The following is a 51,196-nucleotide window of genomic DNA, read 5'->3' on the forward strand; positions in this document are numbered from 1 at the left end:
AGCGTCTTCGAGCTGGAGGAAGGGCTGGACACCGGCCCGGTCTACGGCACCGTCACCGACGAGATCCGTCCCGCCGACACCTCCGGCGACCTGCTGGAGCGGCTCGCGCACTCCGGCGCCGGGCTGCTGGTCGCGGTCCTCGACGCGATCGGCGCCGGCACCGCCCGGGCCGTGCCGCAGCCCGCCGACGGGGTCTCGCTCGCCCCGAAGCTCACCGTCGAGGACGCCCGGGTCCGCTGGGGCGACCCCGCCTTCGCGGTGGACCGGCGCATCCGCGCCTGCACGCCCGCGCCCGGCCCGTGGACCACGTTCCGCGACGACCGGGTCAAGCTCGGCCCGGTCACGCCGCTTCACGACGGCCCGGAGCTGAAGCCGGGGGAGCTGCACGTGGAGAAGTCCGGCGTGCTCGTCGGCACCGCCACCACGCCGGTGCGTCTCGGCGAGGTGCGCGCCGCCGGCAAGAAGGCCATGCCCGCCGGCGACTGGGCGCGCGGCGCCCGGGTCACCGCCGGTGAGGTGTTCGCGTGACGGGGCCGTCGCGCCCGGACCGGCCCGTCGAGGGCGAGCGTCCCCGGGGGCACGCGCGTGAGCACGCCGACCGGCCCGGCGCCGAGCGGCGGGGCGACGACCGGTTCGGCGACCGTGAGCGCGGCGACCGGCAGCGTGCCGACCGGCCCGCCGCGGACCGTCGCGGCGGCGACCGGTTCGGCGGGGACCGTGAGCGCGCCGACCGGCGTGGCGGAGACCGGCCCGGCGCGGACCGGCGTGGCGGGGACCGCTTCGGCGGTGACCGGTCCGGCGCGGACCGGCGTGGCGGGCGCCGTCCGGCCCGTCCGGCCGTGGACCTGCCCCGGCAGATCGCGTACGAGGCGATCGCGGCGGTGCACCGCGACGACGCGTACGCCAACCTGGTGCTCCCGGCGATGCTGCGCGAGGCCGGGCTGACCGGCCGGGACGCCGCGTTCGCCACCGAGCTGACCTACGGCACGCTGCGGCACACCGGCACGCTCGATGCGATCGTCACCGACGCGGCCGGGCGGGACGTGCAGCGCATCGACCCGCCGGTGCGCGACGCGCTGCGGCTCGGGGCGTACCAGATCCTGCACACCCGGGTGCCCGCGCACGCCGCGGTGTCGTCCACCGTGGACCTGGTCCGGTCGGTGGGACCGGGCGCCACCGGGTTCGCCAACGCGGTGCTGCGGGAGATCACCAGCCGGGACGCCGACGCCTGGGTGGCGAAGATCGCCCCGGCCGAGGAGACCGACCCGATCGGGCACCTCGCGCTGGCGTACAGCCATCCGCAGTGGATCGTGCGGTCGTTCGCCGAGGCGCTCGGCGGCGACATGGGTGAGACGGCCCGGCTGCTCATCGAGGACAACGAGCGCCCGCCGGTGCACCTGTGTGCCCGGCCCGGCCTTGCCGATCCGGTGGTGCTCGCGGACGAGGTGGGGGGCGCGCCCGGCGCGTTCTCGCCGTACGCGGTCTACCTGCCCGGCGGCGCGCCGGGTGACCTGCCGGCGGTGGCCGACGGCCGCGCGCACGTGCAGGACGAGGGTTCCCAGCTGGTGGCGGACGCGCTGGCGGCGGCGCCGCTGGACGGCCCCGACGGCCGGTGGCTGGACCTGTGCGCCGGCCCGGGCGGCAAGTCCGGCCTGCTCGGCGCACTGGCGGCGGTCCGGGGCGCGCGGCTTACAGCGGTCGAGGTGGCCGAGCACCGGGCGCGGCTGGTCGAACAGGCCACCCGTGGGCTGCCGGTGACGGTGCTGCACGCCGACGGGCGTGACGTGGGCGGCGACCCGAAGCTGCCCGAGGGGCACTTCGACCGGGTGCTCGTGGACGCGCCGTGCACCGGGCTGGGTGCGCTGCGCCGCCGCCCGGAGGCGCGGTGGCGCCGCCAGCCGTCGGACCTGCCGGCACTGACCCGGCTGCAGCGGGAACTGCTCACCGCCGCGTTGCGGGCGGCCCGGCCGGGTGGCCTGGTCGCGTACGTGACCTGCTCGCCGCACGTGGTGGAGACGCACGTGACGGTGACCGAGGCGGCCCGGCGGTGCGGCTTCGGGGTCGACTTCGTCGACGCGCGGCCGTTGCTGCCGGCCGGCATGCCGGGCCTGGGTGACGGCCCCACGGTGCAGCTCTGGCCGCACCGCCACGGCACCGACGCCATGTTCCTGGCGGTCCTCCGCCGGGTCTGACCCACCTCTCCTCGTAGTCGATCAAGGAGTTCGTGTCCCCGGGGCCGCCGTGTCCGGACACGAACTCCTTGATCGTCGTGCGGCGAAATGGGGAGGGATGGAACGTGTGCGGCATCCCGGTGGGGGGAGGGGGCCGGTGGGATGTGACAGCCCGTTGACTGTTTGATCGATGCATGTAACTGTTTCGACCACCGGTCCCGGCACCCCCGCCCGCCGAACCCCCACGAGGAGTCTCCATGAGACGCAGAACGCCGACCACGAGCCTCGCGCTCGCCCTCGTCGCCACCCTGACGACGGCGAGCCTGGCCGGCACCGCCTCCGCCGCGCCCGCGACGGCCGCCGCCCCCGCCCCGGCCGTCGCCGCGCTCGCCGCGCCGGACGTCTCCCTGAGCAACATCCAGGCCCACCTCACCCAGTTCAACTCCATCGCCACCAGCAACGGCGGCAACCGGCGCTCCGGCTCGGCCGGCTACACGGCGTCGGTCAACTACGTCAAGGGCAAGCTCCAGGCCGCCGGCTACACGGTCACCGAGCAGAACTGCTCCACCTGCACCTACCCGGGCAACAACCTGATCGCCGAGTGGCCGCAGGGCCCCTCCGACCAGGTCGTCATGTTCGGCGCGCACCTGGACGGCGTCGCCGCCGGCCCGGGCATCAACGACAACGCCTCCGGCTCGTCGGCGCTGCTGGAGAACGCGCTGGTGCTGGCCGCGCAGAACCCGACCATGACCAAGCGGGTCCGGTTCGCCTGGTGGAACGGCGAGGAGCAGGGCCTCCAGGGCTCCAAGCACTACGTCAACCAGCTCAGCTCCACCCAGCGGGGCTACATCAAGGGCTACTACAACTTCGACATGGTGGGCTCGCCCAACGGCGGCTACTTCATCAACCGGATCACCTCGGCCACCGCCGCGCCGCTGAAGGCGTACTGGGACTCGTTCGGCATCTCGCCGGAGGAGAACACCGAGGGGCAGGGCCGCTCGGACGACTACTCGTTCGCCAACGCCGGCATCCAGACCTCCGGCTACGCGGCGGGCGCCAGCTACACCAAGAGCTCGGCGCAGGCCAGCAAGTGGGGCGGCACCGCCGGTGCGGCGTACGACGGGTGTTACCACCGCTCCTGCGACAACACCAGCAACATCAACACGACCATCCTCAACCGGGCCGCGGACGGCGTCGCGTACGCGATCTGGGCGCTCGCGGTCGGCGGCGGCACGCCGTCCAACGACTTCTCCGTCTCGGTGAGCCCCACCTCCGGCAGCGTCGCCCGGGGCGGCTCCACCACCGCCACGGTCAGCACCGCCACCACCGCCGGCAGCGCGCAGACCGTGGCGCTGTCCGCCAGCGGCGCCCCGAGCGGCGTCTCGGTGAGCTTCAGCCCGTCGTCGGTCACCTCGGGCGGCTCGGCCACCATGACCGTCACCGCCTCGTCGACGGCCACCACCGGCACGTTCACGCTCACCGTGACCGGCACCGGCTCGGCCACCCGCACCGCCAGCTACACGCTCACCGTGACCGGTGGGAGCGGCGGCTGCACCGGCGGCCAGCTCATCGGCAACAGCAGCTTCGAGTCCGGCACCACGCCGTGGACGGCCAGCTCCGGCGTGATCACCAACAGCTCCAGCCAGGCGGCCCGCACCGGGTCGTACAAGGCGTGGATGAACGGGTACGGCTCCTCGCGTACCGACACGCTGTCCCAGTCGGTCACGCTGCCGGCCGGGTGCAGCAGCTACACGTTCTCGTTCTGGCTGCACATCGACACGGCCGAGACGACCAGCTCGACCGCGTACGACAAGCTGACCGTGCAGGTCGGCTCGACCACGCTGGCCACGTACTCGAACCTGAACAAGGCCACCGGCTACACCCAGCGCACCTTCAACCTGGCCGCGTACGCCGGTCAGACGGTCACGCTGAAGTGGACCGGGGTCGAGGACTCCTCGCTCCAGACCAGCTTCGTCGTGGACGACGTGACGCTGCAGGTCGGCTGAGCGGTCCCGGGCGGGGTGGGCGCCGGCCCGCCCCGCCCGGGTCTCAGGTGATCGGCAGCGCCTTGGCGCCCGCGCCCCTGACCGATCGGGTCAGCGAGCGTTCGGAGACCCACAGGAAGCACTGCACGCCCCGGTCGCCGTCGCGCCACTGCTCCTCGAACGGGTGGTAGATGATGGTGCCGGCCCGGTACTGCATGTTGCCGTCGTTCGGCAGCTTCGCGTACTTGGCGATCAGGCCGCGGCACGCCTTGTGCGTGCGCAGCGGCGTGCGCTCGAACTCGGCGTAGGTGATGTCCGGTGCCTGGTAGACGCCGACGAACTCGGCGTGGTGCCGGGAGGTGCAGGCCACCGGCCGCATCGACTGCACCTCGTCCTTGCTCAGCTTCGGGTTGAAACAGCCGAACGCGAGCTTCGAGCCGGGCTTCAACGCGCCCCGCAGGCTGCCGGTGCGCTGGGCCACGGCGCCCTCGTCCAGATCGGTGATCTCGGCGACGTCGCAGCGGTACCAGCGGGCCCCGCCGGACCACGCGAGCGCCGAGGGGAACACCACGGCAAGGCGCAGCCGGCCGCCGCGCCAGTCCGCGCCGACGGCCCGGGTGACCTGCCGGGCGCAGTCGGCGTGCGCGGCGCGCATCCCGGCCGAGCCGGTCCGTGGCGGCGCGGAACGCTCCGCCTCCGCGCCGGTCATCGTGCCCACGTGCAGCGTCTCGGTGCGGTGCGGGGTGGCGCAGTCGACCGGCTGGTAGCCGCTGAGGTAGCCGACGTCGGCGACTGTGGGGTGACAGGCCCCGGACTTCGGCACGAAACCGACCGGCGCGGCGAACGCCGGCCAGTCGTCGATCAGGTCGCGGTCCACTCCGGCCGGCGCGGCACAGCCGCCGAGCGCCAGCGCCAGCGCCGCGCCCACGGTGACCGCCACCCGCCATCGCCGCATCCCGACCGACCTCCCCCGCGCATCCGGCGCCGCCCGGTCGACCGGTACGCCTCGGCGGTGCAGCATACGACAGCCGCTCAGGTGACCGGGAGTCCCTCGGGTCCGGCGCCGCGCACCGAGCGGTTCAGCTTGCGGTCGTCACTCCACAGGAAACAGCGCACGCCCCGGTCGCCCTCCTCCCACTCCCGCTGCGACGGCGGGTAGAAGATGGACCCGGCCCGGTACGGCAGTTCGGCGTTGTCCGGCACCTCGGCGAACGCGGCGATGAGCGTCATGCAGCGCCGGTGCGTGGCGGGCGCGCCCCGGGTGAACTCCGCCCAGCTCATGTCGCCTTCCTCGTACACCCCGACGAACTCGGCCCGGTGCGGTTCGGTGCACAGCACCGGGGCCATGTAGTTGAGGTTCTGGCCGATCAGCTTCGGGTCGAAGCACCTGTGCACCAGCGGGTTGTCGCCGACGAGCGCGCCGCGCAGGCTGCCGACCCGGTTGACCGGGCGGGTGTTGTCGATGCTGTCGGTCTCGGCCAGGTCGCAGCGGAACCAGCGGGCGCCGGACGTCCAGGCGGTGACGGTGGGCAGCGCGATGTTCAGGGTCAGCCGGGCGGCGTGCCAGTCCCCGCCGATCATCTCCCGGGCCCGCTGGTCGCACTCCGCGCGCGCGGTCCGCAGCGCGGGTGAGCCCGGTTCCGGGCGTACGCCCTGCGCCGCCGGCCCGCTGAACCGGCCGACGTGCACGGTCTCGGCCAGGTGGCTGCCCGCGCAGTTCACCGTCTCGTACGTGGCGGCGGCCACCACAGTGCTCAGCCGGGGCAGGCACGCCTCGGTCGCCGGGACGAACAGCTGCGGCACCGGCAGCGCAGCCCAGTCGTCGATCAGGTCGCCGTCGGCCCGGTGTGTCTGGGCGCATCCGGCGATCACCGCAGTCACGGCGCCGGCCAGCGCGAGCACGTGGAGCCACCGTCGCATCGTCCGCCCCTTCCGGGAGAGATGACAGCCGGTCGCCACAAGCCCGACCGGCGTCCCCCGCGCCCGGGCGTGCAGCATACGTGACCGTCCCTGTAGGAGTTTCGTCATCTTTCAATCGATCGGCCAGTCACCGGCGACTATTCGTGCCGATTTTCTCTCTGGACGGCCGGATGGTGCACCACCGGTGAATGGGACATCACCACCTGTCACTCCGGGAGACGTGCCGCGACCTCCGGATCACCGCGTTCGTACACTGGCCCGGTGACCGTACCGCCGCCGATCGTCGCGCCGAGCATCCTGGCCGCCGATTTCGCCCGCCTCGCCGACGAGGTCCGTGCCGTGGAGCCCGCCGCCGACTGGCTGCACGTCGACGTCATGGACAACCACTTCGTGCCCAACCTGACCATCGGACTGCCGGTGGTGCAGAGCCTGCGTGCCGTCACCGGGATCCCGTTCGACGTGCACCTGATGATCACCGACCCGCGCCGCTGGGCGCCCGGGTACGCCGACGCCGGGGCGTACAACGTCACGTTCCACGCCGAGGCGTGCGACGACCCGGTGGCGCTGGCGAAGGACCTGCGCTCGGCCGGCGCGAAGGCGGGGTTGGCGATCGACCGGGACACCCCGATCGAGCCTTACCTGGAGCTGCTGCCGAGCTTCGACACGTTGCTGATCATGACGATCAAGGCCGGCTTCGGCGGCCAGCGTTTCCTGCCGCAGCTGCTGGACAAGGTGCGCGCGGCCCGCCGGCACGTCGACAGCGGGCACCTGGAGCTGCGCATCGAGGTCGACGGCGGCATCGCCGCGGACACCATCGAGCAGGCCGCCGCGGCCGGCGCCGACGCGTTCGTCGCGGGCACCGCCGTCTACGGCGCCGACGATCCCGCGGAGGCGGTACGCCGCCTGCGGGGCCTGGCGGAACGCGCGATGACCGGGGCCTGAGATGGACCCGGCCGGCGAGCGACCCGACGTGATCCTCGTCGTCGACGACGACGAGGACATCGCCCGCTTCGTCGAGTTCAACCTGCGCCTGCACGGCTTCGAGGTGCTGCACGCCGCCGACGGCCAGGAGGCGCTGGAGATCATCGAGCGGCAGCGGCCCGACCTCGCGGTGGTCGACCTGATGATGCCCCGCATCGACGGGCTGGAACTGACCCGGCGGCTGCGCGCCGATCCGATGACCTCGGCCCTGCCGGTGATCATGCTGACCGCCAAGGGGATGACCCAGGACAAGGTCAACGGGCTCAGCGTCGGCGCGGACGACTACCTGGTCAAGCCGTTCGACACGCTGGAACTGGTGGCCCGGGTCAACTCCACGCTGCGGCGCAACAAGGAGTTCCGGGAGGTCTCGCCGCTGACCGGGCTGCCCGGCAACAGCCGGATCCGGCGGGAGATCAGCGACCGGGTACGCAACGGCGTCGACTACGCCGTCGGCTACATCGACATCGATCGGTTCAAGAGCGTCAACGACCGGTACGGCTTCGTGCGCGGCGACGAGTTCATCTCGGCGCTGGCCCGCAGCCTGCACCGGGCGGTGGTGTCGATCGGGCTGCCGCCGGCGTTCCTCGGCCACGTCGGCGGTGACGACTTCGTCATCGTCTGCACCCCCGGCCAGGTCCGGCCGCTGACCAGCCGGGCCGTCGTCGACTTCGAGAAGGCCGCGGACGCGCTCTACGACGCGACCGACCGGGAGCGCGGTTTCGTGGAGCTGAAGGACCGGCGCGGCAACATCCGCCGCGCCGCGCTCGTCACGCTCTCCATCGGCGTGTCGCTGTCCGATTCCGGCAAGCGGTTCACCGATCCGCTGGAGGCGATCGCGGTGGCCTCGGAGATGAAGACGGTGGCCAAGAGCCAGCCCGGCTCGTACGTGGCGGTGGACCGCCGGCGCGGTGTCACCTGACCGGTCCTGTGAGGTAGCTCGCCTCTGTGGCGCGCGCCCGGGCGGAACGTGTAAGACTTCCCGTATACCCACCACGCGCTGGCGGGGCTCGGTGAAATTCCGAACCGGCGGTGATCCACGGTCCGACCGTGGTAAGCCCGCGACCCGGACGGCTTCGGTCGGACGGTGGACCTGGTGAGAATCCGGGGCCGACGGTTGGGGTGCGGCTCGTCCGTCCCCAGAAAGTCCGGATGGGAGACAGCGCGCGGAACGGGGGAGGCCCCTGCCGGCCGCTGAGCACCCTCAGCCGCCGCGTGGGCTTCCCGGGGTCGGCGTCGCCGTCCCCGGGTTCTCCGCCGCCGCGTGTCCGCGGCTTTCGTGGCCGTTCCTCCCGAACCCGCCCGCGCGTGACCGGCGAGCGGGAGGACAGGCGGCCATGGCGAGCGTCTCCGTCGACGAGGCGATGCGTCGTGCCATCGAACTGGCCGCGCGCGGCCTCGGCGCCACGAGCCCCAACCCGGTGGTCGGCTGCGTGCTGTTCGACGCCGACGGCGAGGTCGTCGGCGAGGGCTTCCACGCGTACGCCGGCGGCCCGCACGCGGAGATCGTCGCGCTGGCACAGGCCGGCACGCGCGCCCGCGGCGGCACCGCCGTGGTCACCCTGGAGCCCTGCGACCACACCGGCCGCACCGGCCCGTGCAGCCACGCGCTCATCGCCGCCGGGGTGTCCCGCGTGGTCATCGCCGTGCCCGACCCCAATCCGGTCGCCTCCGGCGGCGCGGCCACGCTGCGCGCCGCCGGGGTCCAGGTCGCCCTGGGGGTACGCACGCAGGAGGCCGAGGCCGGCAACGTGGCCTGGCTGACCTCGATGCGCCGCGGCTGGCCGTACGTGATCTGGAAGTACGCGGCCACGCTCGACGGGCGCTCCGCCGCCGCCGACGGCACCAGCATGTGGATCACCTCCGAGGCGGCCCGGATGGACGTGCACGCGCTGCGCGGCACCGTCGACGCGGTGCTCGCCGGGGTGGGCACCGTGCTCGCCGACGATCCCCGTCTCACCGCCCGCAATCTACGCGACGGCACCATGGCCATCCGGCAGCCGCTGCGGGTGGTGGTGGACAGCTCGGGGCGCACCCCGGCCGACGCGCGGGTCCGCGACGGCGCCGCCCGCACCTGGGTGGCCACCGCCGCGGAGGTCGGCGCCGGGCCGGACGGCCGGGTCGACCTGCCGGCGCTGCTCGCGGAGCTGCACCACCGGGGCGTGCGGGCCGCGCTGCTGGAGGGCGGGCCGACGCTGGCCGGCGCGTTCCTCGCCGCCGGCCTGGTCGACCGGATCGTCGGGTACGTCGCGCCGAAGCTGCTCGGCGCCGGCCCGACCGCGCTGCTCGACGCCGGCGTGAGCACCATCGCCGACGCCATCGATCTGGAGATCACCGACGTTACGCGGGTCGGTCCCGACCTGCGGATCACCGCGCTGCCCCGGAAGAGGGAGGCCTGACATGTTCACCGGCATCGTCGAGGAACTGGGCGAGATCGTCCGGAGCACCGAGACCGGCGACGACTCCGCGCTGGTCGCCATCCGCGGCCCGCTCGTCACCTCGGACGCCCGGCACGGCGACTCGATCGCGGTCAACGGCGTCTGCCTGACGGTGGTCGACGTCGACGGCGGCGTCTTCACCGCCGACGTGATGGGCGAGACGCTGCGCCGCACCGCGCTCGGTGCGCTGCGCCCCGGCGACCCGGTCAACCTGGAACGGGCCGCCGCGCTCAACAGCCGCCTGGGCGGGCACCTGGTGCAGGGCCACGTCGACGGCGTCGGCGAGGTCGCCGCCCGGGAGCCGGCCGCACAGTGGGAGACGGTCCGGTTCCGGCTGCCCGCCGGGCTGGCCCGGTACGTGGTGGAGAAGGGCTCGATCACCGTCGACGGCGTGTCCCTGACCGTCGCCGAGGTGGGCGACGACTGGTTCTCGGTCGGCCTGATCCCGACCACGCTGAAGCTCACCGTGCTCGGCACGAAGCGGGTCGGCGACCCGGTCAACCTGGAGGTGGACGTGCTGGCCAAGTACGTCGAGCGGCTGCTCGGCGACCGCACCGGGGGAGGTGCGCGGTGATGGGCCCGCTCGGCTGGCTGCTCGACGCCCAGGTGCACGTGGCCGGCTCGCCGGTGCTGGTCCGGGAGATCGTCGGCAACGGCTTCGGGCTCGCCTCGGCGCTGCTCGGGCTGCGCCGGGTGGTCTGGGCCTGGCCGGTCGGCATGATCGGCAACGCGCTGCTGTTCACCGTGTTCCTCGGCGGCGTCTTCGTCACCCCGCAGGCGCACGACCTCTACGGCCAGGCCGGCCGGCAGGTCTTCTTCTTCGCCGTCAGCGTGTACGGCTGGTGGCGCTGGTCGCGTAACCGGCGCTCCGGCGGTGGGGACGAGCCGGCCGTGGTGCCGCGCTGGGCCACCTGGCCGGAGCGGCTCGGCCTGCTCGTGGCAGCCGCCGTCGGCACCGCCGCCGCTTACCCGGTGCTCGCCGCGCTCGGTTCGTGGGGGCCGCTGCCGGACGCCTGGATCCTGGTCGGCAGCCTGCTCGCCACGTACGGCATGGCCCGCGGCTGGGTGGAGTTCTGGCTGATCTGGATCGCCGTCGACGCGGTCGGCGTACCGCTGCTGCTGCGCGGCGGCTTCTACCCCTCGGCCGCTATGTACCTGGTCTACGGCGCGTTCTGCGCGGCCGGCCTGTACAGCTGGTGGCGCACCTCCCGGGCCGTCGCGACCGCGCCCGCCCCGATCCCGGCGACGTACTCGGAGGCCGCGGCATGAGCACGTTCGGTTCGATCGAGCAGGCGGTGGCGGACATCGCCGCCGGGCGTCCGGTGGTCGTCGTCGACGACGAGGACCGCGAGAACGAGGGCGACCTGATCTTCGCGGCCGAGCTGGCCACGCCGGAGCTGGTCGCGTTCATGGTCCGCTACACCTCCGGATACATCTGCGTGCCGCTGACCGAGGACGAGTGCGACCGGCTGGACCTGCCGCCGATGCACCACACGAACCAGGACCGGCGCGGTACCGCGTACACGGTGACGGTGGACGCCCGGGAGGGCGTCAGCACCGGCATCTCGGCCGCCGACCGGTCGCACACCATCCGGCTGCTCGCCGACGCCGGCACCGACCCGACCGACCTGGCCCGGCCCGGTCACGTGGTGCCGCTGCGCGCCCGCGCCGGCGGGGTGCTGCGCCGTCCCGGGCACACCGAGGCGGCGGTGGACCTGACCCGGCTGGCCGGGCTGCGCCCGGCCGGGGTGCTCTGCGAGCTGGTGAACGACGACGGCACCATGATGCGCCTGCCGGACCTGGAGAAGTTCTGCGCCGAGCACGGGCTGACGCTGGTCACCATCGCGGACCTGATCGCCTACCGGCGGCGTACCGAGAAGCAGGTCGAGCTGGCCGCCGAGGCCCGGATGCCCACCCCGTACGGCGTGTTCCGGGCGCTCGGCTACCGCGCCGAGCACGACCCGGCCGAGCACGTCGCGCTGGTCATGGGCGACCTCGGCGACGGGCGGGACGTGCTGGTGCGGGTGCACTCCGAGTGCCTCACCGGCGACGTGTTCGGCTCGCTGCGCTGCGACTGCGGGCCGCAGTTGCAGGCCGCGCTGGCCCGGGTCGCCGCGGAGGGGCGCGGCGTGGTCCTCTACGTGCGCGGGCACGAGGGCCGGGGCATCGGCCTGCTGCACAAGCTGCAGGCGTACCAGCTCCAGGACCAGGGCCGCGACACCGTGGACGCGAACCTCGACCTCGGGCTGCCGGCCGACGCCCGCGACTACGGCACCGGCGCGCAGATCCTCTACGACCTCGGCGTCCGGACGATGCGGCTGCTGACGAACAACCCGGCCAAGCGGGCCGGTCTGGAGGGGTACGGCCTCACCGTGACCGGCCGGGAGGGCCTGCCGGTGCGGTCCAACCCGGAGAACGTGCGCTACCTGCGCACCAAGCGGGACCGGATGGGTCACCTGCTGGACGGACTGGACGAGGTGACCGAGGCGCCGATGGGCCGCCCGGTCGCCGGTGACGAGATCGGAGCGTAGGGCGATGGCGGGTTTCGGTGAGCCGGGCGTGACCGCGGTGGACGCCGCCGGGATGACCGTCGGCGTGGTGGCCGCCCGGTGGCACGGCGACCTGACCGACCACATGACCGAGCGGGCGGTGGCCGCCGCGCAGGCGTGCGGGGCGCGGGCCGTGGTGGCCCGGGTGGCCGGCTCGGTGGAGCTGCCGGTGGTGGCCCAGGCGATGGCCCGCCGCTTCGACGTGGTGGTGGCGCTCGGCGTGGTGGTACGCGGCGCGACGGCGCACTTCGACTACGTCTGCCAGTCGGTCACCGAGGGACTGACCCGGGTGGCGCTGGACGAGGGCAAGCCGGTGGCGCACGGGGTGCTCACCGTGGACACCATCGAGCAGGCCCGGGACCGGGCCGGGCTGCCCGGCTCGGCCGAGGACAAGGGCTGGTCGGCGACAGTGGCGGCGCTGGACGCCGCCCTGGCCGTCCGCGCTCTGGACGCCCAGTCCGCCCACCGGGTCGGCTTCGCGTGACCCACCCGGCCCGTCACCGGCAGCGGCTGGAAGAATCGCCTTCCGTGAAGACGTTCGAGGAGTTGTTCGCCGAGCTGCAGGCCAAGGCCGCCGCCGGCACCCCGGGCTCGGGCACGGTCGAGGCGCTCGCCAAGGGCGTGCACTTCATCGGCAAGAAGGTCGTCGAGGAGGCGGCCGAGTCGTGGATGGCCGCCGAGCACGAGGGCCCGGAGCGGGCCGCCGAGGAGATCTCCCAGCTGCTCTACCAGGCGCAGGTGCTGATGCTCGCCACCGGCCTGGAACTGAAGGACGTCTACCGACATCTGTGAGTGCCCGTCCGCTGATCATCCGATCGAACGAAGGAGCACTCTCATGCTGCGTGTCGCAGTACCCAACAAGGGCGCCCTGGCCGAGTCGGCCGCCGGGATGCTGCGCGAGGCGGGCTACCGCCAGCGCACCGACCCGAAGGACCTGGTCTGCCGGGACGAGCAGAACGACATCGAGTTCTTCTACCTGCGCCCCAAGGACATCGCCACCTACGTCGGATCCGGCGATCTGGACGTCGGCATCACGGGCCGCGACCTGCTGATCGACTCGGGCGCGCCGGCCGAGGAGGTGGTCGACCTCAACTTCGGTCGGGCCACGTTCCGGTTCGCCGCCCGGCCCGACGACGTCGGCTCGGTCCAGCAGCTCGGCGGGCACCGGATCGCCACCGCGTACCCCGGTCTGGTCGAGCGGCACCTGGCCGAGCTGGGCGTCAAGGCCGACGTGATCCGCCTGGACGGCGCGGTGGAGAACGCCATCCGCCTCGGTGTGGCCGACGTGGTCGCCGACGTGGTGGAGACCGGCGCGACGCTGCGCCAGGCCGGCCTGGTGGTCTTCGGCGAGCCGCTGCTGCGCTCCTCGGCGGTGCTGGTCCGCCGCGCGGGCGCGCCCGGCGGCGCGCAGCAGGAGCAGTTGCAGCGGCGGCTGCACGGCGTCCTGGTCGCCCGCAGGTACGTGATGCTCGCCTACGACGTGCCGGCCGGCCTGCTCGACCGGGCCAGCTCGCTGACCCCGGGCATCGAGTCGCCGACGGTCTCGCCGCTGCACCGGGAGGGCTGGGTCGCCGTGCAGGCGATGGTGCTCCGCGACGACGTGCACCGGATCATGGACGAGCTGTACGAGCTGGGCGCCCGCGCCATCCTGGTCACCAACATCCACGCCTGCCGGCTGTGAGGCCGCTGCCGCTCCCGGCCGCGTTGGCCGTGGTCGTGCTGGGCGGCGTGGCCTCGGCCGCCCAGGGTGCGGTCAACGCAGAGCTGGGGGAGCGGACCGGTGACCCGGTCCTCGGCTCGGTGGTCAACAACCTCGGCGGCTGCCTGCTGGTGCTGGCCGGCCTGGCGGTGCTGCCGTCGATGCGCGCCGGGCTGGCCGGGCTGCGCCGCTCCGGGCTGCCGTGGTGGACGTACCTCGGCGGGGTGGGCGGCGCGGTGATCGTGCTGGTCGCGCCGGTGGTGGTGCCCGTGCTCGGGGTGGCGGTGTTCACGATCGCCCAGGTGGCCGGCGGCAGCCTCGGCGGCCTCGCGGTGGACCGGGCCGGGCTGGCCGCGACCGGCCGGATGCCGCTCACCCTGCCCCGGGTCGGCGGGGCGCTGCTCGGCGTCGGCGCTGTCGCTCTGGCGCAGCTCGGCCGCCCGGTCGGCGACCTGGCGGTCGGGCTGGTGCTGCTCTGCGTGCTGGGCGGGCTGGCGGTGGCCGGGCAGTCCGCGCTCAACGGACGGGTCGCCGCATCGGTCGGTCCGGCCGCCGGGCTCGCTGTCAACTTCGCGGTCAGCACCGTGGTGATCGGCGCGGTCGCGGCGATCACCGGCGCGCTCGTCACCGCGCCCGACTGGCCGACCCAGTGGTGGCTCTACCTCGGCGGCCTGCTCGGCGTCGGCATCGTGCTCACCCTGCTGATCGGGGTACGCGCCGCCGGGGTGCTGCGTACCGGCCTGGCGCTGGTGGCCGGGCAGCTCGGCGGCGCGCTGCTGCTGGACCTGGCGCTGCCCGGCGGCCCCGGTGTCCGGCTGCCGGTGCTGGCCGGCGCCCTGCTCACGCTGCTCGCCGTGGTGGTCACCGGGCTGCGCCGGCGCGGCCCGGACCGTGTGGCGGCCGAAGGCGCGCGCGAACCGGATGGCAGACTGGTCGGGTGAGCGATTCCGTGGTGACCGTGCGACCCCGCCGCGTCCGGGTCGTCTGCTGGGTGTCGGCCGTCACGCTGCTCGTGGTGTTCAGCCTCGTCGCGACGTCGTTGACCGGCGCCACCGGCAACGGCTACGGCACGTTCCAGCGCGGCGACCAGTTCGCCATGATCGGCCTGGGTGTCTTCGGCGCGCTCGGCTTCCTGCTGTTCACCCGCCCTCGCGTGGTCGCCGACGCCAAGGGTGTACGGGTGCGCAACGTGATCAGCTCGTACGAGCTGCCCTGGGAGGTGATCCGCGGGGTCCGGTTCGATCGGGGCGCCCCGTGGGCCAGCCTGGAACTGCACGACGACGACCTGCTGCCGATGGTCGCGCTGCAGGCCGCCGACAAGGAGAGCGCCGTCGAGGCGGTGCGCGCGCTGCGCCGCCTGCACCAGGCACATCTGGCGGCGCTGTCCGCCGGCCAGTCGGCACCCCGCTGACCTGCGAGCCCGGTTTGGGCGGGCCTGGGCCGGGGGTGTAGTGTTGCGGAGTCGACCAGACTGCCCCCGTCCCTGACGAGCGGGCGGTCTTGAAGCGGAGCGCCCGCTCCCACCCGAGTCGCCGCCACGGTGGCCGGGTCCGGTCCCCGGTTTCGGGCACGTCCCGAGGCCGGATGCGCGATCCTGTGATCGTGCCGACCGGTCGAGTGGGCCCTGGCATACGCCGGGGCCTTCTGCTTTCCGGGTCGGCTCCCACCCGGGAGCCCGCGGAGTCGGCACGGAGAAGACTCGACTCGAGGAGGCCCCATCAGCGTCGAACCACGCGTGAACGAGCAGATCCGGGCACGTGAGGTCCGACTGGTCGGTCCTGAGGGTGAGCAGGTGGGCATCGTCCCGCTGGAGCGCGCCCTGCAGCTGGCCGCGGACGTCGACCTGGACCTGGTCGAGGTTGCGCCGATGGCGCGCCCGCCGGTGTGCAAGCTCATGGACTTCGGCAAGTTCAAGTACGAGAGCGCACTCAAGGCGCGCGAAGCGCGGCGTAACCAGCAGCAGACCGTCATCAAGGAAATGAAGCTCCGGCCGAAGATCGACCCGCACGACTACGAGACCAAGAAGGGTCACGTGGTGCGGTTCCTCAAGGCGGGCGACAAGGTCAAGGTGACGATCATGTTCCGCGGTCGGGAGCAGAGCCGCCCGGAGCTGGGTTACCGGCTCCTGCGCCGGCTCGAGTCCGAGATCACGGAACTGGGATACGTCGAGGCCGCGCCGAAGCAGGACGGCCGAAACATGATCATGGTTCTCGCTCCGCACCGGGCCGTGAAGGCCTCCGCGGTCGCCGCCACGGCGTCCCGCGTTGGACCGCGCGACCGGGCTGCGGAGGAACCGGCCGCTCCGGCCGGCGAGACCCCGGCGGCCGGCGAGACCGCAGCAGCCGGTGAGACCGGCACGACCGCTGAGACCAGCGGCCAGTAACAGGGGAGAGACGTTCCAATGCCGAAGATGAAGAGCCACACGGGCATGGGCAAGCGGGTCAAGGTGACCGGCAAGGGCAAGATCGTTGCCCAGCAGGCCGGCCTTCGCCACAACCTGGAGAAGAAGCCCAGCACCCAGACCCGTCGGCTGACCGGCACCGTCGAGCTGGCCAAGGCCGACACCAAGCGCATCAAGAAGCTGCTCGGCCGCTGACGCGAGCCACCTGAACCGAAGAAGGAGTTGAGATGGCACGCGTCAAGCGGGCTGTGAATGCCCAGAAGAAGCGTCGTACCCTGCTGGAGACCGCGAGCGGTTACCGCGGTCAGCGCTCCCGGCTGTACCGCAAGGCCAAGGAGCAGGTGCTGCACTCGATGCAGTACTCCTACCGGGACCGTCGCGACCGCAAGGGCGACTTCCGGCAGCTCTGGATCCAGCGGATCAACGCCGGCGCCCGGGCCAACGGCCTGACCTACAACCGGCTGATCCAGGGCCTGCGCCTGGCCGGCATCGAGGTCGACCGGAAGATCCTGGCCGACATGGCCGTCAACGACGCCGCCTCGTTCGCGGCGATCGTCGAGCTGGCCCGCGCCGCCGTGGCGGCCGAGGGCACCGGTGGCGCCGCGGCCCAGGCCGCCTGACCCACCCCGTACGGCAGATCGAGGCGTCTCCCATGCAGTCACAGTCGCAGGGGAGGCGCCTCGACGCCGTTCCCGGACCGTTCACCCCGCGTACCCCGAGGGTCGTGGCGGCCCGTCGGCTCCAGCGTCGGCGCGACCGCGACCAGACCGGCCGGTTCCTGGCCGAGGGGCCGCAGGCGGTCCGGGAGGCGCTCGTCCGCGCCGGCACCGTGGTCGAGCTGTTCGGCACCCCGGCGGCGCTCGACCGGTACGCCGACCTCGCCGCCACCGCCGCCCGGGCCGACGTGCCGGTCTCCGAGGTGACCGACGACGCGCTGGCCGCGCTCACCGAGACGGTCGCACCGCAGGGCCTGGTGGCGGTCTGCCGGCACCTCGACGTACCCCTGGAGCAGGCCGTGGCGCGCGGCCCGCGACTGGTCGCGGTGCTTGCCGGGATCCGCGACCCGGGCAACGCCGGCACGGTGCTGCGCACGGCCGACGCGGCGGGCGCGGGCGCGGTGGTCTTCGCCGGCGAGGCGGTCGACCCCTACAACGGCAAGTGTGTGCGGGCCTCCGCCGGCAGCCTCTTCCACGTCGACGTGGTGCGGGCCGCCGACCCGCTCGCCGCCGTCGAGGCGCTGCGGGCCGCCGGCCTCACGATCTTCGCCACCACCGGGTACGGCGACAGCGACCTGGACGACCTGGCCGACGCCGGTCGGCTGGCCACACCTGCCGCGTGGCTGTTCGGCTCCGAGGCGCACGGCCTGCCCGACGAGCTGACCGGCGCGGCCGACGCCCGGGTCCGGGTGCCGCTGCACGGGCGCGCGGAGAGCCTGAACCTGGCTGCGGCGGCGGCCGTCTGCCTGTATTCTTCCGCCAGAGCACTGCGTCGGCCCACGGTCACGCACGACACAGCAGGGGAGTCCGCCTCGTCATGAACGCGCCACGGCGTTCGTTTAGCCAGCCCGCCGGTGTCGGCGGGCGGCGGGCCTGACCCTTCCCCCTGCACGACTCCCCACCGGCGGGCTGCGGCGAAGCCGCGCGTCCGTAGACTCGCCTAGCCACCCGCGAGGGTCGGCGCCGCCGTGAGGGAGTGCCCGTTCACCATGAGCTACCGCAACGATCCGTACGACCCGAAGCAGGTCGCCCTGCTCGACCCGGACGCCCTGGCCGGAGCAGTGGCCGACGCCGAGAAGGCGTTCGCCGAGGCCGCCGACCCGGACGCGCTCGCCGCGCTGCGCCCCGCGCACCTCGGTGACCGGTCGCCGGTGTCGCTGGCCCGCCGGGAGATCGGCGCGCTGCCGCCGGCCGCGAAGGCCGACGCCGGCAAGCGGGTCAACGAGGCCCGCAAGGCCGTCGAGTCCGCGTACGCGGCCCGGCAGGAGATCCTGGACCGGGAGCGGGCCGCGCGGGTGCTGGTCGAGGAGCGGGTCGACGTGACCCTGCCGTACGACCGCCGGCCGCGCGGCGCCCGCCACCCGCTGAGCGTGTTGATGGAGCAGATCAGCGACCTGTTCATCGGCATGGGATACGAGGTGGCCGAGGGCCCCGAGGTCGAGCTGGAGTGGACCAACTTCGACGCCCTCAACATCCCCGCCGACCACCCGGCGCGCGGCCTGATGGACACGTTCCACATCGCACCCGAAGGCAGTGGCCTGGTGCTGCGGACCCACACGTCGCCGGTGCAGGCGCGCACCATGCTCACCCGCAAACCGCCGATCTACGTGGTGGTGCCGGGCCGGGTCTACCGCACCGACGAGCTGGACGCCACCCACGCGCCGGTGTTCCACCAGGTCGAGGGCCTGGTGGTGGACAAGGGCATCACCATGGCGCACCTGCGCGGCACGCTCGACCACTTCGCCCGGGCCATGTTCGGCGAGGGCGCGAAGACGCGCTGGCGGCCGCACTACTTCCCGTTCACCGAGCCGTCGGCGGAGTTCGACGTCTGGTTCCCGGAGCACCGGGACGGTCCGCAGTGGGTCGAGTGGGGCGGCTGCGGCATGGTCAACCCGCGGGTGCTGCGCGCCTGCGGCATCGAACCGGAGGTCTACTCCGGATTCGCGTTCGGCATGGGCATCGACCGGACCGTGATGGTCCGGCACGGCGTCAGCGACATGCGGGACATGGCCGAGGGCGACGTGCGGTTCACCCGCGCGTTCGGCGCCTGAGCTACGGGAACGGTGGTTTAACAGTCATGCGAGTCTCTGTCAGTTGGCTGCGGGAGTACGTGGACCTGCCGGCCGACCTGCCCACCGGCGACCTGGAGCAGGCGCTGGTCGACCTCGGCATCGAGGTCGAGTCCGTCGTGGACCTGCGCGAGTCCGTCACCGGCCCGCTGGTCGTGGGCGAGGTCCTGGAGATCGAGGAGCTGACCGGCTTCAAGAAGCCGATCCGCTTCTGCCGGGTCGACGTCGGCGCCGCGAACGGCACCGGCGAGCCGCAGGAGATCGTCTGCGGGGCGCGCAACTTCGCCCAGGGCGACAAGGTCGTGGTGATCCTCCCCGGCGGCGTGCTGCCCGGCGGCTTCGCCATCGGCGCGCGCAAGACGTACGGGCGCAACTCCCACGGCATGATCTGCTCGGCGCAGGAGCTGGGGCTCGGCGACGACCACTCGGGCATCATCGTGCTGCCCGAGGACGTCAAGGCCCAGCCCGGCGACGACGCGCGGCCCGTCGTCGGCCTGGACGACGTCGTGGTCGAGATGGAGATCACCCCGGACCGCGGGTACGCGCTGAGCGTGCGCGGCATCGCCCGGGAACTGTCGCACGCGCTCGGTGTGCCGTTCCGCGACCCGGCCGACGCGCCCGCGCCCGGCGCGACCGCCGAGCCGGCGTACCCGGTGGAGGTTCGTGACCCGGTCGGCTGCGACCGGTTCGCGGCGCGGATGGTGCGCGGCGCCGACCCGACGGTCGAGACGCCCGGCTGGATGCGGCAGCGGCTCACCGTGGCGGGCGTGCGCAGCATCTCGCTCGCAGTGGACATCACCAACTATCTGATGCTCGAACTCGGCCAGCCGATGCACGCCTTCGACGCGGACCGGATCGCCGGGACGCTCGTGGTGCGCCGCGCCGAGGCGGGGGAGAAGCTGACCACGCTGGACGGGGTGACCCGCTCCCTGTCCGCCGAGGACCTGGTCATCTGCGACGAGACCGGTCCGATCTCGCTGGCGGCGGTGATGGGCGGCGAGACCAGCGAGGTGCTCGCCTCCACCACGAACGTGCTCTTCGAGGCGGCGCACTGGGATCCGGCCACGGTCGGTCGTACCGCGCGGCGGCACAAGCTGTTCAGCGAGGCCGCGAAGCGGTGGGAGCGGGGCGTCGACCCGGCGCTGCCGCTCGTCGCGCTGGAGAAGGCGGTCCGGCTGCTCACCGACCTGGCCGGCGGCACGGCCGGCGAGGAGGTGCTCGACATCGACCACGTCGCGCCGCGTACGCCGGTCACGCTGCCGGCGGACCTGCCGTCGCGCCGCGTGGGTGTGACCTACTCGCCGGACCGGGTGGTGGAGCTGCTGGAGCAGGTCGGCTGCACCGTCACCCGCGGCGCCGACCGGCTCGCCGAGGACCCGGGCACGGTCGGCACGGCCGCCGTTGGCGGTTCCGCCGCCGGGGGTGGCGAGGTGCTGACCGTGACGCCGCCGAGCTGGCGGCCCGACCTGACCGACCCGGCCGACCTGGTGGAGGAGGTGGTACGCCTCGACGGCTACGACCGGGTGCCGTCGGTGCTGCCGACCGCGCCGCCCGGCCGGGGGCTGACCTGGCAGCAGCAGCGCCGCCGGGCCGTCGCCCGTTCCCTCGCGGAGCGCGGCTACGTCGAGGTGCTGGCACAGCCGTTCGTCGCGCCGGAGCTGGTCGACCAGCTCGGCCTGCCCGCCGACGACCCGCGCCGCCCGGCGGTACGGCTGGCGAACCCGCTGTCGGAGGAGGAGCCGCTGCTGCGCACCACGCTGCTCGGCCCGCTGCTCGGCATCGTCAAGCGCAACGTCGGCCGGGGCCAGCGGGACGTGGCGATCTACGAGATCGGCACGGTCTTCCACCCGCGTCCGGGCGCGGGCACCCCGCCCGCCATGGGCGTGGACCGGCGACCCACCGACGAGGAGTTCGCCGCCGCCGACGCGGTGGTGCCGGCCCAGCCGCGGCACGTCGCGGTGGCGCTCACCGGCGAGATCGAACCGGCCGGCTGGTGGGGCGCGGGCCGCACGGCCGGCTGGGCGGACGCCGTCGAGGCGGGCCGGGCGGTGCTCGACGCCGCCGGCATCCCCGCCGACCGGGTGACGGTACGGGCCGGCGAGCGGGCCCCCTGGCATCCGGGCCGCTGCGCCGAACTGGTGGTGGACGACGTGGTCGTCGGTCACGCCGGCGAACTGCACCCGGCCGTGCTGGCCACGCTGGAGCTGCCCCGGCGTACCAGCGCCATGGAGCTCGACCTGGACGCGCTGCCGGCCGCGCCGCTGGCGACCGGCCCGACCATCTCCACGTTCCCGCCGGCCCTGATCGACGTGGCGCTGGTGGTGGACGCCTCGGTGCCGGCCGCCGAGGTGCGGGCGGCGCTCGTCGAGGGTGCGGGCCCGCTGCTGGAGGACGTCCGCCTGTTCGACGTCTACACCTCCGAGCAGCTCGGTGAGGGACACAAGTCGCTGGCGTACAAGCTGACGTTCCGCGCCCCGGACCGGACCCTCGCGGGCGAGGAGGCGGTGGCCGCGCGGGACGCGGCCGTCGCGGTCGCCGCCGAGCGCTTCGGCGCCACGCTGCGCGGCGCCTGACGCCCTGCCCGTCGTGGAGTTGCGGCCCGGAATCGGGCCGCAACTCCGCGGCTGGCGAGAGACCCGCCTCATTCCTATGCACTCGACTGTATGACCTTGCGGTGGTGTGGCCCCGACGGGTAACCTTCTCTGCATAGTCATGCGGAGGTGGGTATGGGCATTCGGGTTGCTGTGGCCGGGGCGAGTGGATACGCCGGGGGCGAACTGCTGCGCCTGCTCGCCGGTCACCCCGAGTTCGAGCTGATCGCCGCCACCGCGCACAGCCAGGCCGGTCAGCCCGTCACCGCCGTACACCCGCACCTCGCCGGCCTCGACCTGGTGTTCGCCGCGACCGAACCGGCGACCCTGGCCGACGCGGACCTGGTCTTCCTGGCCCTGCCGCACGGGCAGTCCGCGGCGCTCGCCGCGGCGCTGCCCGCCACGGTCAAGGTGGTCGACCTCGGCGCGGACCACCGGCTGCGCGACGCCGGCGCCTGGTCCCGCTACTACGGCGGGGAGCACGCCGGCGCCTGGACCTACGGGCTGCCCGAGCTGCCCGGCCGGCGGACCGAGATCGCCGCCGCGACGCGGGTGGCCAGCACCGGCTGCTACGCGGTGGCGACCACGCTGGCGCTGGCCCCGCTGATCGCCGCCGGCGCGGTACGCCCCGACGACGTGGTCGTGGTCGCCGCCTCCGGCACCTCCGGCGCGGGCCGGGCCGCCAAGGCCCCCCTGCTCGGCAGCGAGGTGATGGGCGACCTGACGCCCTACAAGGTGGGCGCGCACCAGCACGTGCCGGAGATCAAGCAGGCCACCGGCGCGACCGGCCTCTCCTTCACACCGGTGCTCGCGCCGATGCCCCGGGGCATCCTGGCCACCGTCACAGCGGTGCCCACCGGCGACGCCGACCCGCGCGCGGTGCTGGCCGCCGCGTACGCCGACGCGCCCTTCGTGCACGTGCTTCCCGAGGGGGCGTGGCCGCACACCGCCGCGACCGCCGGCTCGAACTCCTGCCACCTCCAGGCGACGGTCGACGTCGACTCGGGGCGGGTGATCGTGGTCAGCGCGATCGACAACCTCGGCAAGGGCGCGGCCGGCCAGGCCGTGCAGAACGCCAACCTGATGGTGGGTCTCCCGGAGACCACCGGTCTGTCCGTGTTTGGAGTGGCCCCGTGAGCGTCACCGTCCCCCGTGGGTTCCGCGCCGCAGGTGTCGCCGCCGGACTGAAGTCCTCCGGCGCCGCCGACGTCGCCCTCGTGATCAACGACGGCCCGGACGCCGGCGTGGCCGGTGTGTTCACCGCAAACCGGGTCAAGGCCGCGCCGGTGCTGTGGAGCCAGCAGGTCGTGCACGGCGGCGTCGTCCGAGCCGTGGTGCTCAACTCCGGCGGCGCGAACGCCTGCACCGGACCGGCCGGCTTCCAGGACACCCACGCCACCGCCGAGCACACCGCCGCCGCGATCACCGCGGCGAACGCCCGGCTCATCGTCGGCGCGGGCGAGGTCGCCGTGTGCTCGACCGGCCTGATCGGCGAGCGGCTGCCGATGGGCAAGCTGCTTCCCGGCGTACGCGACGCGGTGCGCGGCCTGTCCCGCGACGGCGGCCCGGCCGCAGCCGAGGCGATCATGACCACCGATACCCGGCCGAAGACGACAGTGGCGCAGGGTACGGGCTGGACCGTCGGCGGGATGGCCAAGGGCGCGGGCATGCTCGCCCCGGCCATGGCCACCATGCTCTGCGTGCTCACCACCGACGCGGTGGCCGGGCCGGACGCCCTGGACGCCGCGCTGCGCGCCGCCACCCGGATCACGTTCGACCGGATCGACTCCGACGGATGCATGTCCACCAACGACACGGTGCTGCTGCTGGCCAGCGGCGCCTCCGGCATCGAGCCGACCGCCGAGGAACTGACCGCCGCGGTCACCGCCGCCTGCCATGACCTGGCCCAGCAGCTCCTGGCCGACGCCGAGGGCGCGACCAAGGAGGTCGCGATCGAGGTGGTCGGCGCGGCGAGCGAGGACGACGCGGTCGAGGTGGGCCGCACGGTGGCCCGCAACAACCTGGTGAAGACCGCGCTGTTCGGCAACGACCCGAACTGGGGCCGGATCCTGGCCGCGGTCGGCACCACCGCCGCCGTGTTCGAGCCGGACGCCGTGGACGTCGCCGTCAACGGCATCTGGGTGTGCCGGGGCGGCGCCGCCGCCGAGGACCGCGCCAAGGTGGACCTCACCGGCCGCGGCGTGACCGTCCGGATCGACCTGCACGCCGGCGCGGACGCGGCCACCATCTGGACCAACGACCTGTCCCACGCGTACGTCCACGAGAACTCGGCTTATTCCACATGAACTTGAGTGCTGACCTCACCCGGGCCCAGGCCAAGGCCGCCACGCTGATCGAGGCGCTGCCCTGGCTGGCCCGTTTCTCCGGCGCCACGGTCGTGGTCAAGTACGGCGGCAACGCCATGGTCGACCCCGAACTCCAGCGGGCGTTCGCCGCCGACATGGTGTTCCTGCGCTACGCGGGCCTGAAGCCCGTCGTGGTGCACGGCGGCGGTCCGCAGATCTCCGCCATGCTCGGCCGTCTCGGCATCGCCAGCGAGTTCCGGGGAGGCCTGCGGGTCACCACCCCGGAGGCGATGGACGTGGTCCGGATGGTCCTCGTCGGTCAGGTCGGCCGGGAACTGGTCGGCCTGATCAACGCGCACGGCCCGTGCGCGGTCGGTCTCTCCGGTGAGGACGCCGGACTGTTCACCGCGGTGCGCCGCCCCGCGTACGTGGACGGGGAACCGGTCGACGTGGGGCAGGTCGGCGACGTGGAGTCGGTGAACGCCTCGGCGGTCACCGACCTGATCGAGGCCGGCCGGATCCCGGTCATCTCGACTGTCGCGCCGGACGCCGACGGGGTGCTGCACAACCTCAACGCGGACACCGCCGCCGCCGCGCTCGCGGTGGCGCTGGACGCCCGCAAGCTCGTCGTGCTGACCGACGTGCCGGGCCTGTACGCCGACTGGCCGGACACGTCCAGCCTGGTCAGCGAGATCACCGCGGACGACCTGGCGAAGCTGCTGCCGGCCCTGGAGTCGGGCATGGTCCCGAAGATGGAGGCCTGCTTGCGGGCGGTGCGCGGGGGAGTGCCGGCCGCGCACGTCGTCGACGGCCGGGTCGCCCACTCCACGCTGCTGGAAGTGTTCACGTCGGAGGGCTTCGGAACCATGGTGATCGAGTCATGAGCACGCTGGTGCAGCGGTGGAACGCCACCATGATGGACAACTACGGCACGCCGCCGCTGGCGCTCGTCTCCGGCTCCGGCGCCGTCGTGGTCGACGAGACCGGCCGGGAGTACGTCGACCTGCTCGGCGGCATCGCCGTCAACGCGCTCGGCCACGCCCACCCGGCGGTGGTGGCGGCCGTCAGCAAGCAGGTCGCGACGCTCGGGCACGTGTCCAACCTGTTCGTCGCCGAGCCGCCGGTGGCGCTGGCCGAGCTGCTGCTCGCGCTGGCCGGCCGCCCGGGCCGGGTGTTCTTCGCCAACTCCGGCGCGGAGGCCAACGAGGCCGCGTTCAAGCTGTCCCGGCTCACCGGCCGCCGGCACGTGGTCGCCACCCACGGCGGTTTCCACGGCCGGACCATGGGCGCGCTGGCGCTGACCGGGCAGCCCGCGAAGGCCGACCCGTTCCGCCCGCTGCCCGGCGACGTGACCCACGTGCCGTTCGGCGACGTCGACGCGCTGGCCGAGGCGGTCACCGACGACACCGCCATGCTGATCATCGAGCCGATCCAGGGCGAGAACGGTGTGGTCGTCCCGCCGCCGGGCTACCTGGCCGCGGCCCGGCGGATCACCGCCGCGCACGGCGCGCTGCTGGTGCTCGACGAGGTGCAGACCGGCGTCGGCCGGACCGGCCACTGGTTCGCCCACCAGGCCGAGGGCGTCGAGCCGGACGTGATCACGCTCGCCAAGGGCCTCGGCGGCGGGCTGCCGCTGGGTGCCTGCCTGGCCTTCGGCCGCGCCGCCGACCTGCTCACCCCCGGCTCGCACGGCACCACGTTCGGCGGCAACCCGGTCAGCTGCGCCGCCGCGCTTGCTGTCGTCTCCACGATCGCGCACGAGGGCCTGCTCGACCACGTCAAGCGCGTCGGCGAGCGGCTGCGGCGCGGCGTCGAGGCGCTCGGGCACCCGCTGGTACGCGAGGTGCGCGGCGCCGGGCTGCTGCTCGGCATCGTGCTCGACCAGCCGGTCTCCGGTGCGGCCGCGGCGGCCCTGCGCGACGCGGGCTTCCTGGTCAACCCGGTGCAGCCGGACGTGGTCCGGCTCGCCCCGCCGCTGATCCTCACCGCCGCACAGGCAGACGCGTTCCTCGCCGCCCTGCCGGCCGCGCTGTCCGCCGCCGCGCCGCCCCCTTCCACCGACGCCGCCGCGACCGCCGGCACCGCCGCGCCCGACGCCACGACCCCGACGGAGGCTCCCGCATGATCCGCCACTTCCTGCGCGACGACGACCTCACGCCCGCCGAGCAGGCCGCGGTGCTCGACCTCGCCGCCCGGATGAAGGCCGACCGGTACGGGCACCAGCCGCTGGCCGGACCGAAGTCGGTGGCGGTGCTGTTCGACAAGCAGAGCCTGCGGACCCGGATCTCGTTCGACGTGGGCATCGCCGAGCTGGGCGGGCACCCGCTCGTGGTGGACACCCAGGTCACCCACTTCGGCCGGGGCGAGACGCTCGGCGACGCCGGCCGGGTGCTGTCCCGCTACGTCGCCGCGATCGTGCTGCGCACCCACGGCGACGACCGGATCGCCGAGGTCGCCGCGCAGGCCACGGTGCCGGTGGTCAACGCGCTCACCGACACGTACCACCCCTGCCAGCTGCTGGCCGACCTGCTCACCGTGCGGGAACGCTTCGGCGGCACCGCCGGGCGGATCCTCACGTACGTGGGCGACGCGGCGAACAACATGGCCCACTCGTACCTGCTGGCCGGCGCGACCGCCGGGATGCACGTGCGGATCGCCGGGCCGGAGGGGTTCCAGCCGGACCCGGAGATCGTGGGACGCGCCGAGAAGATCGCCGCCACCACCGGCGGATCGGTCCAGGTGCTCACCGACCCGGCCGAGGCGGTACGCGGCGCGCACGTCGTCGCCACCGACACCTGGACGTCGATGGGGCAGGAGTCCGACGGGCTGGACCGGATCACCCCGTTCCTGCCGTACCAGGTCAACGACGCGCTGCTCGGCCACGCCGACGCCGACGTGATCGTGCTGCACTGCCTGCCCGCCCACCGGGGCGAGGAGATCACCGACGAGGCGCTCGACGGCCCGCACAGCGCGGTGTTCGACCAGGCGGAGAATCGGCTGCACGCCCAGAAGGCGCTGCTGACGTTTCTCCTGGAGGAATCCGCATGACCGCTCCGCTGACCCGCGCCGCGCGGCACGCCCGCATCGTCGAGCTGATCCGCGACACCCCCATCCACTCGCAGACCGAGCTGGCCGACCTGCTCGCCGGGGACGGCATCCAGGTCACCCAGGCCACCCTGTCGCGCGACCTGAAGGAACTGGGAGCGGTGACCGCGCGGGGCGGCGACGGGCGGGGCGTCTACCTGATCCCGGAGGACGGGCACCGGCCGCTGCGCGACGCCGAGGGCGCGCCGGCCCGGCTGGTCCGGCTGCTGCGTGAGCTGCTCAACGGCGTCGACTCCAGCGGCAACATCGCGGTGCTGCGCACCCCGCCGGGCGCCGCCCAGTACCTGGCCAGCGCGCTGGACCGGGCCGGCCTGTCCGAGATCGTCGGCACCATCGCCGGCGACGACACCATCCTCGTCGTGGCCCGCGAGGCCGACGGCGGCGCCGCGCTGGGTGAGCGGCTCGCCGCCTGGGCCCGCCGCGACGACACAGCCGAAGGGGGCACCTCGTGACCGAACGGGTCGTGCTCGCGTACTCCGGGGGCCTGGACACCTCGGTCGCCATCCCGTACCTGGCCGAGCGGACCGGCGCGGAGGTGATCGCGGTCGCGGTCGACGTCGGCCAGGGCGGCGAGGACATGACAGTGATCCGGCAGCGAGCGCTCGACTGCGGCGCCGTCGAGTCCGAGGTGGTCGACGCCCGCGACGAGTTCGCCGCGGACTACTGCCTGCCGGCGATCCGGGCCAACGCCCTCTACATGGACCGGTATCCGCTGGTGTCCGCGCTGTCCCGGCCGCTGATCGTCAGGCACCTGGTCGCGGCGGCGCGTGCCCACGGCGGCACGATCGTGTCGCACGGCTGCACCGGCAAGGGCAACGACCAGGTCCGGTTCGAGGTCGGCCTGGCCGCGCTCGCGCCCGACCTGAAGGTCGTCGCCCCCGCCCGGGACTTCGCCTGGACCCGGGACAAGGCGATCGCGTTCGCCGAGGAGAAGGGGCTGCCGATCGACGTGTCGGCGAAGTCGCCGTACTCGATCGACCAGAACCTGTGGGGCCGGGCCGTGGAGACCGGTTTCCTGGAGGACATCTGGAACGCGCCGGTCGAGGACCTCTACGCGTACACCGAGGACCCGGCGTCGGAACGCGACCCGGACGACGTGGTGATCACGTTCGACGGCGGCGTCCCGGTCGCGATCGACGGCGAGACGGTCACCCCGTACCAGGCCATCCGGGAGCTGAACCGGCGGGCCGGGGCGCAGGGTGTGGGCCGGCTGGACATGGTCGAGGACCGGCTGGTCGGCATCAAGAGCCGCGAGGTGTACGAGGCGCCCGGCGCGCTCGCCCTGATCACCGCCCACCAGGAGCTGGAGGCGGTGACCGTCGAGCGGGACCTGGGCCGGTTCAAGCGCGGCGTCGACCAGCGCTGGGGCGAGCTGGTCTACGACGGGCTCTGGTTCTCGCCGCTGAAGCGGTCGCTGGACGCGTTCATCGACGACGCCCAGCGGCACGTCACGGGCGAGGTACGGCTGCGCCTGCACGGCGGCCGGGCGGTGGTGACCGGCCGGCGCTCCGAGGCGAGCCTGTACGACTTCGGCCTGGCCACCTACGACACCGGCGACACGTTCGACCAGTCGCTGGCGAAGGGATTCGTGCAACTGTGGGGACTGCCCAGCAAGATGGCCGCGCAACGGGACGCCCGGATGGGAGGGGCCTGATGGGGGGCACCACAATGGGTGGGGTGGACGACAAGAGCCTGACCGAGAACAGCGCCCCCGCCAACCGGACGAGCCTCTGGGGTGGCCGGTTCGCCGGCGGTCCCGCCGAGGCGCTCGCGCGGCTGTCGGTGAGCGTCCAGTTCGACTGGCGTCTCGCCCCGTACGACATCGCCGGTTCCCGCGCGCACGCCCGGGTCCTCGCCGGCGCCGGCCTGCTCGACCCGGACGAACTGGGCCGGATGCTGGCCGCGCTGGACGACCTGGAGGCGGCGTGCGCCTCCGGCGCGTTCCGCCCGACCGTGGACGACGAGGACGTGCACACCGCGCTGGAGCGCGGCCTGCTGGAGCGGCTCGGCAGCCTCGGCGGCAAGCTGCGCGCCGGCCGGTCCCGCAACGACCAGGTCGCCACCGACCTGCGGCTCTACCTGCGTGATCACGCCCGCGGCGTGGCGGCCCGGCTGGTCGAGCTGGCCGAGGCCCTCGTCGAGCAGGCGGAGCGGCACGTGGACACCGCCGCGCCGGGCATGACGCACCTGCAGCACGCCCAGCCGGTTACGTTCGGACACTGGCTGCTGGCCCACGTGCAGCCGCTGCTGCGCGACCTGGAGCGGATGCGCGACTGGGACGAGCGGACCGCGATCAGCCCGCTCGGCGCGGGCGCGCTGGCCGGGTCGGGGCTGCCGCTGGACCCGGTGGCGGTCGCCAAGGAGCTGGGTTTCCGCACCTCGTTCGCCAACTCGATGGACGCGGTCGCTGACCGCGACTTCGTCGCCGAGTTCCTGTTCGTCACCGCGATGATCGGCGTGCACCTGTCCCGCCTCGGCGAGGAGGTGGTGCTCTGGACGTCGCAGGAGTTCGGCTGGGTCGAGCTGGACGACGCCTTCGCCACCGGATCGTCGATCATGCCGCAGAAGAAGAACGCGGACATCGCCGAGCTGGCCCGGGGCAAGTCCGGCCGGCTGGTCGGCGGCCTGATGAGCGTGCTCACCATGCTCAAGGGCCTGCCCATGACGTACGACCGGGACATGCAGGAGGACAAGGAGCCGGCGTTCGACGCGGTCGACACGCTGGAACTGCTGCTGCCCGCGCTGGCCGGGATGATCTCCACGATGACGGTCCGGGTGGACCGCCTGGTGGCGAGCGCGCCGTCGGGCTTCTCGCTGGCCACCGAGGTCGCCGACTGGCTGGTCCGGCGCAACGTGCCGTTCCGCGATGCGCACGAGATCACCGGCAAGCTGGTGGCGCTCTGCGCGGTCCGCGACTGCGCGCTGGACGAGGTGTCCGACGCCGACCTGGCGGCGGTGAGCGAGCACCTGGACCCGTCGGTGCGTGACGTGCTGTCGGTGCGCTCGGCGCTGGCCGCGCGCATCACGCCCGGCTCCACCGGCCCGGGACCGGTCGCCGACCAGCTCGCCGCCGCGGCGGACAAGCTGACCGGCTGGCGGGAGTGGGCCGCCGAGCGGGTCGTCCCGCGCTGAGCTTCACGGCTGCCCCGAGATCTTGGTACGGAACGGCCCCTGTAGGGGCGCTTTCGTACCAAGATCTGCGGGTAGCGCTTCCCGGTCAGCCGCTGGGTCGCTCGCGCTTCGGGAGCTTCGCCACGACCGCGTCGTACGACCCGTCGACGGCCTCGATCAGTTCGTCGTCGGGGATGCCGCCGGAGAGCCGGAGCGTGTTCCACCCCGACCGGCCGATGTAGGGGGAGGGGCGCGCGTCGGCCGGGAACCGGTGCAGCCACTCGTCGGCCACCTCCCGGGACGGCCCGCACTTCACCCCGAGCCGGGCCTCGCCCTCCGGGGAGCCGAGGAACGCGAAGATGCGGCTGCCCACCTTCACCACCTCGTCGCCCTCCCACGGCCGGTCCAACCAGGCACCCGGCTTGGCCAGACAGTAGGCCAGCATCTCCTCGCGCGTCATCGCGTCCTCCCGTGCCGTCTCGTCCGGCACAGTCTCGCCCGCCGCTGTGACAGCCCGCGTCGCCCGGCCGCCGGTCAGTCGCCGGTGCCGGTGCGGACGGTGAGCCGCTCGTAGCGCTGCCGGGCCGCCTGGGCGCTGCCCAGCCCCAGCCCGAAGGCGATCGCCTGCCAGGTCATGCCCCGGCCGCGGGCCACCTGCAACAGGCCGGCCTCCAGCGCGTCCACCTCCGCCCGTACGTGCGGGATGAGCGTCAGCGCGGCCATCAGGTCGGCCTGGTCGACGGGCTCCTCACCCTCGTCCAGTTCGGCGCCACCGGCGAGCGCCATCACCAGCGTGGCCGCCTCGTAGGCGTCGGGCACGTCGGGATGGGCGTAACGCCGGCGGCGGGAGTTGGTGCCGGCGTGCCGCTCGGCGATCCGCAGCAGCGCCGCGTAGTTGCGGTGGGCCCGGGCCTGGGCAGCATCCGGAGCGGTGAACGGGTCGTTGTCCACGGTGACCATGTCGTCCATCCCACACCCGAGAATGGCTTGTTGTCAACACCTCGTTGAAAGTCATTCGCGCAAGATGCCGTGCCCTCGGGACGTGGTGAGAAGGCGGCGCGTCATGCACCACAGACGCGCCGCGGAGTGTTCCGGGTTGCCCGGAACGGCCGATTCAGGCCGGTGAGTTGCGGACCGAGGCGGCCGGGGCGGGACGGCGGCGCGGCGTGTGCCGCCGGTAGACGCTGACGCTCGGCTCGTCGGCCAGCCAGAACCGCCACGGCAGGTCGTGCGCGGCGGCGACCCCGACTCGCGGCCCGGCGACGATCCGCGCCGGGTCCACCGGGCTCGCCGGTGGCGTCAGCAGCAGCGGGCCGGTGCCGTCGATCGCCGAGGTGCCGTTCGCCTCCCGCCCGAGCCCGAGCGCGGTGACCAGCCGGGCCGGTCCGCGGGCCAGCTCCCGGTCGGTGGCGCGCGGCCGGCGCTCGCGGGCGGTCTCGACGCCGTCGACCACCTCGCCCGCGCGCAGCAGCACCGCCGCCGCCTCGCCGTCGCGGCCGCAGACGATGTTCGCGCACCAGTGCATGCCGAACACGAAGTACACGTACACGTGCCCGGCGGGCCCGAACATGACCTTGTTGCGCGGCGTCGGGCCGCGGTGGGCGTGTGACGCCGGGTCCTCGCCGGTGCCCGCGTACGCCTCGACCTCGGTGAGCCGGACGGTGACGCCGCCGGCCGACACGGTCCAGCCGAGCAGCGTCCGCGCGGTGTCGGCGACCTGCGCGGCGGGTGCGTCGAGCCAGGGGTACGTCATCGCGGCAAGGGTAGTCGGTGGGTGGCGCGTGATCCGGGCCACGCCGGGGTGGGCGGTCACCGGAATAGTTGACTCGTCAAATATGTTGTGAGGAGCGATCCCGGGCCGACCGGTCCGGACCCCACGCGAGGAGCTGGTCATGCAGTTCGGAGTCTTCACCGTCGGTGACGTCACCGTCGACCCCACGAACGGGCGGCTGCCGTCCGAGCGTGAGCGGATCAAGGCCATGACCGCCATCGCGCTCAAGGCCGAGGAGGTCGGCCTCGACGTCTTCGCCACCGGCGAGCACCACAACCCGCCGTTCGTGCCGTCGTCGCCGACCACCATGCTCGGCTGGATCGCCGCTCGCACCGAACGGCTGCTGCTGTCGACCTCGACCACGCTGATCACCACGAACGACCCGGTGAAGATCGCCGAGGACTACGCGATGCTCCAGCACCTGGCCGACGGCCGGGTGGACCTGATGATGGGCCGCGGCAACACCGGCCCGGTCTACCCGTGGTTCGGGCAGGACATCCGCAACGGCATCCCGCTGGCCATCGAGAACTACGACCTGCTGCACCGGCTGTGGCGGGAGGACGTGGTCGACTGGAAGGGCCGGTTCCGTACGCCGTTGCAGTCGTTCACCTCGACCCCGCGCCCGCTCGACGGCGTGCCGCCGTTCGTCTGGCACGGCTCGATCCGCAGTCCGGAGATCGCCGAGCAGGCCGCGTACTACGGTGACGGCTTCTTCGCCAACCACATCTTCTGGCCCAAGGAGCACACCCAGCGGATGGTCGGCCTCTACCGGGAGCGGTTCGCGCACTACGGCCACGGCTCGCCGGACCAGGCCGTCGTCGGCCTCGGCGGGCAGGTGTTCATGCGCCGCAACTCCCAGGACGCGGTACGCGAGTTCCGCCCCTACTTCGACAACGCCCCGGTCTACGGGCACGGCCCGTCGCTGGAGGAGTTCACCCGGGAGACGCCGCTGACCGTGGGCAGCCCGCAGCAGGTCATCGACCGGACGCTGGGCTTCCGCGAGTACGTCGGCGACTACCAGCGGCAGCTGTTCCTCATGGACCACGCCGGACTGCCGCTGAAGACCGTGCTGGAGCAGCTCGACCTGCTGGGCGAGGAGGTGGTGCCGGTGCTGCGCAAGGAGTTCGACTCGATGCGTCCCGCGCACGTGCCCGACGCGCCCACCCACGCGAGCCTGCTGGCCGCCCGCGACGCCGCCCCGGCCGCCGGGGAGCAGCGATGACCAGCCGTACCCTCGCGGTGGTCTCGGCCGGTCTCGGCCAGCCGTCGTCCACCCGCCTGCTCGCCGACCAGCTCGCCGCGGCCGCCCGCGACGAGCTGGCCGGCCGCGGCGCGACGGTGGAACTGCGCGTGGTCGAGCTGCGCGAGCACGCCCACGACGTGGTGAACCACCTGCTCACCGGCTTCCCGCCGGCCGCGCTGCGGCGCACGCTCGACGAGGTGGCCGCCGCCGACGGGCTGATCGCGGTGACGCCGATCTTCAACGCGTCGTACAACGGGCTGTTCAAGTCGTTCTTCGACGTGGTCGACCGGGACGCGCTGGCCGGCAAGCCGGTGCTGCTCGGGGCGACCGGCGGCACCGCCCGGCACTCGCTTGCCCTGGAGCACGCGGTCCGGCCGATGTTCACCTACCTGCGGGCGGCGACGCTGCCCACGGCGGTGTTCGCCGCGCCCGAGGACTGGGCCGGTGACGACGGCGACAGCGCGCTGCGGTCCCGGATCCGCCGGGCCGGGGCCGAGCTGGCCGAGCAGGTGGACCGCCGTCCGCCCGCGACCGGCCCGGCCGACCCGTTCGCGCTCACCACCGACTTCGCCGACCTGCTCGCGGGCCGCGACCCGTCCTGACGCCGGGGCGGTTCGGCGCGGAGCAGGGCCGCCCCGCGCGGGTCGTCAGTCGTCGGCCGGCTCGGGCCGGTGGGCGACGAGAACCGGGCAGTGGGAGTGCTGCACCAGCGCCTGGCTGACCGAGCCGAGCAGCAGCCCGGCGAAGCCGCCCCGGCCCCGGGAGCCGACCACCACGAGCGACGCCTCGCCGCTGGCCTCCCGGAGCGCGGTCTCCGGCGAGGCGGCGGTCACGGACCGCTCCGTCACCCGCAGGCCCGGGTGCGCCGCCCGGACCCGGTCCGCGGCCTCGGCCAGCAGCCCTGCCGCCTCGGCCCGCTCGGCGGTGGACGCCTCCGCCGCGACCTCCGGCGCCACCGCGCCGCGTTCCGGCGACCGGACGTGCATCAGCACCAGCTCCGCGTCGCGCCGCTCGGCCTCGTCCGCGGCCAGCTCGATCGCGTACGCGGCCGAGTCGGAACCGTCCACGCCGACCAGCACCGGACCGTCCACCGGGATCGGCTGCTCCTCCGGGCGGACGATGAGCACCGGGCAGTGCCCGTGCTGCGCGAGCTGCCCGCTGACCGAGCCGAGCAGCAGACCGGCGAAGCCGCCCACGCCCCGGCTTCCCACCACGGCCAGCTCGGCGCGGCGGGACTCCTCGACCATCGTGGCGCCCGGCCCGCCGGCGACCTGGCGCACCTGCACCCGCAGGCCCGGGTGCCGCTCGGCCAGGTCGGCGGCGACCGACTCCAGCATCTTCTCCGACTCCGCGGTGGGCGCCGGCACCCCCAGGTCGTACGGGTTGAGCGGCACGCCGTAGCCGAGCGGGTGCAGGTAGCCGTGCACCAGCAGCAGCGGCCGGGAACGGGCGACGGCGGTCGCGGCGGCCAGGTCGGCGGCGGCCAGGCTGGACGGCGATCCGTCCACTCCCGCAACGACGGGTCGGTTCATCTGGTGCTTTCCCTCCGGTCGGTTCAGGCCATTGTGGCGGTGCTCGCCCCGCCCGGGCCGGGGAACCGGCTCAGTGGGCGCGGTCGCCGCGGTGCCGGACGACGGCCAGCGGGCTGTGGCAGTGGTGCAGCACGGCGTGGCTGACCGAGCCGAGCAGCAGCGCACCGAGGCTACCGCGACCGTGGGCGCCGACCACCGTCAGCTGCGCGCCGACGGACTCCTCGACGAGCACCCGGGACGGGGTGGCGGCGGCGACCAGCTTCGGCCGTACCGTGACCTCCGGGTAGCGCTCGGTCCAGCCGGCGACCGCCTCGGCCAGCACCCGCTGCTCGTCGGCGCGCAGCTCCCGCGGGTCGTACGCCAGGGGCAGGACGTCGCCGAACGCCTCCCGGTAGGTCACCGGTTGCGGGTAGAGCCAGGTGTGCACCACCACCAGTTCGGCGCCGCGCGCCGCGGCCTCGGCGAACGCGAAGCCGACGGCCTCGTCGGACAGCGCGGAGCCGTCCACGCCGACCACCACCGGGCCGTCGGCGCGGGCCTCACCCCGGGCCACGAGCACCGGGCAGTCCGCGCGGGCGGAGAGCTGCACCGCGGCGGAGCCGACCAGCAGTTCGGCGAATCCGCCGAGTCCCCGGTGGCCCAGCACGAGCAACGAGGCGTCGCGGCTCTCCCGCAGCAGCACCGCGACCGGCCCGCCGTCGACCACCGCCCCGGTCACGGTCAGCTCCGCGTCGACCTTGCGGGCCTCGTCCACCGCCTCCTCGACGAGCTTCTCGGCCTCCTGCCGCAGCTCGACGTCGGGCAGCACCGGGGCGACCATGCCCAGCGGTGTGCCGACCAGCGGCCAGAGGAACGCGTTCACCACCCGCAGCGGCCGGTGCCGCAGCACCGCCTCGCGCGCGGCCAGCCGTACCGCGTCCAGCGCGGACGGGGAGCCGTCCACACCCACCACGACGGGGGCACCGGTTCTGTCGGTCATCACGTCCTCCTTCGGTTCCCCTCCAGCCTGCGCCGACGGCTCCGAACTGGGCAGAGTCGATCCGCCCGGCCCGCTCGGGACCATCGGCCCCTACCGGCCGGGGCGACGGCGGGGTGAAATGGAACCAGTGCTCCCCTCCTGTCGACCCTGGAGGCGCGATGACCCCGCTGGAGATGCTCCGCGTCCACCCCTTCCTGGCCGGGCTGCCCGACGAGTGGCTGCCCCGGCTCACCGGTTACGCCCGTCCGGTGGTCTGGCACCCCGGGCACCGGCTGTTCCGCGCCGGCCAGCCGGCCGACCGGTTCTGGCTGGTCCGCGGCGGCCAGGTGGCGCTCGACTTCCCGGTGCCGGGCCGCGGCGACGTGGGCATCGAGACGATCGGGCCGGGCGGGGTGCTCGGCTGGTCCTGGCTGTTCCCGCCGTACCGCTGGCAGTTCGGCGCGGTCGCCACCCAGCGCAGCACCGCCGTCGAACTCGACGCCGACGGGGTACGCCGGCTGATGGAGTCCGACGACACGCTCGGCCGTCAGCTCACCAGCCGGTTCATGAGCGTGGTGGTGGACCGGCTCCAGGCGTCCCGGGTCCGGCTGCTCGACCTCTACGGCTATCCGACGGCGGCGGCCAGCTAACTAGCGGTCGCGGACGACCAGCTCGTCCACCTCGAGGCGGCCGATGCGCAGCTCGCGGATCACCGCGCGGCGCACGGCCAGCCGGCCGATCACGAGTGAGCCCACAGCCACCGCGCCGAGCGCGAACGCGCCGAAGGCGATCGCGCCGACGGCCGTGGCGCCCAGCGCCCGAGCGCCGGTCGCGCCCGCGCCGGTGGCCTGCGCGCCGACGGCCCGCGCTCCGGTGGCCTGCGCGCCGGTCGCGACCAGGGCGCGGATACGTGCGGTCGGAAGCAGGTTCGGCATGTCCCGATCGTAGTGCGCCGCGGCCGGACCGGTCAGGTGACGGTGAGGCCGCGGGCGGCGAACTGGCCGCGTACCCGGGCCAGCAGGTCGGCGTCAGGCGGCTCGGTGTCGGCCAGCGGGAACGTCAGCCCCAGCTCGGCGTACTTGTGCGCGCCGAGCCGGTGGAACGGCAGCACCTCGACGCGCTGCACGGTGGCCAGCCCGGCGGCGATGTCGGCCACCCGTTCCACCTCGTCGACCGCGTCGGTCAGGCCGGGCACCAGCACGTACCGGATCCAGATCGGCGTACCCCGGTCGGCCAGTCGTTGCGCGAACCGCAGCGTCGGCGCGAGCCGGCCGGTGCCGGTGACCCGGCGGTACGTCTGCGGGTTGCCCGCCTTGACGTCGAGCAGCACCAGGTCGGTGGCGTCCAGCAGCGCGTCGTCGGCGCGGACACCGAGGAAGCCGGAGGTGTCCAGCGCGGTGTGCAGGCCGAGGTCGTGGCAGCGGCGCAGCAACTCGCCGGTGAACGCCGGTTGCAGCAGCGGCTCCCCGCCGCTCACGGTGACGCCGCCGCCCGCGACCTGGATGAACCGGCGGTACCGGCCGGCGAGCGTGACCATCTCGTCCACGGTGCGGCGCCGGCCGCTGCGGCCGTACCAGGTGTCCGGGCTGTGGCAGTAGCGGCAGCGCAACGGGCAGCCGGCCAGGAAGACCACGAACCGGGTACCCGGGCCGTCCACCCCGACCGACGTGTCCCACGAGTGCACCGCGCCGGTGACGGCACCCGGCGCCGCCGGAGTCACCTCCGGCGGCGCGGGCGGGCGGCCGTTCACAGCGACCCGTGGAAGGTCCGCGACACCACGTCGCGCTGCTGCTCCGGCGTGAGCCGGACGAAGTTCACCGCGTACCCGGAGACCCGGACGGTGAGCTGCGGGTACCGCTCCGGGTGCGCCATCGCGTCCAGCAGCGTGGCCCGGTCCAGCACGTTGACGTTGAGGTGGAACCCACCGGCGTCGGCGTAGCCGTCGAGCACCCCGGCCAGATTCGCGATCCGCTCGTCGCGGGTGTGGCCCAGGCCTTCCGGCGTGACGGTGCCGGTCAGCGAGATGCCGTCGCGGGCCGCGTCGTACGGCAGCTTCGCCACCGACAGCGCCGACGCGACCAGGCCGTGCGTGTCCCGCCCGTTCATCGGGTTCGCCCCCGGCGCGAACGGCTCACCGGCGCGCCGCCCGTCCGGCGTGTTACCGGTGTGCTTGCCGTACACCACGTTCGAGGTGATGGTCAGCACCGACATGGTCAGCTCCGCGTCGCGGTACGTGCGCTGCCGGCGCAGCTTCTCCGCGAACGTCTCGACCAGCCACACCGCGATCTCGTCGGCCCGGTCGTCGTCGTTGCCGTACGTCGGGAACTCGCCCTCCACCGCGAAGTCGACGGCCAGCCCGTTGTCGTCGCGCAGCACCTTCACCCGCCCGTACCGGATGGCCGACAGGCTGTCCACGGCGACCGACAGTCCGGCGATGCCGGTGGCCATGAACCGGCGCACCGGGTGGTCGTGCAGCGCCATCTCCAGCCGCTCGTACGCGTACCTGTCGTGCTGGTGGTGGATCACGTTCAGCGCGTCCACGTACGTCTCGGCGAGCCAGTCCAGTGTCCGGTCGTACGCGGCCAGCACCTCGTCGTAGTCGAGCGTCTCGCCGCCGGCCGGCGCGGCCGGCGGTGCCACCTGGGCGCCGGTCAGCTCGTCCCGGCCGCCGTTGATCGCGTACAGCAGCGCCTTCGCCAGGTTCGCGCGGGCGCCGAAGAACTGCATGTCCCGCCCGACGCGCATGGCCGACACGCAGCAGGCGATCGCGGTGTCGTCGTCGTACGCCGGGCGGATCAGCTCGTCGTTCTCGTACTGGATGGCGCTGGTGTCCAGCGACACCTGGGCGCAGAACCGCTTGAACCCCTCGGGCAGGCGGGGCGACCAGAGCACCGTCAGGTTCGGCTCGGGCGCCGGACCGAGGTTGTAGAGCGTCTGGAGGTAGCGGAACGCGGTGCGGGTGACCAGCGGCCGTCCGTCCGCCCCCATCCCGCCGAGCGACTCGGTGACCCAGGTGGGGTCGCCGGAGAAGAGCTGGTCGTACTCGGGGGTGCGCAGGAAGCGGATGATCCGCAGCTTGATCACGAAGTCGTCGATCAGCTCCTGCGCGCCGCTCTCGTCCAGCCGCCCCTCGGCGATGTCCCGCCGCAGGTACGCGTCGACGAACCCGGCGGTGCGGCCCAGCGACATCGCGGCGCCGTTCTGCTCCTTCGTGGCCGCCAGGTAGGCGAAGTAGAGCCACTGGATCGCCTGCGCGCCGGTGGCCGCCGGGCGGGAGATGTCGAAGCCGTACGAGGCGGCCATCTCCTTCAGCTCACCGAGCGCACGGATCTGCTCGGCCAGTTCCTCCCGGTCGCGGATCACGTCGTCGGTGCTGCGCCGGTCGTCGAGCGCCGCCTTGAGCGCACGGCGCTCCTCGACCAGCCGGTCCACGCCGTACAGCGCCACCCGGCGGTAGTCGCCGATGATCCGCCCGCGCCCGTACGCGTCGGGCAGCCCGGTGATGACGTGCGAGCGCCGCGCCGCGAGCACATTCGCCGGGTACGCGTCGAAGACCGCGTCGTTGTGCGTGCGCCGGTACCGGGTGAAGATCTCGTGCACCCGCGGGTCCGGTTCGCGTCCGTACGCGCGCAGCGCCGTCTCCACCATCCGCAGTCCGCCGGCCGGCATGATCGCCCGCCGTAGCGGCGCGTCGGTCTGCAGCCCGACGATCAGCTCCCGCTCCCGGTCGATGTAGCCCGGGGCGTGCGAGGTGATCGTCGACGGGGTGGCCGCGTCGACGTCGTACACGCCGCGCCGCCGCTCCTCGCCGAACATCTCCCGCAGCCCTTCCCACACCGCGAGGGTGCGCGGCGTCGGCCCGGCGAGGAACGACGCGTCCCCGGTGTACGGCTCGTGGTTGTGGCGGACGAAGTCGGCCACGTCGACTGTCTCCTGCCACGCTCCGGCGTGGAATCCGCGCCAGGGGGCCAGGGGTTCGGTGGCGGTCATGTCGGTCCCTCTCCGGGCGTCGGCGGTGGTCCGGTCCCCGCGGGGTGCGGGGACCGGGGGCGGGGGTCAGGGCTGGAGCACGAGCCGGGCGGCGACCCGGCCGGCGAGGACGTCGTCCACCGCGTCGTTGATGTCGTCGAGCTTGCGGGTCTCGTAGACGACCCGGGTGCGGCCGGCGGCGTGCAGCGCGAAGACCTCGGCCAGGTCGGCGCGGGTGCCGACGATCGAGCCGAGCACCGTGATGCCCTTGAGCACCGTCTCGAAGACGGGCAGGGTGATCGCGTTGTCGGCGGGCAGCGACACGAGCACCAGCCGGCCGCCGCGGCGCAGCGAGCGGTGGGCCTGCTCGATCACCCGGGGGCTCGCGGCGAGCACGATCGCCACGTCCACGCCGCCCAGGGCGGTGATCCGCTCGACCGGGTCGGTGGTGGCGGCGTCGACCGTGTGCGCCGCGCCCAGCGACGTGGCCAGTTCCAGCTTCTCGGCGGTCACGTCCACCGCGACCGTCTCGGCGCCGAAGATCTGCGCGTACTGCTGGGCGAGGTGGCCCAGGCCGCCGATGCCGAAGATCGCGACCCGCTCGCCCGGCCGTACCCCGGCGACCTTGACGGCCTTGTACGTGGTGACGCCCGCGCAGGTCAGCGGCGCGGCCTCGAGGGGGTCCACGCCGTCGGGCACGCGCACCGCGTAGCGGGCGGCGGCGACCGCGTACTCGGCGTGCGCGCCGTCGATGCTGTAGCCGGTGTTGCGCTGCGACTCGCACAGCGTCTCCCAGCCGGTGACGCAGTAGGAGCAGGTGCCGCAGGCCCAGCCGAGCCAGGGCAGCGCGACCCGGTCGCCGACGGCGTGCTCGGTGACGCCGGGGCCGACCTGTTCGACCAGGCCGACGCCCTCGTGACCGGGTACGAACGGCGGGGTGGGCTTCACCGGCCACTCGCCGCGGGCGGCGTGGATGTCGGTGTGGCAGAGTCCGCTGGCTTCGACGCGGACCAGGATCTCGCCCGGGCCGACCTCCGGCACGGGACGCTCGACGATTTCCATCGGACGGTCGAACGCGGTGACGACACTGGCGCGCATCGGGGGCCTCCCTCGGTCTCGTTCTCACCCTCAGCGTCGTCCGTCCGGGCGCTGCCGGGCAGGGGCGCAGGACCGCGGTGACCCGGGACCAACGGCCCCCTGTCGGACGGGCGGGGGAACGGCGGTACGGCCGCCGGTGACGTACCGGCGGCCGTACCCCCTGGGTGGTCAGCGGTCGACGACCAGGCGGCGGGCCCGCAGCAGGCGCGCCCACCAGGGCCGGTGGTCCGGGCGCAGCCGCGGCGCCGGCACGCCGCGCAGGCTGACCCAGCCGCCCGGCCCCATGGTGACGGTGCCGACCGACGGCGGTCGGCGCCGCGACCACACCGCCACGGCGGCGGTGAGCGCGGCGACCGCGAACGCGCCGGTGGCGGCGGCGACGAGCTGGTCGGGTTCGACCACGCGCCGGTAGCGGACCCGGCCGCCGGCCGCGACGAACACGCCGACCGGGCGGCCGTCGCGGTTCACCGGCACCAGCGCGGCGTCCCCGGGCAGCTCCAGCACCGGGCCGACGGCTCCGGCCGGCGCGGTGGCGGGCGTAGCGGCCTGCGGTGGCGCGGGGCGGGGGACCGGCGCGACCGCCGGTCCGGTCGGGTTGAAGATGGCGGTCATGACGCTGCCCTCCTAGCGGGAGTCGGACTTCTCGGTGCGGGCCTCGACCGCGGCCCGGCCGGCGGCCAGCCGCGCCACCGGCACCCGGTACGGCGAGCAGGAGACGTAGTCGAGCCCGGCCGCGGCGAAGAACCCGATCGATTCCGGGTCGCCGCCGTGCTCACCGCAGACCCCGACGGTCAGGTCCGGTCGGGCCGCCCGCCCTTCGGCGACGGCGAGGCGAACCAGCCGGCCCACCCCGGTGGCGTCGATGCTCTCGAACGGCGACACCGGGAAGATCCCCCGTTCCAGGTACGTGGAGAAGAACGCCCCCTCCACGTCGTCCCGGGAGAACGCCCAGGTCATCTGCGTCAGGTCGTTGGTGCCGAAGGAGAAGAAGTGCGCCTCGGCGGCGATGTCCCCGGCCGTCAGCGCCGCCCGGGGCGTCTCGATCATGGTGCCGACCGGGATCTCCGGGGCGTCCGGCACCTCGGCCAGCACCCGCCGCGCCTCGTCCGCCACCGCGGCGAGTTCCCGCACGTCACCGACCAGCGGCACCATGATTTCCGGGCGCGGGTCGCCACCGGCCCGGACCCGCTGCGCGGCCGCCTCGGCGAGCGCCCGCACCTGCATCGCGAACAGGCCCGGCACCACCAGCCCGAGCCGTACGCCCCGCAGCCCCAGCATCGGGTTCGTCTCGTGCATCCGGCGCACCGCCGTCAGCAGCACACCGTCGTGGCCCGGTTCCTCGCCGCGCGCCTGCGCGCCCGCCACCCGGGCGGTGAGCTCGGCCAGCGGAGGCAGGAACTCGTGCAGCGGCGGGTCGAGCAGCCGGACGGTGACCGGCAGCCCGTCCATCGCGGTGAGCAGTCCGAGGAAGTCGGCCCGCTGCAACGGCAGCAGCTCGTCGAGCGCCGCGCCGACCTCGGCCGGGCCGTCGGCCAGGATCAGCCGCTCGACCAGTTCCCGGCGCTCGCCGAGGAACATGTGCTCGGTGCGGCACAGCCCGACCCCGGCGGCGCCCAGCTCACGGGCCCGCCGCGCGTCGTCAGGGGTGTCGGCGTTGGCGCGTACGCCGAGCGTGCGCACCGCGTCGGCGTGCCCGAGCAGCCGGTGCACGGCGGCTACCAGCGGGTCGGCCTCCGGCCGCAGCTCACCGGTCAGGTACCGGGCCACCAGGGACGGCTGCACCGGCACCTCGCCGAGCCAGATCCGCCCGCTGGTGCCGTCGATGGAGATCACCTCGCCGGCGCGCACCACGTGCTCGCCCACCGTGAACTCGCCGCGCTCCACGTCGATGGTCAGCGCCTCGGCCCCGCACACGCAGGTCCGGCCCATGCCCCGGGCCACCACCGCGGCGTGCGACGTCTTCCCGCCGCGCGAGGTCAGCACCCCGGCCGCGGCGATCATGCCGGGCAGGTCGTCCGGGTTGGTCTCCGGGCGGACCAGGATCACCGGTCCGGTGGACGCCGCCGCGGCGGCCGAGTCGAACACCACCCGCCCGACCGCGGCGCCGGGGGAGGCGCCGACGCCGACGGCGAGCGGCTCGGGCGCGCCGGCGGCGTCGAAGGCCGGGAACATCAGCTGGGCGAGCTGCGCCCCGGTGACCCGGGTCAGCGCCTCGTCGGCCGTGATCAGCCCCTCCTCGGCCAGCTGCGCGGCGATCACGAACGCCGCCGCCGCGGTGCGCTTGCCGACCCGGGTCTGCAGCATCCACAGCCGGCCGCGCTCGATGGTGAACTCGACGTCGCACAGGTCGCGGTAGTGCCGCTCCAGCGTCGCCATGATCTCCCGCAGCCGGTGGAAGCTCGCCGGGTCCAGCCGGGCCAGCTCGGTCAGCGGCACCGTGTTGCGGATGCCCGCCACCACGTCCTCGCCCTGCGCGTCGGTCAGGTAGTCGCCGTACACGCCGGGGGCGCCGGTGGCCGGGTCACGGGTGAACGCCACCCCGGTGCCGGAGTCCGGGCCGAGGTTGCCGAACACCATCGCCATCACGTTGACGGCGGTGCCCAGGTCGTCCGGGATGCGCTCCTGCCGTCGGTAGATCCGGGCCCGCTCCGAGTGCCAGGACTCGAACACCGCGCGCACGGCCAGGAACAGCTGCTCGTGCGGGGCCTGCGGGAAGTCGTGCCCGGCGTGCCGGGCGAAGATCTTCTTGTACGTGTCGACCAGGTCGCGCAACTGGCCGGCGCCCGGCCCGTCCGGTCCGGCGGTGGCCCGCAGCGCGGCCAGCTCGTGCTCGAACTCGTCGGCCGGGATGCCGTGCACGGTACGGCCGAACATCTGGATCAACCGCCGGTACGAGTCCCAGGCGAACCGCTCGTCGCCGGTGCGGGCGGCCAGCCCCGCCACGGTGGTGTCGTTGAGCCCGATGTCGAGGATCGTCTCCATCATCCCCGGCATCGAGTACCGCCCGCCGGAGCGCACCGCCAGCAGCAGCGGGTCCCGCGGGTCGCCCAGCCACCGGTCCAGCCGCGCCTCCACCTCCTTCAGATGCGCGTTGATCTCCTCGTACAGGCCGTCCGGCGGCGCGCCGGTGGCCAGGTACGCCCGGCACGCGTCGGTGGTGACGGTGAACCCGGGCGGCACCGGCAACCCGAGCCGGGTCATCTCGGCGAGGTTCGCGCCCTTGCCGCCGAGCAGGTCGGCCTGGCTGCGATCACCTTCGATGAAGTCGTAGACGTACTTCGACATGGTCCGGCCTCCTCGACTGAGTCGTTCCACCTCCTTGGTAGCCGGGCCGGCCGGCGGCGCGGCAGGGCCGGACGGGACACACACCGGGCCGGAGGTCCCGACCGTGTCGGTGGGTGCCCGTATCGTTCCGGCCGTGACCAACGAGGTGCTGCTCCGCCCGGTGCGAGACGACGACCTGCCCACCTTCTTCGCCCACGAGCAGGACCCGCAGGCCAACTGGATGGCCGCGTTCGGCCCGAAGGACCCGTCCGACCGGGCCGCGTTCGACGCGCACTGGGCGCGGATCCGCGCCGACGAGCGCATCGTCAACCGCACGGTCACCGCCGACGGCGAGGTGGTCGGGCATGTCGCGGCGTTCCCGGTCGACGACCGGACCGAGGTGAGCTACTGGATCGACCCGGGGCGCTGGGGGCGTGGCTACGCCACCGCAGGGCTCGCCGCGCTGCTGCGGGAGCTGCCGCAGCGGCCGGTGCGCGCCCGCGCCGCAAAGGACAACGCCGCGTCCCTGGCGGTGCTGCGCAAGTGCGGCTTCGTCGTGGTCGGCGAGGACTCCGGGTACTCCCCGAGCCGCGGCACCGAGGTCGAGGAGTACGTGCTGGAGCTGCCCGCCGAGGGGTCTGAGCAGGGCGACCGCTAGTCTCCCCGGGTGAACTGGCTGGAACTCGTCGGCTGGGCCGGCTCCGCGCTGCTGGTCTGGTCCCTGCTGCAGACCCGGATCCTGCGGCTGCGCGCGCTCAACCTGGTCGGCTGCCTCATCCTGATCGGCTACAACGCCGCCGTGCAGGTCTGGCCGATGGTGGGCCTGAACGTCGTGCTCACCGTGATCAACGTCTGGTATCTGCGCAAGCTGCTGGCCACCCGGCACGACGAGCAGACCTACCAGGTGGTCGAGGTGGGCACCGGCGACGCGTTCCTGGCGCACACCCTGCGCGTGCACGCCGCCGACATCGCCCGCTTCAACCCCGGCTTCCACTGGGACCCGGCCGCCGAAGACCGCTCGGCGTTCCTCGTGGTACGCGCCGACGAGGTGGTCGGCGTGATGCTCTCGCACGCCGAACCGGGCGGGGTGGCCCAGGTCGACCTGGACTACGTGACCCCGCCGTTCCGCGACTTCACGCCGGGGGAGTTCGTCTACCGGCGCAGCCGGCTGTTCACCGACCGGGGTTTCCGCCGGGTGGTCAGCCCGCCCGGCATGATCGCTCCGTACTATCACCGGCTCGGGTTCCGCCCCGAGGGCGGCGCGTACGTGCTCGACCTGCCCGTACCGGCCTGAGCCGGCTCCCGTCCGGCTCCGGCCGGTGACGCCGAGGGGCCGGTCATGATTCGGCGGCGGTCCCGCGGGGCAACAGAGGGGCCACGCCGACCGGATCTGCCGGCCGGCGAGTCGGCCATCGGCCGACCCGGATCGGGCCGAGGGAGATAACCGGTCGTGCAGAGCTACTGGAGCCAGCTTGCCCTGGTCGGTGTGCTGGTGATCCTCAACGCGGTGTTCGCCGGCAGCGAGATGGCCCTGGTGTCCCTGCGCGACAGCCAGGTGCAGCGGCTGGAGCGCAGCAGCCGCGGCGGACGGACCCTCGCCCGCCTCGCGAAGGACCCGAACCGGTTCCTGGCCACCATCCAGATCGGCATCACACTCGCCGGGTTCCTCGCCTCCGCCGCCGCCGCGGTGTCCCTGGCCAAGCCGCTCGTCCCGCTGCTGACCGTCTTCGGCAACGCCGCCGAGACCGTCGCCATCGTCGCTGTCACGCTGGTGCTCACGTTCGTCACGCTCGTCTTCGGTGAGCTGGCCCCGAAGCGGATCGCCATGCAGTCGGCCGAGCGGTGGGCGCTGCTGGTGGCCCGCCCGCTGGACGTGCTGTCCAGCATCACCCGGCCCGCCGTCTGGTTGCTGGGCGCCACCACCGACCTGGTGGTACGCCTGTTCGGCCTGGACCCGAAGGCCGAACCGGACGAGATCGGTCCGGACGAACTGCGTGACATCGTGGCCGGCAACCACGGCTTCACCAAGGAACAGCGCACGATCATCGCCGGTGCGGTGGAGATCGCCGACCGGCAGTTGCGGGCTGTGCTCGTACCCCGGTTGCAGGTCTTCACGCTCGACAGCGGCACCACCGCGGAGGCCGCCCGGCTCGTTCTGGCCGCGACCGGCCACTCCCGGGCCCCGGTGGTCCGCCACGGCGGCCTGGACGAGGCGGTGGGCGTCATCCACCTGCGGGACCTGGTCGGCGTCTCCGACGACCGGCCGGTCGACGAGATCGCCCGCCCACCGATGCTGCTGCCCGACTCGCTGCCGGTGGTCGACGCGCTGCGCCAGTTCAAGGCCGAACGCCAGCACATCGCGCTCGTGGTCGACGAGCGCGGCGCGGTCGACGGGATCGTGACGCTGGAGGACATCCTGGAGGAGATCGTCGGCGAGATCTACGACGAGACCGACCGGGACCTGCGCGCCGTGCGCACCGAGGCCGACGGCACGCTGGTGCTGCCCGGCACGTTCCCGGTCCACGACCTGACCGACCTCGGCGTGGAGCTGCCGAACCGGCCCGCGGGCGACTACACCACGGTCGCCGGGCTGGTGCTGATCTGCCTCGGGCACATCCCGACCGTGGCGGGGGAGCAGGTGACCGTGGACGGCTGGGAACTGTCGGTGGCCGACGTCGACCAGCGGGCCATCACCGAGGTGCACGTACGCCGCCGCGGCCGCCACGACGGCTCCCCGGACGACGACACCACCGACGACGCCGCCGAGCCTGCCGACGCCCCCGAACTGGACGACGCACGCCGCTGACCGGCACCCGGTCTCTGCGCGCCCGGCTCAGCGGCGCCCGGTCGGCGGGCCGAACGGGAAACCGGGCACCGGCGGGAGCAGCTGCACCGCGTCGGCGGGCAGCTGACGGGTGCTCCGCCCGACCAGCCGGGCCACCACCCGCAGCAGCCACGGCCCGGACGGATGCAGCTCCGGGCCGATCAGCCGGCTGATCACCCGGGTCCACCAGTGCCCGGCGACGATCACGTCGGTGATCCGCAGCCGGTCCGGCGGCCACCCGCCGCGCACCACCACGTCCACCACCCGGCCCAGCCGCCGCCCGTGCAGGTCGTACGCGGTGCGGCCGAGCAGTTCACCCGCTCGCACGGCCGGACCCCGGGATCCGCTCGATCAGGTGCCGGCGCAGCCACGCCTCCACCGGCGACGGCGGCAGGTCCGCCGCCCGGCAGCGCAGCCGCACCGCGCTGTCCACGCGGGCGACCTGGGACAGCGGTACGCGCAACGGTGGCATCGGCGGGTCGTCGGTGAACCTGTCCGCCACCGCCACCAGCAGCCGCCCGGTCCGCCCGCCGATCCGCGCCCCGAGCGCGCCCTGCCCGGTGAGCAGGCAGTCCACGTACGGGAAACCCTCGTCGTCGACCGCGAACGCGATGTCGTCGACGCGCCCGACCAGCAGCCCGTCCACGTCGACGATCTGCCGGTCGAGCAGCCGCCGGGCGAGCTGAACCCTCATCGCCCCATCCCCGTCATGATCGCCAGTGGGATCGCCGCCACCGAGGCCGCGACGATGAGCAGCAGGAACACCGCGCCGAGCAGGTTCATCCACCGCCCGTTGACCCGGTCGCCGAGGTACCCCCTGTCGTTCGCCACCACCAGGATCGGCAGGTACGTCAGCGGCAGCACCACAGCGCTCAGCACCAGCATGTACTCGGTCAGCCGCACCGGGTCCACCGTCGTCATCAGCATCACCACACCGAGCAGCAGACCGACGAGCAGCACGCTGTGGAACCGGGCCGCCTCCCGGGGGCGGACCCGCTTGCCCCACTGCCACCCGAAGTACTGCGCCGCCGCGTACGCCGCCGACAGCCCGGTCTCCAGCGCCGCGCCGAACGTCACCGCGAAGAACGCCAGCACCGCGGCGGCCAGGCCGGCGCCACCGAGCGCTGTCGCCACCGGCCGCGCCACCTCGTCCAGCGTGCTCAACGACGCCTCGGACGGGTGGTAGGCCACCGTCGCCACGGCGATCAGGGACAACGCCAGGAACCCGCCCACCGGGAAGCCGATCAGCACGTTCGAGCGGGCCCGCGCCAGGTCCGCCGCGCTCCACCGCTCCTCGACGCCGCCGGAGGAGAAGAAGAACACCTCGTACGGGCTGACCGTCGAGGCGAACAGCGCCACCGCCACGAACCAGTACAGCGGCCAGCCGTGCCCGGCCGTGCTGACCTGCCACACGCCCTGCCCGAGTTCCGGCCAGTCGGTCGGCAGCGCCACCAACGCGACCGCGAACACCAGCAGCGACAGCCCGGCCAGCCCGAAGATCCGCTCCATCAGCTCGAACCGCAGCCGCCACAGCACCAGCCAGACGGCCAGCGCGGCGAGCGGCACCCAGAACAGGTGGCTCAGCCTGGTCGCCAGTTGCAGCGCCAGCGCCACCCCACCCAGCTCCGCGGCGAGCGTGACGACAGTGACCAGCCACGTCGCGACCAGGTTGAGCAGCGCCACGCGCGGCCCGAGCCGCTCCCGGACCAGATCGAACACCGCCCGTCCGCTCACCGCCGCGATCCGGCCGGCCATTTCCGCGTACGCGCAGATGCCGACCACGCCGATCAGCAGCACCCAGGTGTGGGCCATGCCGAACAGCGCGCCGGCCTGACTGGCCGCCACCAGATCACCGATGTCGACGAAACCGCCGACCGCCGACAGCACGCCGAGCGTGGCGGCGAACAGCTTCCTCACGTCGGGTCGGGAGCGGACGATCTCACCGAGGCGACGATATCGGCGTCAGTGCCCCTTTTCGGGCTGAATCGGCCAGCCTGCGGGTGTCAGGCGGCGGTGAGGTTCTGCAGCCGCACCTGACCGCGGGCCACCAGACGGCCGTCGGCGTCGGTGATCTCGACGAGCCAGAGCTGCTGGCTGCGGCCCCGGTGCACCGGCGTGCCGACAGCGGTCAGCTCGCCGTCGCGTACCGCCCGCAGGAAGTCCGTCTGGTTCGACACCCCGACGACGTTGCCCTTGTCGCCCAGCCAGAGCGCGCCGCCGATGCTCGCCGCCGTCTCCACCACCGAGCAGTAGACGCCGCCGTGCTGGATCCCGTACGGCTGGTGCAACTCCGGACGCACCTTCCAGCGGATCACCACCCGGTCCCCGCTGACCTCGTCGAACGTCAGGCCCAGCAGGGCCACGAAGCCACCGGTCAGGTTCGGCATGTCCACCGCGGTTCCTCCTCGCGTTCGACGGCGCCGCCAGCCTAGTCGCCGCCACGTCGGCAAACCCGGTACGGGCCGGGCCCGGGAATGGGGGAGAATCGGTGACCGTGACCGACAGCAACCTCCCGCAGGGGCGGGACTCCCTGACCGAAGACCTGCTGTGGCGGGGCCTGATCCAGGACTCGACCGGCCTTGACGAGCTGCGTGAGCTGCTCGACGGCGGGAGCACCACCTTCTACGTGGGCTTCGACCCCACCGCGCCGAGCCTGCACATCGGCAACCTGATGCAGGTCGTCATGGCCCGCCGGCTCCAGCAGGCCGGGCACCGGCCGCTGCTGCTGGTCGGTGGTGCCACCGGGCAGATCGGCGACCCGAAGGAGAGCGCCGAGCGGACGCTGAACCCGCCCGAGGTGATCGCCGGCTGGGTGGAGCGCATCCGCGAGCAGCTCTCGCCGTTCGTCACGTACTCCGGGGAGAACGCGGCGAAACTGGTCAACAACCTGGACTGGACCGGCGAGATGTCGGTGGTGGAGTTCCTCCGGGACGTCGGCAAGCACTTCCCGGTGAACAAGATGCTCGCCCGCGAGGTGGTCAAGGCGCGGCTGGAGACGGGCATCAGCTACACCGAGTTCAGCTACCAGCTCCTCCAGGCCAACGACTACTTCGAGCTGCACCGCCGGCACGGCTGCCGGCTCCAGTACGGCGGCTCCGACCAGTGGGGCAACATCACCGCCGGGGTGGACTACATCCGGCGGCGCGGCGCCGGGCCGGTGGAGGCGTTCACCACGCCGCTGGTGACCAAGGCCGACGGCACCAAGTTCGGCAAGAGCGAGACCGGCACGGTCTGGCTCGACCCGCAGATGACCAGCCCGTACGCGTTCTACCAGTTCTGGGTCAACGCCGACGACCGGGACGTCAGCCGTTACCTGCGCTACTTCAGCTTCCGCTCCCGCGAGGAGCTGGAGGAGCTGGAGAAGGCCACGGCGGAGCGGCCGCAGGCGCGCCTTGCCCAGCGGGCACTGGCCGAGGAGCTGACCACGCTGGTGCACGGCGAGCGGGAGACGGCCCAGGCGGTGGCGGCCAGCCAGGCGTTGTTCGGGCGCGGCTCGCTCGACGAGCTGGCCCCGGAGACGCTGCGCGCCGCGCTCACCGAGGCCGGCCTGGTGCACCTCGACGAGCTGCCGGACGTGGCTGGCCTGCTCAAGGAGTCGGGCCTGGTGCCGAGCATGAAGGAGGCGCGCCGGGTCATCGCCGAGGGCGGCGCCTACGTGAACAACACCCGGGTCTCCGAGGTGGACGCGATGGTGTCGGCTGACGACCTGCTGCACGGCCGGTACCTCGTGCTGCGCCGGGGGAAGCGCTCGTTCGCCGGCGTCGAGCTGCGCGGATAGTCGCCTGTCGACTGTGTGACGCGGGACGCGCCCAGCGGATTTGACGATCACTCCGCTGGGCGCGTAACTTTCTCTCTGCCAGCGCGGAACGGACGAACAGGGCGAAAGACCTGGAAGGCCGGAGCGCAGGACCTGAGAACCGGGTGGTGCCCCGGATTCGCCGGAAGGCGGATTTGGTGAGGCGGAACCGACCGGGTAAGGTTGCCAGTCGGCAGGGAAACGGGCGAACACGCGGGTGACCGCGACGGCCGTCCTGTCGAAGCCCTCGGAAACCGTCCGACGGAAGTCGGATGAATCGGGGTGCCCGGCAAAAGGTTGATGCACGACAAACCGGGAAACACCGGTTTGACACGGCAGAAACCACCGGGTAACGTAGTAAAAGTGCCTGGCGCGAGAGCGGCGGGCAGTTGAACGAGATACCCCGGTCGGGGTTCCACGGTGTGGGGCTTCTGGTTGGTGTGTGGTTGTTCTTTGAGAACTCAACAGGGTGCTTGTAAAGCCAGTGCCAATTGTTTTATACCCCGGACTGGTGGCCATTCTTTTGGGAGTGGTTGCTGGTTGGGATTCCTTTGGCAACACTTTTGTTGCCAGGTTATGCTGTTCGACAAGTTTTTGTTGGAGAGTTTGATCCTGGCTCAGGACGAACGCTGGCGGCGTGCTTAACACATGCAAGTCGAGCGGAAAGGCCCTTCGGGGTACTCGAGCGGCGAACGGGTGAGT

52 protein-coding genes, 1 rRNA gene and 1 riboswitch (1 of these 54 running past the window's edge) are annotated in these 51,196 nt (G+C 73.5%); of the genes, 36 read left to right on the top strand and 17 right to left on the bottom strand.

Features of this window, described 5'->3' with window-relative positions; all coding sequences use genetic code 11:
• The 3 genes from fmt to GA0070562_RS19975 all read left to right on the top strand — a co-directional run.
• Window positions 1-528: the 3' portion of a methionyl-tRNA formyltransferase gene (fmt, locus tag GA0070562_RS19965; protein ID WP_091424584.1), read on the top strand. It extends 399 nt beyond the left edge of the window; 528 of the gene's 927 nt are visible here — the last part of the coding sequence; the start codon falls outside the window, past its left edge; its stop codon occupies window positions 526-528.
• On the top strand, window positions 525-2,192 hold the full coding sequence (locus tag GA0070562_RS19970; protein ID WP_091424352.1) for an RsmB/NOP family class I SAM-dependent RNA methyltransferase: 1,668 nt from the start codon (window positions 525-527) through the stop codon (window positions 2,190-2,192). The genes fmt and GA0070562_RS19970 overlap by 4 nt, the downstream gene beginning before the upstream one ends.
• A 236-nt stretch (window positions 2,193-2,428) precedes the next feature.
• On the top strand, window positions 2,429-4,177 hold the full coding sequence (locus GA0070562_RS19975; protein WP_091424356.1) for a M28 family peptidase: 1,749 nt from the start codon (window positions 2,429-2,431) through the stop codon (window positions 4,175-4,177).
• 43 nt (window positions 4,178-4,220) lie between these two features.
• Here the strand turns inward: GA0070562_RS19975 and GA0070562_RS19980 are convergent, their stop codons facing one another.
• Window positions 4,221-5,111 (bottom strand): septum formation family protein, encoded by an 891-nt coding sequence (locus GA0070562_RS19980; RefSeq protein WP_091424360.1) that lies wholly within the window; start codon window positions 5,109-5,111, stop codon window positions 4,221-4,223.
• 77 nt (window positions 5,112-5,188) lie between these two features.
• The gene (locus GA0070562_RS19985) at window positions 5,189-6,076 is read right to left on the bottom strand and encodes a septum formation family protein (protein ID WP_091424363.1); all 888 of its coding nucleotides are present in this window, start codon (window positions 6,074-6,076) and stop codon (window positions 5,189-5,191) included.
• Between the two features lie 261 nt (window positions 6,077-6,337).
• Here GA0070562_RS19985 and rpe point away from each other — a divergent pair, with 261 nt between their 5' ends.
• The 25 genes from rpe (at window position 6,338) to argH (ending at window position 30,060) form a co-directional block, all read left to right on the top strand.
• Complete coding sequence (gene rpe / locus GA0070562_RS19990) at window positions 6,338-7,018, top strand: ribulose-phosphate 3-epimerase (protein ID WP_013285529.1); 681 nt, start codon at window positions 6,338-6,340, stop codon at window positions 7,016-7,018.
• Window position 7,019: 1 nt separating this feature from the next.
• The gene (locus GA0070562_RS19995; RefSeq protein WP_091424366.1) at window positions 7,020-7,976 is read left to right on the top strand and encodes a response regulator; all 957 of its coding nucleotides are present in this window, start codon (window positions 7,020-7,022) and stop codon (window positions 7,974-7,976) included.
• A 73-nt stretch (window positions 7,977-8,049) separates the two neighbouring features.
• A riboswitch (FMN riboswitch) is annotated at window positions 8,050-8,222 on the top strand.
• A gap of 169 nt (window positions 8,223-8,391) precedes the next feature.
• The gene (ribD, locus tag GA0070562_RS20000) at window positions 8,392-9,453 is read left to right on the top strand and encodes a bifunctional diaminohydroxyphosphoribosylaminopyrimidine deaminase/5-amino-6-(5-phosphoribosylamino)uracil reductase RibD (protein WP_091424370.1); all 1,062 of its coding nucleotides are present in this window, start codon (window positions 8,392-8,394) and stop codon (window positions 9,451-9,453) included.
• Between the two features lies 1 nt (window position 9,454).
• Window positions 9,455-10,066 carry a riboflavin synthase gene (locus tag GA0070562_RS20005; RefSeq protein ID WP_091424371.1) on the top strand — a complete coding sequence of 204 codons (612 nt, stop codon included), beginning with the start codon at window positions 9,455-9,457 and terminating at the stop codon, window positions 10,064-10,066.
• A complete protein-coding gene (gene pnuC / locus GA0070562_RS20010) occupies window positions 10,066-10,761 on the top strand; it encodes a nicotinamide riboside transporter PnuC (protein WP_091424374.1) in 696 nt (231 codons plus the stop codon). The genes GA0070562_RS20005 and pnuC overlap by 1 nt, the downstream gene beginning before the upstream one ends.
• The gene (locus GA0070562_RS20015) at window positions 10,758-12,023 is read left to right on the top strand and encodes a bifunctional 3,4-dihydroxy-2-butanone-4-phosphate synthase/GTP cyclohydrolase II (RefSeq protein ID WP_091424587.1); all 1,266 of its coding nucleotides are present in this window, start codon (window positions 10,758-10,760) and stop codon (window positions 12,021-12,023) included. The genes pnuC and GA0070562_RS20015 overlap by 4 nt, the downstream gene beginning before the upstream one ends.
• A gap of 4 nt (window positions 12,024-12,027) precedes the next feature.
• Window positions 12,028-12,525, top strand: a complete 498-nt coding sequence (gene ribH / locus GA0070562_RS20020; RefSeq protein ID WP_091424378.1) for a 6,7-dimethyl-8-ribityllumazine synthase — start codon at window positions 12,028-12,030, stop codon at window positions 12,523-12,525.
• Window positions 12,526-12,569: 44 nt separating this feature from the next.
• Window positions 12,570-12,833 (top strand): phosphoribosyl-ATP diphosphatase, encoded by a 264-nt coding sequence (locus GA0070562_RS20025; RefSeq protein WP_013285536.1) that lies wholly within the window; start codon window positions 12,570-12,572, stop codon window positions 12,831-12,833.
• 43 nt (window positions 12,834-12,876) lie between these two features.
• Window positions 12,877-13,722 (top strand): ATP phosphoribosyltransferase, encoded by an 846-nt coding sequence (gene hisG, locus GA0070562_RS20030; protein ID WP_091424380.1) that lies wholly within the window; start codon window positions 12,877-12,879, stop codon window positions 13,720-13,722.
• Window positions 13,719-14,681, top strand: coding sequence for a DMT family transporter (locus tag GA0070562_RS20035; protein WP_091424383.1), 963 nt, complete (start codon window positions 13,719-13,721; stop codon window positions 14,679-14,681). Before hisG ends, GA0070562_RS20035 begins: the two co-directional genes overlap by 4 nt.
• The gene (locus GA0070562_RS20040) at window positions 14,678-15,151 is read left to right on the top strand and encodes a PH domain-containing protein (RefSeq protein WP_175438802.1); all 474 of its coding nucleotides are present in this window, start codon (window positions 14,678-14,680) and stop codon (window positions 15,149-15,151) included. The genes GA0070562_RS20035 and GA0070562_RS20040 overlap by 4 nt, the downstream gene beginning before the upstream one ends.
• Before the next feature lie 324 nt (window positions 15,152-15,475).
• Window positions 15,476-16,123: a translation initiation factor IF-3 gene (gene infC, locus GA0070562_RS20045; RefSeq protein ID WP_091424387.1), complete on the top strand. Its 648-nt coding sequence runs from the start codon at window positions 15,476-15,478 to the stop codon at window positions 16,121-16,123.
• Window positions 16,124-16,141: 18 nt separating this feature from the next.
• Complete coding sequence (gene rpmI, locus GA0070562_RS20050; protein ID WP_007075851.1) at window positions 16,142-16,336, top strand: 50S ribosomal protein L35; 195 nt, start codon at window positions 16,142-16,144, stop codon at window positions 16,334-16,336.
• A 32-nt stretch (window positions 16,337-16,368) separates the two neighbouring features.
• The gene (rplT, locus tag GA0070562_RS20055) at window positions 16,369-16,761 is read left to right on the top strand and encodes a 50S ribosomal protein L20 (RefSeq protein ID WP_043324928.1); all 393 of its coding nucleotides are present in this window, start codon (window positions 16,369-16,371) and stop codon (window positions 16,759-16,761) included.
• Window positions 16,762-16,793: 32 nt separating this feature from the next.
• A complete protein-coding gene (locus tag GA0070562_RS20060) occupies window positions 16,794-17,678 on the top strand; it encodes a TrmH family RNA methyltransferase (protein ID WP_091424389.1) in 885 nt (294 codons plus the stop codon).
• A 168-nt stretch (window positions 17,679-17,846) separates the two neighbouring features.
• Entirely contained in the window at window positions 17,847-18,908 is a 1,062-nt protein-coding gene (gene pheS / locus GA0070562_RS20065; RefSeq protein WP_091424394.1) for a phenylalanine--tRNA ligase subunit alpha, read from the top strand.
• 26 nt (window positions 18,909-18,934) lie between these two features.
• The gene (locus GA0070562_RS20070) at window positions 18,935-21,499 is read left to right on the top strand and encodes a phenylalanine--tRNA ligase subunit beta (RefSeq protein ID WP_091424399.1); all 2,565 of its coding nucleotides are present in this window, start codon (window positions 18,935-18,937) and stop codon (window positions 21,497-21,499) included.
• A gap of 153 nt (window positions 21,500-21,652) precedes the next feature.
• A complete protein-coding gene (argC, locus tag GA0070562_RS20075; protein ID WP_091424404.1) occupies window positions 21,653-22,654 on the top strand; it encodes an N-acetyl-gamma-glutamyl-phosphate reductase in 1,002 nt (333 codons plus the stop codon).
• The gene (gene argJ, locus GA0070562_RS20080) at window positions 22,651-23,823 is read left to right on the top strand and encodes a bifunctional glutamate N-acetyltransferase/amino-acid acetyltransferase ArgJ (RefSeq protein WP_091424409.1); all 1,173 of its coding nucleotides are present in this window, start codon (window positions 22,651-22,653) and stop codon (window positions 23,821-23,823) included. Before argC ends, argJ begins: the two co-directional genes overlap by 4 nt.
• Entirely contained in the window at window positions 23,820-24,707 is an 888-nt protein-coding gene (gene argB, locus GA0070562_RS20085) for an acetylglutamate kinase (RefSeq protein ID WP_091424411.1), read from the top strand. Before argJ ends, argB begins: the two co-directional genes overlap by 4 nt.
• Window positions 24,704-25,948, top strand: a complete 1,245-nt coding sequence (locus tag GA0070562_RS20090) for an acetylornithine transaminase (RefSeq protein WP_091424416.1) — start codon at window positions 24,704-24,706, stop codon at window positions 25,946-25,948. Before argB ends, GA0070562_RS20090 begins: the two co-directional genes overlap by 4 nt.
• The gene (argF, locus tag GA0070562_RS20095; protein WP_091424419.1) at window positions 25,945-26,871 is read left to right on the top strand and encodes an ornithine carbamoyltransferase; all 927 of its coding nucleotides are present in this window, start codon (window positions 25,945-25,947) and stop codon (window positions 26,869-26,871) included. Before GA0070562_RS20090 ends, argF begins: the two co-directional genes overlap by 4 nt.
• On the top strand, window positions 26,868-27,380 hold the full coding sequence (locus tag GA0070562_RS20100; protein WP_013474917.1) for an arginine repressor: 513 nt from the start codon (window positions 26,868-26,870) through the stop codon (window positions 27,378-27,380). Before argF ends, GA0070562_RS20100 begins: the two co-directional genes overlap by 4 nt.
• Entirely contained in the window at window positions 27,377-28,582 is a 1,206-nt protein-coding gene (locus tag GA0070562_RS20105) for an argininosuccinate synthase (RefSeq protein WP_091424422.1), read from the top strand. Before GA0070562_RS20100 ends, GA0070562_RS20105 begins: the two co-directional genes overlap by 4 nt.
• A 14-nt stretch (window positions 28,583-28,596) precedes the next feature.
• The gene (gene argH / locus GA0070562_RS20110; RefSeq protein ID WP_091424425.1) at window positions 28,597-30,060 is read left to right on the top strand and encodes an argininosuccinate lyase; all 1,464 of its coding nucleotides are present in this window, start codon (window positions 28,597-28,599) and stop codon (window positions 30,058-30,060) included.
• Between the two features lie 85 nt (window positions 30,061-30,145).
• On the opposite strand, the gene GA0070562_RS20115 is transcribed toward argH, so the two are convergent.
• The 3 genes from GA0070562_RS20115 to GA0070562_RS20125 all read right to left on the bottom strand — a co-directional run bounded on the left by GA0070562_RS20115 (window position 30,146) and on the right by GA0070562_RS20125 (window position 31,792).
• Complete coding sequence (locus GA0070562_RS20115) at window positions 30,146-30,499, bottom strand: MmcQ/YjbR family DNA-binding protein (protein WP_091424594.1); 354 nt, start codon at window positions 30,497-30,499, stop codon at window positions 30,146-30,148.
• A gap of 74 nt (window positions 30,500-30,573) precedes the next feature.
• Window positions 30,574-31,008, bottom strand: coding sequence for a DNA-binding protein (locus GA0070562_RS20120; protein ID WP_225853232.1), 435 nt, complete (start codon window positions 31,006-31,008; stop codon window positions 30,574-30,576).
• A 145-nt stretch (window positions 31,009-31,153) separates the two neighbouring features.
• A complete protein-coding gene (locus tag GA0070562_RS20125) occupies window positions 31,154-31,792 on the bottom strand; it encodes a DNA-3-methyladenine glycosylase (RefSeq protein ID WP_091424429.1) in 639 nt (212 codons plus the stop codon).
• Between the two features lie 139 nt (window positions 31,793-31,931).
• On the opposite strand from GA0070562_RS20125, the gene GA0070562_RS20130 reads away from it, so the two are divergent.
• Complete coding sequence (locus tag GA0070562_RS20130; protein ID WP_091424431.1) at window positions 31,932-33,032, top strand: LLM class flavin-dependent oxidoreductase; 1,101 nt, start codon at window positions 31,932-31,934, stop codon at window positions 33,030-33,032.
• A complete protein-coding gene (locus tag GA0070562_RS20135) occupies window positions 33,029-33,655 on the top strand; it encodes a CE1759 family FMN reductase (protein WP_091424434.1) in 627 nt (208 codons plus the stop codon). Before GA0070562_RS20130 ends, GA0070562_RS20135 begins: the two co-directional genes overlap by 4 nt.
• Window positions 33,656-33,700: 45 nt before the next feature.
• Here GA0070562_RS20135 and GA0070562_RS20140 read toward each other — a convergent pair whose 3' ends face one another.
• Window positions 33,701-34,585 (bottom strand): universal stress protein, encoded by an 885-nt coding sequence (locus GA0070562_RS20140; RefSeq protein WP_091424437.1) that lies wholly within the window; start codon window positions 34,583-34,585, stop codon window positions 33,701-33,703.
• Between the two features lie 70 nt (window positions 34,586-34,655).
• On the bottom strand, window positions 34,656-35,564 hold the full coding sequence (locus GA0070562_RS20145) for a universal stress protein (protein WP_091424441.1): 909 nt from the start codon (window positions 35,562-35,564) through the stop codon (window positions 34,656-34,658).
• 158 nt (window positions 35,565-35,722) lie between these two features.
• Here GA0070562_RS20145 and GA0070562_RS20150 point away from each other — a divergent pair, with 158 nt between their 5' ends.
• Entirely contained in the window at window positions 35,723-36,193 is a 471-nt protein-coding gene (locus GA0070562_RS20150; RefSeq protein WP_030502451.1) for a cyclic nucleotide-binding domain-containing protein, read from the top strand.
• Here the strand turns inward: GA0070562_RS20150 and GA0070562_RS20155 are convergent, their stop codons facing one another.
• The 6 genes from GA0070562_RS20155 to ppdK form a co-directional block, all read right to left on the bottom strand.
• Window positions 36,194-36,478 (bottom strand): hypothetical protein, encoded by a 285-nt coding sequence (locus GA0070562_RS20155; RefSeq protein WP_091424444.1) that lies wholly within the window; start codon window positions 36,476-36,478, stop codon window positions 36,194-36,196.
• 32 nt (window positions 36,479-36,510) lie between these two features.
• Entirely contained in the window at window positions 36,511-37,293 is a 783-nt protein-coding gene (pflA, locus tag GA0070562_RS20160) for a pyruvate formate-lyase-activating protein (protein WP_091424447.1), read from the bottom strand.
• Window positions 37,290-39,533, bottom strand: a complete 2,244-nt coding sequence (gene pflB / locus GA0070562_RS20165) for a formate C-acetyltransferase (RefSeq protein ID WP_091424449.1) — start codon at window positions 39,531-39,533, stop codon at window positions 37,290-37,292. The genes pflA and pflB overlap by 4 nt, the downstream gene beginning before the upstream one ends.
• A gap of 66 nt (window positions 39,534-39,599) precedes the next feature.
• A complete protein-coding gene (gene adhP / locus GA0070562_RS20170; protein ID WP_091424452.1) occupies window positions 39,600-40,610 on the bottom strand; it encodes an alcohol dehydrogenase AdhP in 1,011 nt (336 codons plus the stop codon).
• 168 nt (window positions 40,611-40,778) lie between these two features.
• A complete protein-coding gene (locus GA0070562_RS20175) occupies window positions 40,779-41,222 on the bottom strand; it encodes a hypothetical protein (RefSeq protein WP_091424454.1) in 444 nt (147 codons plus the stop codon).
• Between the two features lie 12 nt (window positions 41,223-41,234).
• Window positions 41,235-43,895: a pyruvate, phosphate dikinase gene (gene ppdK, locus GA0070562_RS20180; protein WP_091424457.1), complete on the bottom strand. Its 2,661-nt coding sequence runs from the start codon at window positions 43,893-43,895 to the stop codon at window positions 41,235-41,237.
• Between the two features lie 133 nt (window positions 43,896-44,028).
• On the opposite strand from ppdK, the gene GA0070562_RS20185 reads away from it, so the two are divergent.
• From GA0070562_RS20185 to GA0070562_RS20195, 3 genes are all read left to right on the top strand, one after another.
• Window positions 44,029-44,532 (top strand): GNAT family N-acetyltransferase, encoded by a 504-nt coding sequence (locus GA0070562_RS20185; RefSeq protein ID WP_091424460.1) that lies wholly within the window; start codon window positions 44,029-44,031, stop codon window positions 44,530-44,532.
• 9 nt (window positions 44,533-44,541) lie between these two features.
• Entirely contained in the window at window positions 44,542-45,168 is a 627-nt protein-coding gene (locus GA0070562_RS20190) for a hypothetical protein (RefSeq protein WP_091424463.1), read from the top strand.
• 156 nt (window positions 45,169-45,324) lie between these two features.
• The gene (locus GA0070562_RS20195) at window positions 45,325-46,680 is read left to right on the top strand and encodes a hemolysin family protein (protein ID WP_091424466.1); all 1,356 of its coding nucleotides are present in this window, start codon (window positions 45,325-45,327) and stop codon (window positions 46,678-46,680) included.
• A gap of 27 nt (window positions 46,681-46,707) precedes the next feature.
• On the opposite strand, the gene GA0070562_RS20200 is transcribed toward GA0070562_RS20195, so the two are convergent.
• The 4 genes from GA0070562_RS20200 to GA0070562_RS20215 all read right to left on the bottom strand — a co-directional run bounded on the left by GA0070562_RS20200 (window position 46,708) and on the right by GA0070562_RS20215 (window position 49,085).
• Window positions 46,708-47,025, bottom strand: coding sequence for a hypothetical protein (locus GA0070562_RS20200; RefSeq protein ID WP_091424470.1), 318 nt, complete (start codon window positions 47,023-47,025; stop codon window positions 46,708-46,710).
• A complete protein-coding gene (locus tag GA0070562_RS20205; RefSeq protein WP_091424473.1) occupies window positions 47,012-47,392 on the bottom strand; it encodes a hypothetical protein in 381 nt (126 codons plus the stop codon). The genes GA0070562_RS20200 and GA0070562_RS20205 overlap by 14 nt, the downstream gene beginning before the upstream one ends.
• On the bottom strand, window positions 47,389-48,615 hold the full coding sequence (locus GA0070562_RS20210) for an NRAMP family divalent metal transporter (RefSeq protein ID WP_091424476.1): 1,227 nt from the start codon (window positions 48,613-48,615) through the stop codon (window positions 47,389-47,391). Before GA0070562_RS20210 ends, GA0070562_RS20205 begins: the two co-directional genes overlap by 4 nt.
• An 86-nt stretch (window positions 48,616-48,701) precedes the next feature.
• A complete protein-coding gene (locus GA0070562_RS20215) occupies window positions 48,702-49,085 on the bottom strand; it encodes a PaaI family thioesterase (RefSeq protein WP_175438812.1) in 384 nt (127 codons plus the stop codon).
• 107 nt (window positions 49,086-49,192) lie between these two features.
• Here GA0070562_RS20215 and tyrS point away from each other — a divergent pair, with 107 nt between their 5' ends.
• Entirely contained in the window at window positions 49,193-50,476 is a 1,284-nt protein-coding gene (gene tyrS / locus GA0070562_RS20220; RefSeq protein ID WP_091424597.1) for a tyrosine--tRNA ligase, read from the top strand.
• Between the two features lie 612 nt (window positions 50,477-51,088).
• Window positions 51,089-51,196, top strand: a 16S ribosomal RNA gene (locus tag GA0070562_RS20225); the annotation flags it as partial.

The organism is Micromonospora tulbaghiae (assembly GCF_900091605.1).
In the GTDB taxonomy this organism is placed as follows: domain Bacteria; phylum Actinomycetota; class Actinomycetes; order Mycobacteriales; family Micromonosporaceae; genus Micromonospora; species Micromonospora tulbaghiae.

Coding starts and splice junctions, on each gene's coding strand:
- hisG (WP_091424380.1), top strand. CDS start 12,877: ATGCTGCGTGTCGCAGTACCCAACAAGGGCGCCCTGGCCGAGTCGGCC.
- GA0070562_RS20100 (WP_013474917.1), top strand. CDS start 26,868: ATGACCGCTCCGCTGACCCGCGCCGCGCGGCACGCCCGCATCGTCGAG.
- GA0070562_RS20155 (WP_091424444.1), bottom strand. CDS start 36,478: ATGCCGAACCTGCTTCCGACCGCACGTATCCGCGCCCTGGTCGCGACC.
- GA0070562_RS19995 (WP_091424366.1), top strand. CDS start 7,020: ATGGACCCGGCCGGCGAGCGACCCGACGTGATCCTCGTCGTCGACGAC.
- ribD (WP_091424370.1), top strand. CDS start 8,392: ATGGCGAGCGTCTCCGTCGACGAGGCGATGCGTCGTGCCATCGAACTG.
- GA0070562_RS20070 (WP_091424399.1), top strand. CDS start 18,935: ATGCGAGTCTCTGTCAGTTGGCTGCGGGAGTACGTGGACCTGCCGGCC.
- GA0070562_RS20130 (WP_091424431.1), top strand. CDS start 31,932: ATGCAGTTCGGAGTCTTCACCGTCGGTGACGTCACCGTCGACCCCACG.
- pheS (WP_091424394.1), top strand. CDS start 17,847: ATGAGCTACCGCAACGATCCGTACGACCCGAAGCAGGTCGCCCTGCTC.
- rplT (WP_043324928.1), top strand. CDS start 16,369: ATGGCACGCGTCAAGCGGGCTGTGAATGCCCAGAAGAAGCGTCGTACC.
- GA0070562_RS20090 (WP_091424416.1), top strand. CDS start 24,704: ATGAGCACGCTGGTGCAGCGGTGGAACGCCACCATGATGGACAACTAC.
- GA0070562_RS20140 (WP_091424437.1), bottom strand. CDS start 34,585: ATGAACCGACCCGTCGTTGCGGGAGTGGACGGATCGCCGTCCAGCCTG.
- GA0070562_RS20215 (WP_175438812.1), bottom strand. CDS start 49,085: ATGCCGAACCTGACCGGTGGCTTCGTGGCCCTGCTGGGCCTGACGTTC.
- argC (WP_091424404.1), top strand. CDS start 21,653: ATGGGCATTCGGGTTGCTGTGGCCGGGGCGAGTGGATACGCCGGGGGC.
- GA0070562_RS20115 (WP_091424594.1), bottom strand. CDS start 30,499: ATGACGCGCGAGGAGATGCTGGCCTACTGTCTGGCCAAGCCGGGTGCC.
- GA0070562_RS20145 (WP_091424441.1), bottom strand. CDS start 35,564: ATGACCGACAGAACCGGTGCCCCCGTCGTGGTGGGTGTGGACGGCTCC.
- GA0070562_RS20135 (WP_091424434.1), top strand. CDS start 33,029: ATGACCAGCCGTACCCTCGCGGTGGTCTCGGCCGGTCTCGGCCAGCCG.
- GA0070562_RS20060 (WP_091424389.1), top strand. CDS start 16,794: ATGCAGTCACAGTCGCAGGGGAGGCGCCTCGACGCCGTTCCCGGACCG.
- GA0070562_RS20150 (WP_030502451.1), top strand. CDS start 35,723: ATGACCCCGCTGGAGATGCTCCGCGTCCACCCCTTCCTGGCCGGGCTG.
- argF (WP_091424419.1), top strand. CDS start 25,945: ATGATCCGCCACTTCCTGCGCGACGACGACCTCACGCCCGCCGAGCAG.
- ppdK (WP_091424457.1), bottom strand. CDS start 43,895: ATGTCGAAGTACGTCTACGACTTCATCGAAGGTGATCGCAGCCAGGCC.
- ribH (WP_091424378.1), top strand. CDS start 12,028: ATGGCGGGTTTCGGTGAGCCGGGCGTGACCGCGGTGGACGCCGCCGGG.
- GA0070562_RS20120 (WP_225853232.1), bottom strand. CDS start 31,008: ATGGACGACATGGTCACCGTGGACAACGACCCGTTCACCGCTCCGGAT.
- argB (WP_091424411.1), top strand. CDS start 23,820: ATGAACTTGAGTGCTGACCTCACCCGGGCCCAGGCCAAGGCCGCCACG.
- pflB (WP_091424449.1), bottom strand. CDS start 39,533: ATGACCGCCACCGAACCCCTGGCCCCCTGGCGCGGATTCCACGCCGGA.
- rpmI (WP_007075851.1), top strand. CDS start 16,142: ATGCCGAAGATGAAGAGCCACACGGGCATGGGCAAGCGGGTCAAGGTG.
- GA0070562_RS19980 (WP_091424360.1), bottom strand. CDS start 5,111: ATGCGGCGATGGCGGGTGGCGGTCACCGTGGGCGCGGCGCTGGCGCTG.
- GA0070562_RS19985 (WP_091424363.1), bottom strand. CDS start 6,076: ATGCGACGGTGGCTCCACGTGCTCGCGCTGGCCGGCGCCGTGACTGCG.
- GA0070562_RS19975 (WP_091424356.1), top strand. CDS start 2,429: ATGAGACGCAGAACGCCGACCACGAGCCTCGCGCTCGCCCTCGTCGCC.
- GA0070562_RS20205 (WP_091424473.1), bottom strand. CDS start 47,392: ATGAGGGTTCAGCTCGCCCGGCGGCTGCTCGACCGGCAGATCGTCGAC.
- pnuC (WP_091424374.1), top strand. CDS start 10,066: ATGGGCCCGCTCGGCTGGCTGCTCGACGCCCAGGTGCACGTGGCCGGC.
- GA0070562_RS20005 (WP_091424371.1), top strand. CDS start 9,455: ATGTTCACCGGCATCGTCGAGGAACTGGGCGAGATCGTCCGGAGCACC.
- argH (WP_091424425.1), top strand. CDS start 28,597: ATGGGTGGGGTGGACGACAAGAGCCTGACCGAGAACAGCGCCCCCGCC.
- adhP (WP_091424452.1), bottom strand. CDS start 40,610: ATGCGCGCCAGTGTCGTCACCGCGTTCGACCGTCCGATGGAAATCGTC.
- GA0070562_RS20125 (WP_091424429.1), bottom strand. CDS start 31,792: ATGACGTACCCCTGGCTCGACGCACCCGCCGCGCAGGTCGCCGACACC.
- GA0070562_RS20015 (WP_091424587.1), top strand. CDS start 10,758: ATGAGCACGTTCGGTTCGATCGAGCAGGCGGTGGCGGACATCGCCGCC.
- GA0070562_RS20175 (WP_091424454.1), bottom strand. CDS start 41,222: ATGACCGCCATCTTCAACCCGACCGGACCGGCGGTCGCGCCGGTCCCC.